The organism is Pseudomonas chaetocerotis (genome assembly GCF_015712105.2).
Taxonomy (GTDB): Bacteria; Pseudomonadota; Gammaproteobacteria; order Pseudomonadales; family Pseudomonadaceae; genus Aquipseudomonas; species Aquipseudomonas chaetocerotis.
In genome coordinates this window covers 112,353-168,834 of sequence record NZ_JACFYX020000010.1, presented here as the reverse complement: position 1 = coordinate 168,834, position 56,482 = coordinate 112,353, and the positions used below count along the sequence as shown (strand labels likewise).

The following is a 56,482-nucleotide window of genomic DNA, read 5'->3' as shown; positions in this document are numbered from 1 at the left end:
TTTATCTCGGCCCTGCAGCTGTACTTCGACTTCTCCGGCTACAGCGACATGGCCATCGGCCTGGGCATGATGATGGGCTTTCGCTTCGCCGAGAATTTCAACCAGCCCTATATCGCGCAGAGCATCACCGAGTTCTGGCAGCGCTGGCACATGACCCTGGCTGACTTCCTGCGTGACTACGTGTACATGCCGCTGGTACGCAAGCGCCTGGTCGGCATGCTGGTCGGGCTGGTCATCACCATGGTGCTGTCCGGGCTCTGGCACGGGCCGAGCTTCGCCTTCATCTTCTGGGGGCTGTTCTTCGGCATCGCCATGGTGGTCGAGCGCAAGCTGGGCATCGCCACCAAGGTCAACACGCCCTACAACTTCTGGCGCAATGCCCGCTGCATGTTCGTGCTGGCCTCCTGCATGCCGCTGTTCTTCACCGGCAACCTGCCGCACGCCCTGCAGGTCTATCAGGCGCTGATCGGCCTCAACGGCATCGGCTCGCTGGACCTCTACTGGTTCGGCACCTCGGCCATGACCATGACCTTCACCCTGATCGCCCTGCTGTGGATCGTCATCGCCGGCGGCATCAACATTCGCTACTACGCCGGCACGCACAAGGACCCGTACTTCATGCAGCACGTCAGCGGTTTCAGCGCCCTGCTGCTGTGGGTCGGCTTCCTGCTGACGCTGACCCGCCTGGCCGCGAACTCCTTCTCGCCTTTCCTGTACTTCCAGTTCTGAGGATGCCCCCATGTTTCCGGTGATGAACTCGGCCAGCAAGATCAACGGAATTCTCTTCTGCGTGATGCTGTGCGCCATGTTCCTGTATTCGCTGCCGACGGTGTTCGCCTTCGCCGGCACGCAGACCCAGGCTCTGTCGCTGTTTCTCGACGGCAAACTGGTGCGCAAGTTCGAGCAGTTCTACGACAAGCAATTGTTCCTGCGCGACCCGTCCGTCGAGCTGTGGGCCAACATCCAGCACGCGATCTTTCGTGAAGGCGCCAGCGGCGTGGTGCTGGGGCGTGACGGCTGGTTGTTCACCAACCAGGAATACCTGCAGCCCAGGGACCTCGAGGGCAACCTGGAGCGGCAGATCGTGCTGATCGACAAGGTGCGCGCGCAACTGGCGCAACAGGGCGCGCGGCTGATCGTCCTGCCCATTCCGATGAAGCTGGACACCTACGCCGTACATTCCACCTATGCCCCCTCGCAGCCGATCAGCGACCTGTACCAGCACTTCAGCCAGCGCCTGCGCGAACACGGCATCGACACCGTGGACCTGCGCAGCGCCTACCAGAGTGCGGCGGCCACCGAGCCGCTGTTCCTGCGCAACGATACTCACTGGAGCCCGAGGGGCGCTGAACTGGCAGCCCAGACCCTGGCCGCCCAGTTTCCCGAACTGCAGGGCGAGACCCCTTACCTGACCCAGGCAGTCAGCGAAAAAGAGGTGACCGGCGATCTGCTCAACTACCTCAAGTTCGACCCCAGGCTGGCCCCCAGCTATTTCGAGCCGGTACATATCCAGCTTTACGAAACCCTGCAGCAGAGCCGCAACGACCTGGCCGACAGCCTGTTCGGCGAAGAGGCCGTGTCACTGGCGCTGGTCGGCACCAGCTACACGCGCATCGATGACTGGAACTTCGTTGGTTTTCTCAAAGAGGCCCTGCAGCGCGACCTGGTAAGCGTCGCACTGGAGGCCCGTGGCCCGTTCCAGTCGATGAACGAATTTCTCGCCGGCCCAGCCGCGAAAAGCGCTGAGCTGCAGACCGTGATCTGGGAATTCCCCCTGCGCACCCTGCTCGCCCAGCGCCAGATTCCTTCGCCCCTGGCTACGCCAGACACTGCCCAACACTGACCGAGGTACCGTCGCATGCCTGCTTTCATTTCCCGCGCCCTGATCATCCTGCTGACGATCGCCAGCGCCGCCGCCCAAGCCCAGGACGGCAACGCCGACCTTTACGACCCGGTGGCCCCGGCCAACTCGGCTTTCGTACGGGTGCTCAACCTCAGCGAACGCAACATCGAAGTCACCCTCAGCGGCAAGAACAAACCCCAGGTCGTCACCGGCGGGCAGTTCGGCGGCTATCGCTTCGTCGTGCCGGGCAAGCAGCGCATCGCCGTGGCCAACCAGGCGATCGAGCATGAGCTGAAGGCCAACACCGCCAGCACCGTGATCTACCGCGACGGCCAGCTGCTGCTGATCGCCGACCAGTTCGTCAACGAACCGCGCAAGGCGCAGATCGCCTTCTACAACCTCACCGACAAGCCGGCAGCGTTGAAGACCGTCGACGGGCAGCACGTGGTGGTCGACACCATCGAGCGCGACCAGACCGGCAGCCGTATGGTCAACGAGCTGAAGATCGCCTTCTCCGCCTATGCCGACAGCGAACAGCTGATCGGTTTCGACGAGCTGTTCCTGAAAAAGGGCCGCTCCTACAGCTATGCCCTGCTACCCGCAGCCAACGGCTACCGCGCGATAACCCTGGCCAACAGCATCGACCCCAGCGAATGAACCCTGAACGGCCGGCCAAACAAGTGAGCGGACGATGATCCCAACGAGCATGAAGCACTATTTTCTACTGGCCATCGGCAGCCTGATCGCAGCAGGCGTACAGAACGCCTCCGCTGCGGCGCAGGGCGAAAAGACCGATGCATGCACAGATTTGCAATGCCTGATCTGCCCGCAACTCAGTGCGCCTGAGGAATATGCCGAAGGCAACATGAAGTCACTCAAGCAGATCGTGCCGGGGAGCGATCGCTGGCTGTTCCGTTCGGAGGTCGACCTGACCAATGAGTTCGGCATTCCGCCAGCCATGCAGCCGGAGTTCGCCCGCCTGATGCGTGCGTTCGCCAGCCATGGCACCCAGGTGGCGGTGGCCGTGCAACCAACTCGCGGCCTGATGCATCGCGCCCAGCTGCAGCCAGGGCAGATGCATGGCTTCGACTACGCGCGTGCCAGCGCCAACCTGCGCAAGTTCCTGCAGCAGATGCGTGACGGCGGCGCCATCGTCCCGGACATCATGACCCTGGTGGAGCAACCGCCGAAGGACTTCTTCTTCCGCCGCGACCACCACTGGACCCCGGTAGGCGCAGAGGCCACCGCCCGCGTCACCGCCGATGCCATTCGCCAGCACCCGGTCTACGCGCAACTCCCGCGCAAGGGCTACACCACCGAGCGAACCCTGACCCTGTCCAAGGACGGCACCCTCAACCTCGGCCTGGCGGCGATCTGCGGCAACCACTTCGGTTATCAGTTCGTGCCCGGCTACCAGACCGTGCCGGAAGACAACGACGCAGCCCTGCTGTTCGAAGAGCAGCCCGACCCGGAAATCGTCCTGGTCGGCACCAGTAACTCCGCCGCCCGTGAAGATGAGACCAAGCAGTTCAACTTCGACGGTTTTCTCAAGCAGTACCTGAGCAGCGACCTGATCAACTACGCCCTGCCCGGCGCGGGCCAGGACGGCTCGCTGCTGGAATACCTGCTGTCGTCCAACTACGTCCCGGACAAGGCGCCCAAGCTGATCATCTGGGAGCTGCCGGCCAACTATCGCCTGGATGGCGACCTGATGTACCGCCAGCTGATCCCGGCGGTCAACGGCGGCTGCAAGGCGAGCGACAGCCTGCTCGAAGCGCGTCTCGAACGCCCGGCCATGGGCCTCAACGATCGCCTCGAACTGCTCAGCAACGCCGGTGCGCAGCGCAAGGACCTCAAGGGCCGCGACGCGGTACTCGACATCCGCATCAGCGACCCCAACATCAAGAACTTCTACATCATCACCTACTACGACAACGGCACGCGCGACAAGGTGTGGTTCCGCCGTGAAGCCATCGTCACCGGCGGGCAGTACTACCTGGAGCTGAGCCGCGCTGCGGAGTTCCGCGACGCCAACCTGCTGTCGGTGCTGCTCGAACCCACCCAGGTGGTGGAGCAACCCTTCCAGATCGAGACCAAGCTATGTCTGTGAAGATGTCGCCCGGCCGCCTGACCGCCATGCTGGTGCTGCTCGCCGGCCCAGTGAGCGCCAGCGCCACGCAGTCGATCTGGAGCAACCACGCGCCGAACGTGGCGGCGCAGATGACGGGCGACTACCGCAACGCGAGCTGCCCGAAAAAGCCGCCTGCGGCCTACACCGGGCACCTGCAACTGGACAGCAAGTACGACCAGAGCGACGCCAGCAAATCGCGGCTGGTGGCGCGTCAGAGCAAGGACACCCAACGCATCCGCCAGCAGGTAAAGCACTACATCGGCGGCCTGGTGAAAGCGACTCAGGTGTTCCAGCGCACCCGCAAGGCCGATGAAGCCACCACCGCCCTGGCCTGCCTTAACCAGTGGCTCGATGCCTGGGCCGGCAAATCGGCGCTGCTCAGCGCCGACGCCAGCAAGACCGGCGTCGCCTCGCGCAAATGGGCACTGGCCGCCATCGCCTCGACACTGCTCAAGGTGCAAGCCTTGAGCGATCAGCGCTATCAGTTGAGCGCCGTTCAGGCGCGCTGGCTGGGCGAGTTGTCGGCCAAGGTGATGGCCGAGTACGAGCCGCGCCGCCATGACAGAGGCATCTACTTCAACAACCACGACTACTGGGCCGCCTGGGCCGTGGCCGCCACCGCCATGCTGCTCGACGATGACCACGCCCTGGCCTGGGCCGATGTCGCGTTGCGCCGCGCCTTCACCCAGCTCACCCCCGGCGAGGGCGATTACCAGTACCTGCCCCTGGAGGTCGCTCGCGGCCGTCTGGCTGCTGACTACAGCCACTACGCCCTGGTACCGCTGATGCTGCTGGTGGAGGCTGCCGAACATAACGGTCGCCCACTCACCGAGCAGGAGCGCGAGAAACTCGCCGGCCTTGCCAACTTTGCCGCGCGCGCCGCGCTGGAGCCCAAGACCCTGGCGGAACTGACCGAGCGCCAGAGCGAAGTCGGCCCGCACAAGATGGTCTGGGTGCTGCCCTTTCTCACTCGCTATCCGCAGCACCAATGGGCCGCACGCCTGTACCAGGCGCACGGCAAAGCCATCAATCATTACAGCCAGGTGGGCGGCGATCTGAAACCGCTGTACCCCCAGCTCAACTGACGCAGGATGCCACCATGTCCCAGGCACTGACCCTCTCCCGCGCGCTGCTGCTGACGGCCTGCGCAGCCTGCAGCCTGAGCGCCCTCGGCGGCCCAGCGGCGTTGCACACGCTGGACCCGCAATGGCAACAGCAGCAGCAACAGCGCACCCGCCAGCAGATCATGCAACACAGCCAGCCACCGACCTTCGACCTGCCGGCACCTTCGCAGCGAGGCAACGCCAGCCTGGAGCCGATGTATTCGGCGCAGGCGGGCAGCTGGCCGTTCGAGCCGTTCGTACACAACGGCCTGTTCCGCGCCATCGCCGGCTACCAGGCGCAACACCCGCGCGCCGTGGTCATCCGCGGTGGCAGCGTCAGCCTGGCGCAACTGCACGCGCAACTGAACGACCCGCAGGTGCTGCGTAAGCATGAAGACGGCTATCTGCTCAGCTACCCGCTGATGATTGCCGAAGACGCCGCCCTGCTCATCGACGATCAGGTGCTCTACCTCTTCGGCCCGTCGGGCACCGCACTGATCAACCAGGGGTTGCTGCAGGTACAGGACTCGCGCCTGGAAAGCTGGAGCGATGGGCGCGCACTGGCCACCGACCGCCCTACCCGGCCCTTCATCATGAACTGGGCCGGTAGCCGCTTGCGGGTTGTCGACTCGCACCTGGTCAAGATCGGCTACAACGCCAACTTCTCCCGCGGCATCAGCAGCGGCATCAGCGCGCAGCAGTCCGCCACCCGGCCGGCGGCGCGCATTCTGATCGACAACAGTCGCTTCGAGAGCATGGCCAGCGCCCTGGAGCTGCGCCACAGCGAGGCCCTGATCCGCAACAACCAGTTCAGCCACCTGCAGCAGTACGGCATAGATCTGGGCAACAGCCGCTTCCTGATCGAAGACAACCGCATCGACGACGTAAAGCACAACAGCGGCATCCGCATCGGCGGCAGCAGCAGTGGGCGCATTCAGAACAACCTGATTTTGCACACCGGCAAGAGCGCCATCGAAGTCAGCGAGCAAAGCGGCGCCCTGCTGATCGAGAACAACCGCCTCGGTGCGTCCGAGGGCTACGGCGTGATGCTGCGGCAGATCAACGGCGGCGCCGGGCTGCTGATCGAGAACAACCTGATCGCCAACAACCGGCTCAGCGCCATCGACGCCGGCGGGCTCAGCGGCGCCCTGATCATCGACAACCGCATCCACTCCACCCCGGAATACGCCATCAGCCTGCGCAACGAGCAGCTCACCGCCGGCCAGCTGGTCATCACCGGCAACACCCTGGAAAGCATCGGCAAAGCCATGATCCGCGTGGAAGGCATGCAAAACACCGTGCTGGGCAGCAACCAGTACCGCGCCAACCCGCTGTTGCAGAACCTGCTGATCGGCGACCTGCTGCCCCTGCAGAGCCAGATCCTCGACAACACCGTGCGACGCAACTGCCACCTGCAGATATCCCAGCCCCTGACCGGCACCACTGGCAGCGCAGGCGCCCCCACCTGCACCAACTGACCAGCGCCAGACGTGACTGACAGGCCTGCACTCTTCCCGATCCGAGTGCAGGCCAGACGGGGTCAGCAGGCGATTGAAAAACGTAGGCGAGACAGGCAAGACAAGGCCGATGACGGCCCCGCAAAAACGGCCGAAAAAGCGCAGCCTGCGTGTTGTAAATGAGCATTTTGACTGGGCTCGCACGCGAGGCCGTTTTTAACGCCGTATTGCCAACGCACGACTGCATGGATGCAGGAGGTAGGGCGACGCAGGAAGCCAAAGCCGAGGTAGTTTTTCAACGCCTGCTAGCGGTGCTCGACTTTTAGCGTTGAAAACACAGCCGCCCCGGCACTGGTTTCATTGCCGTTGTTGTCGAGCGTGTAAACGCCCGCCTTGAAATACAGGTTGTGACTGGCCCAGGCCGAATTGAGCACACCGCTCCAGGTTCTGACCGTGCCACCCGGCTCGACCAGGCCAATCGTCAGCCTGCCGTTCTTCGCCAGAAAGACTTCATAACTGAAATCCTGATTCAACTTGATCCTGCTCGACAGCACGATCTTGGTGGAATTGGCGCTGGCCGGATTGCCCCGAAACGAAATCACCACATTGCCATAGCCCGTGGGTGACAAGGATTGATAGCCCAACATCATGGGGGGCGACGTGCTGTTCTTCGAATGGATCTGGGAAAACGCGATCAGCCCGTTCGACGGCACCTGAGTGATTTTCACCGTGGCGCTCAGCACGTTATCTGCGGCGCTATAGCGCCAGTTGCGCAGAGCGCCGTCGGCGAAGGTCTCGCGCAACTCACTGCGCGGATAGGTCGAATTGGCAGTCGTGGTGCCGTTGACCGGCGCCCAGAAAAACAGCTTGCCCTCCTTCGACTGAAAGTAATGATCCTGATACCCACCAGCCAGAACGGGGGTGGAAATAACGGTGGCGGGAACACCGACAGGGATGGTCAGGTTCCAGGTGGACAGATCGATCATGAGGGCGGTACTCCGAGGGTGAAACGCTGGTCTACGCCCGATCTATCCATGGCCGTGCCGGCATCGCTTCGAGCGTTGAAGCGCAGAATATCGGCACGCTCGGCGGCCGTTAACGACCACCCGTCACCATGCTGGCGCTATTTTTTTGACCACCTGAAAAGTGGCCAACAGGAACGCCTGTCCACACGTTCATCGCCAAGGAATTTCCCCATCGACACGCCGAACAGTGCGTCAGAAGCGGCGGAGTTGGCGCCCATGAAAGCTTTGCAGAAATGTGCGCCAGCTCGCGCTTCGTAGCGCGGCGAGCGCTGGCGCTCCTTCGAGGGCGTCAGACCATTTGCGGCTGGCACAAGCGAACATACGGAAACGACAAAGCCCCGAACCTTATTGCGGTTCGAGGCTTTGGTTTGGATATGAAGGGAAAGATGGAGATTTGAACCCGTTTCGACGGCTGCCCGTTACTGCCCTGCTCTGCCCAACGCTAGCAAAATCAAGGCTTTCGCCTCATGCCTGCTGCCCATTGCGGCACTCTGTCGCCCGTTGATTTCGACACTTTTTCGACTCAACGCCTAGACAGGTCTGACTTCTGGGGCTAGCTTTTGGCCATCAGTCGATGGGTCAGCATAGCAGCACGTTTAGATGGCTAACTGTACCGCAGGCTTTCAGCCCGCCTGAGGTGACACTTATCAGGGCTGATTATCTTAGAGGGAAGTGAGATGTCATCAACTGGCGAGAAACCTGGAATCGGTATTTACATTTGTAGAAAATGCGGTCAATCCGTTTACCTTAACGACAGCAGTGACCGGCTCCCTCCATGCCCTAAGTGCCAAGGGACTGAGTACCGGCCGTAATCACTTCACTCATTGGTAGAATAAAAAAAGCTGCCAGTGAGTGATTCTTTGTTTCTTACAGATAAACATAAAATTTCTCTGCTCTAAGAATTATTATATTTTTAGCTTATGGAAAAACCAATGGATGCTTTTAAGGATAGAATAATTCAAGAGTGGGGCGGAGTGAATTTTTCCTTCTTTAACGAATCCATTTGGAGCTCTTCTCTACAGCAAAAAGACCTAGCCAGAGTTAGAGGCTTCTTAATTAATTCTGGCATTTCTAATGTCGATATTTCTTTGGTAATACCCCCCGATAGCTCTACCTCTCGCCAAAGATGGTCGAAGTATTACGATCCATCTGGTCAGTGCGTAAGCTCTTTGGTAGAGGAGCCAATCCCAGGAGGAAGCAATAATATAAAGTTCACTTTTTGCTATAGCAGTGTTGAAGACAGGCAGGATGGGCAGACCCAAGAGCTTCATACGGTAAACATTCTTCGCCTTATTTTTGGTGTGCCAATTGCGAGGGAGCTTCTTTTAACTAGAAGCTTTTCCAATAACACCTGCCAGCCTATCTCTCACTCTGAAAAGGGGTTTGCTTCCTATTTTGATACGCAGAATTTGAATTTTTTTAACGATCCTGACATAGAGAAAGCCAGAATTAGGCAGTTACCCCCTGAGTCCACCATTCTCTTGGATAAGGCGTTTTCTCAAATATTCCCTATTGAACGATTCGTTCTCATGTGGTCAGCCTTTGAGGCTGTAATATCTTCCCTACCAATTCCAGGCAATAACGGGGATAAGCGCAAAAAATATTTTAACAATGAGCTAGGGTCGCAGATAATCAACAATGAAGTTTTTAGACTGCATAGAATAAGATGCGACATATTCAAGGAGGGTAAATTTTCAGGTGATCAGATTGAAAAAGACTGCTGGTCTCTCTACGCAGCATTGCAACTAGCAATTCTAGAGGATTCTGAGCAGCGCCAAGCTTTTACACGTGGTTATGAAAAAGCTTTGTCTAGTGATGATTAATTTCTGTTTTCAAGCCCAATATGTGACTTGCAATTCCTTCGCTCAATGCTTCCTTCTTTTCCTCCGCAGAAATCCTTCAGCTTTCTTTCTTCCTTAATTACAGTTACTCGCAACTTTTCTTTGGGTTGTTCTTGAGGCACTGTCCTTGGAGCTTCCCGAGAGCTGAGCACGTTGTCAGCTCCTCTCGGGGTGTAGTTCTGATCGTTGAACACGGTCTGTTTGACTGCAGGACTATTTGATCCAGTGGTCTGCTCACGTTGCTCCTGAGACATTGCGTCTCGCCTTGCCTGCTGCTCCACGATCTTGTCCCAGTCGTTCCTGGGCGTTGGCTCTGATCGGGTGATTTCGGCAACCGGGGTGGGTTTCGGTTGCTGACTGTTCGCAGCCAGATTCTTTACGGTGTTCTCCATAAACGCTTGGCCGGCCAGAGTAAGTACACCAAGGGTAACGGCAGTGCCTATCACGCCTGCCAGTACGACCTTAAGATTGCTGCCTTTGCTTGGGCGGCTGGTTAGCCATTCTGGGGCATCGTCTCTGTCTGCCTTCATCCTTGAACTCCTTCCTTACCAGTCCCTTTCCCGCATGCCCATGATGCACTCCTGCACGTCCTCGTCGATGACGTTGCCGGGCTTGATGCACTCTTTCATGGTCTTGCGTGTTCCGCGATTAGCTTCCCGCTCGGCCTTGGCCTGACGCTCGAGGTTATTGCGTGCAGCTCGGCCCATCGCGGTGTCATTGCCCGACAGGCTCTGCATGATGCTTTTGCTGACGTATTCACCTGCCGCGTTTGTGGCGGGCTTGATCGCGTCGATTGCTTTGGACAGGGCTGTCTGATCGTCTGCGTTGGCTGCAAGGCTGACGATGGCCAGTGCCAATATGGCTGTTCTCTTCATTCTTTACCCACCTCCCTTCGGGCATACCAGCGCCTAGCTACTTCCTGGGTGATCGCTATCCCGCGTTCTGATCGGTCAAGTTTCGATTGGCCTCGTCGTACTCGGGGCTTGTCTGGCCGCTTTCGGGGGCTACGTTGCCACTGGCCAGCCACAAAGCATATGAAGGATAGAGTCGTGTGAGCGCCTCTACCTCCTGAGTGCTAATCCTCGTCCGCTTGTCGTAGCGGACAGTCCTCCACCGCGTCCCGCTGATTTCGGTCTTCTTCACCAGCTCGTCTAGGCCTGCCTTATCTACAAGTGCTCTAACGCGGTCGTCTATTGATTCCATAATGATCTAGTAATCTACGAATGTAATATACAAATAGCGCCCACTGTCGTTGTATATTACGACTGTAGGTTACGTCAGGTATCCGCTGCATGGTGACCAAGACGTAGCGCAACAAAGACCAACATAGTGCAACAAAGGCCACTCTGATGGAAGGAATCCCCCTGACGCTGAAAGACCTTGTGAGCCCGCCCCCGCTGATGCCGTGGCGCGAGTTCGCAAACTGGATTCGCATGAGTGAAGACCACGACACCGTTCGCGGCTGGATGCGCAACGGCTACCTGCCCCACCTCAAGGTAGGCCGCCACGTAATGGTCAACGTCGCCCTGCTGACCAAGAAGCTTATGGAAGAGGAGTGGGTTGAATGATCCGCCAATCCTCCAGCCTCCCAGGTGAGGGCATGACCTATGAGCCTCTCCCGCTACCTGCACCAACCGCACGCCGACAACTGCGACTGCTCTGTCTGCTGGCTAAACCGCAACTGGATACCGCCCAAGGCGCCTACCTACCCATACACACAATGCACCGACTGCCGCCCCGCGCAATGGTCCGTGGTCAATGGTCTCAACCACGTTACGCAGGCCTATACCTGCGAGAGACACAAGCCCGGCAACCGTCCGCCGCAGTACTGGCACGTTGTGAGCGACACCGGCAAACCAACGCCCTTCGTGCCCCTGCGCGAACCGTTCGAACTGGTGGGGTGATCGCATGATCGTTCTCGATACGCCTTCTGTCGTCATGCTCGGCCTGCTGCTCATTAACTGCATCGGCGTCGCCTACTGGTTTGGCCGCATGGATGGTGCCCGCACCGCCCGCCCTGCAGACCCGCGCCTGGCCAACACCCAGGCAGAAACACGCGGCTTCTTCAAAGGCCTGCCCGCCGCGCTCGTTGCTATGTCGGTCAAGGGCCGCGCCCCCGGCTTGTCCGAACACGCTCCACCGTTCGGCCAAACGGAGGCACGGGCGGAGCGAACCCTTGAACGCCCACCACCCTGAATAGCCTCCGCTCGTGAGTGTGGGGCAGCTCCACCGCCCCGCGCTCCCGAGCCCTCGGCGGCAAGAGTGGGATGACAAGGGCAAAGCCCTTGGTGTTGAACAACTAACCCGCTGCACCAGCGGCGCTAACTGAAAACCTCAGCAAGTCGAGAACCCCACCCGGGCAAAAACGAGAAGTTTGCCCGTGTGGACCCGCTCGGCCTGCTGAAAGGCAAACCCGCGCAATACCGCGCAACCAAGCGAGGAAACACAACATGGCACGCACCACTATGGAACTGGCATTCATCAGCGCTGAGCGCGTGAAGTTCGACAACGTGGATCTGGTGAAGCTGTACCTGGGCGACGAACCGGACGGCGAAAAGGACCTGGGCGTCTCCCTGCTCTCGATGCAGGTAGCCGAAATCGCCCTGGACGAAGTGTGGGCCGCCTGCAAAGGCCTCGATGTGCTGGAGACCGTCCGCGTCACCGTAGAGATTGATCGCGGCTCCAAGAACGCGGGCAAGTTCATCGTCCTGCACGTCGAGTCGGCCAAGCCTGCCCGTGGCACTGGCGCTGCTGACACTGCCACCGAAGCCCGCAAGCTCGCCGCCCAACAACAGCCCAAGCCGACCGGCACTCAGCCGGACGCGGCCAAGGCCTGACGGGAGGGCGCCGCCGTGCTGATCGTTGATCGCGTGCTGTGTGACTGCTGCGGGCAGCCCATGGGCCAGCTCTACAACCAGTCCGCCCCCCAGCCCGACCTGCTGCCCGATCTGAACAAGGCGCCCGACCTCGTCATCTGCCCCGACTGCATCGCCATGGCTGAGGTCATCCGTGACCCCAGCCTGGCCGAGTAAGGGGGCGCCATGAATTTCATTGTGTGCGACGGCGTATGGGAGAGCGCAGGCCAGACCCCGGTTTGTGTCGGCACCCTCTCCACCGTCGCGCTCAGTGAGATAAGCCCGACCGGGCTAACCGCTGAAGACCATGCACAGATCCGCGAGCACGCCCTGGTGCTGTTCGCCATCGTCTTCGGCGCTCTCGTGCTGAAAAAGGCACTCAACCTGTAGGAGACACACCCATGCAAAACCTGAAAGTCCTGCGCCGCTCGCTCGGTGCCACCGCCGCTGTTGGCCTGCTGGCCATGCAGCAAGCCCACGCCGCCCTCCCGGCCGGCGTGACCACTGCCCTCACTGATGCGCAGGTCGATGGCGTCGAGGTCGCGGGCATCGTCCTGGGCGTGATCATCGCGATTGCCGCCTTCAAGTTCATCCGCCGCGCGCTGTAAGGCCGGCTGCAACCAACCAGCCCGGTAACTCGTTATCGGGCTTTTTCACATCAGGATTTCAACCATGAACCTAGACGCCAACATGCTGACCACGATCATCATCGTCATGGCGTTCTGGGCTCTGTTCTTTGGGCGGGTTTGAGATGCGCCAGGGTCGGTCGTTTATTGCGCTGTTTCTGCTGGTTGTTTTGGCGGGGTCTTACTCAGGGCTATCACGGGCTGAGGGTTATTATTGGTCATCTTCAAATGCTCCCGTTCCATTTGCTAACAAGTCTTATGACTCTCCTTCTGCCGGTTGTTCTGAAATCGCTTCAGCTCGCCCAGGTGGTCCTTACGGCACTCTTCTAACCTTTCTTTCAGAAACAAGCGTTCGTTGCCGCCTCACAAAAGATGGTTATCCCAACGGTGTAGCCGATTATTCTTTTCGCCTGAATGGTGATTCTTGCCCTGCTGGTTACTCTGTAAACAAAACAGACTACAACAAGCCTGTTTGTATTCCTCCTGAACAGCCTGATAATCAATGTCAGGCTAAGGCCGGCCAAAGTACCACCTGGTCCATGCTTCGCCCCGACCTCAATGGCCTCGGTCCTATCGAATATGGCTGCGAGGCCGGTTGCCGTATCGCCCTTGGCAGTGGCTCTGAGTGCGTTCCCGTCTCCGAAGGCGCCACCACAGGGGTTTGCTACGGTGTAGGCACCTTCACCGGCGCTGAGTGCCAGCCCGGCGACAACCCTACCGGTGGCACCCCGCCGCCCGATCCTACCGACCCCACGGACCCCACCGACCCGCCGCCAGATTGCGGCCCTGGCCACTCATGGTCCGGCACGACCTGCGTGCCTGATGAACCTGAGGAATGCGACCCCAGCACCGGCGAAGTCTGCCCGCCCGATGATGGTGACGGTGAAGACGGCGATGGTGAGGACGGCGACGGGGATGGGGACGGCGAAGGTGACGGGGATGGCGAGGGAGACGGCGATGGGGATGGCGAATGCGATCCCGCCACCGATCCGAACCAATGCAAGGGCACGGACGGCGGCGACTGCGACCCCAAAACCGATCCCAACCAGTGCAAAGGCGATGATGAGCCTGAGTGCGACCCCAAAACCGACCCGAACAAATGCGTAAAGCCCAGCGTCGAGGGCGAAGCCTGCGACACCGAGCTGAAGTGTGAAGGCGACGTCATCCAGTGCGCCATTCTGCGCGCTAACAAGAACCAGATTTGCCAATGGCAGTACGACGATAAGGTTCGCAGCGACATCGCCACCGAACTGGCTGGTGAGGACTACCAGCTAGAAGAGAAGTCCATCGCTGTCAGCAGCCTGTTCACCGAAGCCGTGAACAAAGGCCGTTGGCTGCCGCAGTCGTGCCCTTCCCCACAGAGCTTCACCGTCATGGGTCGCAGCTACTCGTTTAGCTGGGAACCCGCCTGCCGTTTCGCCCAAGCCATCGGCCCGCTGATTGTGGCCCTGGCTTCGATCTTCTTTGCAGTCTCCATCGGACGCGGAATCAAGGGGTCTTGATATGCCACTACTACCACTGCTTGCCACCTTCCTCGGCTCCATCGTTTCCGGGCTGGTCTTCCGGGCGCTGGCTTCCCTGGGCTTTGCTTACGTTGCCTATGTCGGTATCGGCCAACTGATCGACACCGTCGACGGCTATATCAAGGGTCTGTTCGGCGCCATCCCGCCACCGGTCGCGGCCATCCTCGGCATGGCCAAGGTCGATGTGGCCATCAACATCATCATCGCCGCCGTCATCGCCCGCCTGATGCTGGCTGGGATGGACCGCATTACCGGCACCATCACCGGCCTTGCCCTGCTCAACAAGGCAGGTGGCTGATGTTCGTCCTGCGCACGGGTCTGCAGGGCAACGGCAAGACCTTGAACACCATCAAGGAAGTAGACGCCAAAGCCGCGAAAGAAGGCCGCCCGGTCTACTACCACAACATCCGTGGCTTCGATCCCAATGCCGAAGTGCTCGAGGCCGTTTGGCAAGAATTCGACGAGCCGCAGAAATGGCACGAGCTGCCGCAGAACGCCATGATCGTCATCGACGAAGCGCAGACCTTCTTCCGTGTGCGTCCTGCCGGCTCTGCCGTCCCCGCCTACGCCAGCGCCCTGGAAACCATGCGCCATCGCGGCCATGAACTGCACTGCATCACCCAAAACCCCGGCCTGATCGACACCCACTTCCGCAAGCTCTGCAACTCGCATATCCACTACGTGCGAGGCCACAAGGGCAAGGTCATCAAGCGCTGGGAATTCGAGCGCGTGAACATGGACGTCGAGAAGAAAAACGACTTCAGCGACGGCCAGGCCACGCGGGTGCTACTCGATAAGAAGTACTTCGGCGTGTACCAGTCCGTCGCCGAAGGCTCTGAGCATCACATGAAGTTCAAGCCGCCTCGGGCGCTGTTCGTCTTTATCGCCTGCATCATCGGCATCGGCTATTTCGGCTACGGCATCTATGAACGGCGCATCGCCCCGCCCAAGCCCCAGGCCGAAGCCGTCGAACAGGCGCGCGCCATGTCACCGACCGGCGAACCCGTGGCGCAACAGCCAGCAGCGAACAATGCCGCGCCACTGTCGCCTGAAGAGTACGTCGCACTGCGAGTCCCACGCCTGCCCGATGTACCCAGCTCAGCGCCGATCTATGACGAAATCACCCGGCCCGTCACCTATCCGCGCTTGTCCTGCATGTACTCCACTGATCAGCAGATGGTGGCCAGGAATCACAAGCGCCTCGTCCTGGGCTACCGCGACGGCAAGGTGTATGGCTGTCGCTGCAACACACAGCAAGGCACTAGAGCGGTGGTGTCCTTTGAGGCCTGCATGGCCTACGTCGAAGAAGGCGCGTTCGATCCTGCGAAGCCTGATCGCCTGCCCGATCCGAACGGCCAGATTGCTCAAGCTCAGCCTGAACAACAAACACCGCAACGCCTGCCCCCTCGGCCTGCTCCCTCTGCAGCATCCAAAGCGCCTGTAGGAGCCGCCTGGCCGTCGCTGAGCGGTTATCAGGGTGCCCTGTGAGCGAACACCAGCGGAACGCCAGGCGCGGCGGCGTGGTTGCGTGCGAGGCACGAGCGCGCGTGTGCGCCGCCGCGCGGGCGCTGACGTCCCTGTAGCACGTCAGATAAACCGATTTCGAAATGGCAAGTAATGGCCAGTAAGGAAACCAAAGCATGAAGATCAAAGATTTTGCCCGTCTAGACCTCAACGGTGAGCACAACAGCCTTGGACGAATTTTCGTTGATCCTGGTACTGCTGAAATCGTCGATCTGTCGAAGGCCAAAATCCTGGCCTGCAGCGTCGATACAGTCCGCCAGCTCTATCGCGGACTGATCCGCCCGGAAATCATGAGCCTGTTCGAGAAGCCGGGGACCATCGTCGATTTCGCTGGCCAGCGTTGGCACTCGGGTCGTGTCAGCAAGGACTCTGGCTATCAGTACAAGCTGCAGAACGCAGACCTTGGCATCATCCTGCTGGTCAAAAACTTCAACGCCAAAATCGAGAACATCGGTCCCCACCTGAAAATAGAGGTGTCTCCGCATGCCATCGATCAGTTCTGCCCCGAGCGCCTGCAAGAGCGCTTGGACTACTACGCCAGCCACGTGCTGACCAACATTGAGCGCAACCAGTGCGCCGTTCACCTCGCGCTTGACCTGCAGGGATGGCAACCGCCCGCCGATCTGGTCGCCCGTATGCACTGCCGCGCACGTGCTGCTCGTGACATTTCCGGCATCAAGGAAATCCAGTGGACGCTGGAGTCTGCCACTTACGGCAAAGGTCAGTCCTACCTGTTCGGCTCCGCCGGTGGCGTCCAGCTCGGTATCTACAACAAGACCGAACAGGCCCGGTCCATCGACAAGCTCGACTACTGGGAAAACGTCTGGAAGCGTCGCGACAGCTTCGACGAAGGCGATCCGGATAACTACAACCCAGAGCAAGACGTGTGGCGTGTCGAACTGCGTTACCACCATTCGGTGATCCAGCAATTCGCGTCCGGTTCGTTCGACCTGCACAGCGGCGAAACCATCGAAACCAACAGCTACGCCGCCTTCGCTCCGCACCTAGACGGCCTGTGGCGCTATGGCCTGCGTCAATTCAAGTTGCTGGCTCGTCCTGGCTACTTTGAGCCCATCTGGACGCTGATCCGTGACGACGTGCGCGTCGATCTGCCGGTGGATTCCCTGGTGGATGACACCGAGTACAAGCGCCAATACAAAACCTCGCGGGGCTTCTCCGGCAAGAACGTCGAGCTATTCCTGGGAAACTTCGTCAGCCTGCTGGCACGGGAGCGAGTGGGCGCTAGAAAGGCTTTCTATCGGCTCAAGGATTGGGAGTGCTGGCCGGTGATCCGCGATCACTATGCCGCTAAGGGCATGGATGAAGACGGGCTGTATAAGCACATCAAAGGCATTCTTGAGGAACGGCATGTGCGTTGGGGGCGTGCTGTCTGATGAGCGTTTTTCAACTACCGTGCGGGCGCTGGAAAGCTGACATTGAGCCAATCAAAGGGAAGCGTTTCCGCAAGATTTTCAAGACCAAGGGCGAAGCTCTGCGCTTCGAGGCGACCTGCAGGGCAAAGGTCATCAATGCACCTGATTGGTCACCCAAGCCAAAGGACCGTCGCAAGCTCTCTGAGCTGATCGACCGTTGGGCAGCCCTGCATGCTCACACCCTGAGTGACGGCGAAGCACGTCGGCGCCTGCTTGACGCTTTGGCCAAAGAGCTGGGCGACCCGGTCGCCATCAAGATGACCGGCAACGAGTACGCCGAACATCGAACCCAGGCGATCAAGGCCGGTGCCAACCTCAAGACGCTGAACAATCGCCTGGGCTACCTGCGCTCGGTGTTCAACGTGCTCTATCAGCTCGGCGAAATCGACTACGCCAATCCGCTGGCACGCGTGCGCCCTCTCCGCCTGCAAGAAAAGGAACTGACCTATCTGACAGATGACCAGATAGAGACACTGTTCACCACCATTCACGGCTATTGCCGGACGCCTCATGTCGCCATGGTCGCGGCCATTTGTCTGGCTACTGGTGCCCGTTGGGGTGAGGCTCAGGCCCTGACGCCCGACCGGGTACGCAACCAGCTGGTTACATTCGTTAACACCAAAGGCAAGCGCGTCCGCTCGATCCCCATCGCCCTGGAGCTGGAACAGCAGATACACCGGCACTTCAAGCAGCATGGCCTGTTCAGCAACTGCCTGAACAGCTTCGACAAGGCCTTGGGTGAGTCTCGTTTGCCAGTACCTGCCGGCCAGTCATCACACGTGCTACGGCACACCTTCGCCAGTCATTTCGTCATGAACGGCGGCAACATTCTGACCCTACAGAAAATCCTAGGTCATACCACTTTGGCGATGACCATGCGCTATGCGCACCTTTCTCCCGACCATCTTAAGGATGCTGTTTCGCTAGGCCCCAAGTCGTTCTTGAGCCATCTGAACATTTCTAAAGACCAAATGACTTCTTGAGGACGTCCAGAGCTATATCCGGCCCAACACGCCCGATGACTCTTTTCAGAGCCATCAATGTTGAACCATCGTCTTCCCTGTATGGCAGGTAGAGCGTCTCTCCGGTTTTGTACTCGAAATGCTGCTCTAAATGAGCGAGAAGGTAACTGGCTTCCTCCGCCGACTTGCCGAGCATATTTAGCTGAACGTAATCAGAAACCGCATTGCTACTGATTAGCGAGGCATTCGCTTCGCTTGCTCTATGCTCGTCGCCTTGCCACCAGACGGTTACGACACCATCCTGCTCGCTTGGCAGTATCAGCGTTCCGTCGCGCAGATTCCTGGCGCAAGCCATTCCGTTGACAGTCTCATGTGCGAATAACGGCATGAGGTTGGCGATGAAATTAACGCACCGCCCGCTTGAGCTTTCCATAGCGCACCCTTTTCGACACTTTATCGACACTGAGCATAACGCAGATAGCAAAAGCCCCCGAAACTCTAGGAATTTCAGGGGCTTAGGCTTGAGATATGGCGGGAAGATAGGGACTTTCCGATTTAGAGCAAAAATCCCAATAAAATCAATGGTTACAGTCACTTACGGAGCCGTTTGCTACAAATTTTTGCTACAAAACCACCGAAAAACCACCTACGATCCGGGCATATTTCAGGCTCTCAGGTGGTGGCAATGGCAAGCGATAACCTAGTTCTTCGGTCAGGTTTGTGGCACGCCCGCCTGACCATTCCGGCAGACGCTCGGCCTACCCTCAATCGACGCGAGTTCACCGCCTCGCTCAAGACCGGATCGAAGACGGAAGCCCAGCGGCTCAAAATCCCCTACCTGCAACAGTGGCAATCTTTGATTGACCAAGCCCGCAGCACATCCAAACTTGATCCCGAAGATGCCCGCATTCAGGCCAAAGCTCTCGCAGAGCGTGCCCGTGAGTTTTACGCGGACGTTGCACAGGCTCACATCACCAACGGCCCTTTAAGCACGGAAAAGGCCGATGCCGTGGCCGACTTTCTTTCGTTGGGGCCAAATCACTCCCAAGAGGAATGGGAGCGGATGCTTCGACATTTCGAAGTAGATGGACGGCTCGACGCCTTCGAGTTCAACCGAGATCTTCAGTCACTTGTCCAGGGCAACATGGAGAAGCAGGCCAACACCTTGCCATTAAAGGAAGCCGACAAGGACGAGATCAAGCAGATACTCAAAGACCCCAGCCATTACCGGGCCAAGTCGCCGATAACGACTACCAGAATCAACGCTTTCAAGGTTCACCAGGAGCAGGTAAAGGGGATCGTTCAGAAGACCGTAGACACCCAGGTCGCCCGGCTCGAAAACCTCAAAAATTGGCTTGAAACCAACCGCCGCGACCTCACCCACGAGAGCATCACGGCTTACATGGATACGCTCAGCGTCAGCGAGAAAACCAAGAAGCAGTTTCTCTTTGCCGGTTCCAGTTTTTGGAAATGGGCACTCCGCTACGATGAAAATTTCAAAAAACTTCACCGCGACCAGCAGTCGCCCTTTCAAAACCACGACTTCCCCACCAACCGCAGCAAGAGAGCCGCAACCTCGACCGAACGCAAGGCATTCGCCCCCGAAGACGTGGCGAAGCTCTACGATGCAGCCAAGAACCAAAAGAACCGCGAAACCCTTTCCGATCTCATTCTATTGGGAGCCTACACCGGGGCCAGGATCGAAGAATTATGTCGTTTGAAGACTAGCGACATAGTGAAAGAGGAAGGCATTCAATGCTTTTCTATCAAAGACGCGAAGACGGCAGCCGGTGAGCGGAATATTCCGATCCACTCAAAACTACAACCAGTAGTAGATCGCTTGGTTAAAAACTCGGAAGACGGCTATCTAATCAAATCTACATCGGGGAATAAGTATGGAAATCGGTCGGATGCACTTAGCAAACAGTTCGGAAGGCTTAAAACCGACGCAGGATATAATTCGCAGTTCGTCTTTCACAGTTTCCGCAAGACTGTCATCACTCAACTACAACGGTCAGACGTACCCGGAGTATTGATTGCCGCTATCGTTGGACACGAAACGGGAACCATCACTTTTGACGTGTATAGTGCAGGCCCAAGCCCCAAGCAAAAACGGGATGCAATATCACGATTAAAATACCCAATCAAACAGGAAGTCTACAAGGCCGCTTTTTAGTGGCCTTTTTTGTGCCAACTTGAAAGCACAATAATATATGGTAACTTGTAATTAGCTAAAACTACGAAGTTTTATCAACCCGTTGATGAAATTCTCACACTTTCCTGCGGAAAGACGCTTCGCTTGAGAGTATTTCACGGGTTCCTTGCCGGAAGGGCAGAAGCAAAAAAAACAAAAGACAACAACCTATGAGGACTGAATGAATGAACTAAAAAATACCACTATGCTGTGGAAACGAATGAACTACTCCGCCCAGAATGGCAGAGTAAAAAAGACCGCTGGATTATCTCAATTGAAAAGTTCACTTAATCACAGCCTTCGCACTGTGATAAAGAAAGAACTCGAATTCAATCAAGACCTATCTCATCGAAACTTTATTATCCACAACAACAAGATGATTAGACTTGACAGTCTAACACTTGAAGACAGACAGAGCCTTGTCAATGAAATAATGTCATCGGTTCAGGGTGATATAGGAACACATGAAGACCTATCAAAACTCAAAGACGACCGCTCAAAATACGCCTACAAGCTCAAAAAGCTGCTATCCAAGGCGGATGAACCGGAAGCCCTTAAAACGCTTATAACGGGCGTTCTGGAAGCCCAAGACAGCACGCTATCCCTTTCCCTAGTGGATCAAGTCGATTCGATAGGCGTTAAGCGTGCAAACGACAAAAAGAAGGCCATAGGCACCTATATAGAACTACACAACGAGATTATTGCGGCGGGCAATAACTCATTACACAAGAGCAAAACCGTAGTTCAGGAGTGCTTTTTTAAATTCCCCACAAGAAACAATATCAACGAAGTCAAGCCAGTTGACTACCTCCGTATAATTCACGACTTCCACAAAAAGCACTTGCCTGAATACGAGATAAAAACCTGCGTATTTCACGGTGATGAAGTATTAAGCAAAGACCAGATAAATAACGGCGTGCATCCTCATATCTTTATATCTGGAAAGAACTCAAAAACTGGTCAATATGATTTAGTGCAAGCCCAACTTGATTTAGTCAATAGATACCTTAAAAGCAAGGGCGAGACTGAGATAAAAAACAATTCTTTCAAGGCATCACAAAAAATAGGCGAGACCTATCAACGCCTTGTTTATGAGTATGTGAACAAGCGATTAAAAGAGTTTGGTTATAACATTGAGGCATCTGTTCATGAGAAGACAAAGGAGCACAAAGAAAAGCTCAAAGCAATAGCAAGGGATGCCCACAAGGCCAAAATAATGAGAGGCTTTAATCTACTATCTCAAACTCAATCAGCTATTACTAATGCTAATAAAGAGATGCAAGAAATAAAGCCCATACTTGAAGAAAAAAGAATAGACAACAAACTACTTCAAGAGCAAAACGAGAGCATTAAAACTGAAATTAATGCCAATGCCAAGACACTGAAAAAACAGGCTAAACAAATTGAGGGCGGAACCGAAAAACTAAAAATCCTTGATGATAGATACAGAAAAACACTAAACAACTACGAAAAACTTGAGGACGCAATAAAAAAGAGCAACGAGACATACCAAGCAATTCAAGATGTTGATGTGGCTATTGATGCCATTGCTTTTCTTAACAGCGAACGCAGAGATATAAGGCTGGCATTTAATACCTACAAAGAAAAGAATATGGAGGCATTAAAGAAGATGACAAGGAAGGAAAGAATTGACTTTCTTGAAGCAAGTTCGGAGCGTTTAAAGCGTGAGCATTTAAGCGATTTAGTATCTACAAACTTAAGTCTTGGAGAGAAAACAAGTCTAATTATTCACGACGCTACGCAAGCAGTAAAATCGACAGTCAACACAGTCAGAAGAAGAATGTCCGGGCCTTAATTTGACTTTAAGGATTGAAATGGTACAACTTAAATAAGTGAAGCCCAAACGCATTACACATTTGGGCCTCGAAGTTGATACAAAGGTTTTGACGAGCCAATCAACTTGTAATTAAGTTATAGCATATAAATTACCTAATTCAAGTCTCTTCTCGCAAAAATCCTACTAAATAATATCAACTTCTTTGAAATCAAGGTGGGATAGTGTCGCGGGGATTTCAAAACTTTAAGCTGCTACCGTGAACCTGACAAAGCAGCATTCTTAGGAAGTGGGCCATTTTCAATGTTGGGGACATTGAATTTTATAGGTGAGTTGAATCCGTTACCATTAACAACGTGTGGCTATATCGCAGTGATATAGAGAAATATAAAAAGAATGGCTGGTGAGGTGAGAAGTTAGGACTCGTTAAGGAGTACACCTCAAAGTTTTTGGTCTTACTACTGAAAAACTGCCAATTGCAGGGGGATTAGAAATAATCACCGAGATACCCAAGAAAATGCAACTGCCAAAACTTAGGCGAAGTCTTTTAAGACCTTCCTATAGGGAAGTTATGCCTTCAGGCAGGGGGTTAAAGGGGGAGCCAGGAATCCCCCCCAAAAAATCATTCTTTACTTGGCCGCCTGTGAAAAACACCCTTTTGTTTCAAAACCTCATCTAAACGCTGCTGGGCATAGTCTGCTTTTGCCCGTTCTTGTCTTTGAATACCATTAGGGTCATATCGTCCGCTTTCATCATAATTAGCCGGATTCTCCTCTGGAAAATCCTCGAAATAATCAGACCACTCGCCCATTTTGGATCTCCTTTTTAACGGACTACCGAACAAAAAATACTGGCAGATTTTTCAAAAATCACAAAGGTGAAAAACGCTAAATTTCACCCCAAAAAACCAAAAATTCAAAAAGTTAGCAGCTTAACATTTAGCCAAATCTTTCAAAATTACCGCCCTATTTTTTCAAAATTTTATATCAATAAAGCGATATTTCCATTTTTTGATATGCCAAATTTTGGCTTAAAATCAACGAAAAACCTTGTCAATAGGTAAACGAAAATATTTTTTACCATTCAACTCTAAATGCTAAATAGAGTCCGACGCTAAATTTTCAAAATCCGATTTTTTACCCGGCCGTTTCGCGTTTTCCGAACGAGTCGAAAAGCGTTAGGGTTCGACCCTAATTTTCTTTTTACGCTCTTTTAAGCGTAGCGACCACCAGCCTATGGCGAGCCACTGCACGCCTCTATAATTGACTACTTCCTTCCCATTAGCACCCAGTGAGCGAGGTGAGGCTCCAATTTCCTCATGTACTCACTAATAATTTCTTCAACTTGGTACTCACCCCCAGCATTAGCAAATTGCTTTTCAATGCTTTTCGCTGTGGCTTCCAATACGGCTTCAAAATGTTCCTCTTGTTGTTTTTTTATCGCTGGGCCTATTACGTCACCCATAACTTTTTTCTGGATTTCCCCATCGTATCGCTCGTACTCATATATGGCTTTAATTTCATCCCTGCTGAACTGGAAATCAAAGCCTATATCACAGACTCTTCCTTCCGTTGGGTCTATTGCATACCCGACCTTGAAATCTTCACCGTGATAGTTTTCGGAAAGATTTAGGACTATTCGAAGCATTCCGAAATACTCCAAGTACCCCTGTATAGTCTTTTCCTTCTGGTTACCTACTGCAACGATGCAATGGAGTGGCACCCCCAGCGGCCTGTTTCTTACAACATCATCGCTATAGTAGTAGCCAAAGCAGGGCTCACCATCACCCAGCAGATACGCAGACGCCTGCTCACATTGTTTTGGGTCGATTCCGTTATCACTAAGCAACGCCAAAGCGGTTTTAACCCAAGAACGCCCTACGTCTTTCCCTCCCCATTGGACTTCAAAATGCATCGCTCCCTCTGGGTAGGTAACTGACTCGACCGCTTGATTCAAAATTGATTCAACATCAATTTTTACGTGCTTATGCTTTCTTTTTAATCCAGTCAAAATCTGGCGAGCTTGCTCTATGTTTTTTGCCGACACCTGTATATTGAGACCGCTGTCAATTTCTTTGACATCTATTGTTGGGCTATAAAACTCAAGCGTTCCCTTGCCATAAATCAGTTTCTCGCCTGCAGTGGTTTCAATAAGCTCTCTTTTATTTTCTCCTCTGTCTCTAACCACTCTAAAGAAAAGGGAAAGCGTGTTCATTTGCTCCGACAATGCAGCATCCCAAGTTTCGCCCGCTTCTGAGTTGCAATCGACGCAAATAAACCCTCTTGTCTTTTTAATCCCCCCGATTGAATTGGGGATAATGTGCTCCCGCGAATCATTAGAGCTTGAAATTGGTTCGTCACATAGAAAGCAAGTAGCCATATTCACCCCTCCCTGAATTCAGATCAGCATAGCCGGCGGCTAGGACGCATTTCCAGAGCATAATTTTAAGACTCCGGCCTCCAAAGGCACGGGTAGCAAGTCCCCGCACCTTTGGTTACCTCGATCAAAAAAACGAGCGTAGAAGCCCCTAGACGCCCTTTGGCAGCGTTTCAGGACAGAGGGACAGAGGGACAGAGGGACAGAGGGACAGAGGGACAGAGGGACAGAGGAGTGAATCAGGAGCAGAACGCTCCGAGAAGACAAAGAAAAACGGCGATTCATAGGTCAGGTCTGTGCTACAAAAAACGCTACAAACCGTTGCTACAAATCGCCGCTTCGTCATCCTGATAAACTCTTGATTTATAAGGACTTTTTCGATATGGCGGGAAGATAGGGATTTGAACCCTAGGTGCCATTGCTGACACAACGGATTTCGAATCCGTCCCGTTCGACCACTCCGGCATCTTCCCAAGCGGCGCGCATGATAACAGCTGAATGCGCTTTGGCGAAGCTTATTTTGAAAAATTTTCGTGTTCTATCAGGCGCTTGTGAAAAAGCCGGGGGCTGCCCGGCCTTCTCTCACAAGGCTCAAGCGGTCAGGCGGGTCAGCGCTTCACGGTACTTGTCGGCGGTTTTCTGCGCGACGTCTGCCGGCACGGCCGGGGCCGGGGCTTGCTTGTTCCAGCCGGTGGATTCCAGCCAGTCGCGCACGAACTGCTTGTCGAAGCTCGGCGGGTTGCTGCCTTCGGCATAGCTGTCGGCCGGCCAGAAGCGGCTGGAGTCCGGGGTCAGCACTTCGTCCATCAGGGTCAGGGTGCCGTCTTCGTCCAGACCGAATTCGAACTTGGTATCGGCGATGATGATGCCGCGGGTAGCGGCGTACTCGACAGCCGTGGTGTAGAGCTTGATCGCGGTGTCACGCACCTGGGCAGCCAGTTCGGCACCGATGATCGCTTCACACTGCGCGAAGCTGATGTTCTCGTCATGATCGCCCACGGCGGCCTTGGTCGAGGGGGTGAAGATCGGTTGCGGCAGCTTGGCCGCTTCCTTCAGGCCAGCCGGCAGGGCAATGCCGCAGACGGTGCCGCTCTTCTGGTATTCCTTCCAGCCGGAGCCGACGATGTAGCCGCGCACGATGGCTTCCACGGCGACCGGCTTGAGGCGCTTGGCGACGACCGCACGGCCTTCGACCAGTGGCAGCTCGGCGGCAGGCACGACGTCTTCGACCTTGTCACCGGTGAAGTGGTTGGGCACCACGCCAGCCAGCTTGTCGAACCAGAAGTTGGAGATGGCGGTGAGGATCTTGCCCTTCTCCGGAATAGGTTGTTCGAGGATGACGTCGAATGCCGACAGACGATCGGTGGCCACCATCAGCATGCGCTTGTCGTCGATTTCGTAGAGGTCGCGGACCTTGCCCGAGTAGATCTTCTTCAGGCTCAGGGTGGTGGGTGTGCTCATGTCGGCATTTCCGTTTCTGGCAAACGGGTATGCCGCGAGAGGCATCCCGAATGATGAAAGCCTTCGCGGCATACCCTCCCTCATCCGGCGCTTCGCGCCACCTTCTCCCGGAGGGAGAAGGACTGAAGGAAGACGTCGCTGCGCGACTTTCACACTAACAAGGCGAAACCTTTGCGGGTTTCGCCCATCGATTGACGGCTGGAGTACGCTGCTGGCCATTTTTCAACGGCCTGCTGGCACTGATCAGCCGAGATTATCCTGGATCAGGCTCAGCACGCGGCGCGATACCTCAGCCGGAGCAATGGTGTTGAGGTCTTTTTCCACGGTGACCTGGACGCCATCGCCAACCGGCGTCAGGCGCACCTGGTAGCGCTCGGCGCGGGCTTCGATCTCTTCCTTGCTCGGCGCGCTGCCGAACATGCGACCGAAGAAGCCCGGCTTCTCCTCGTTGACCTGAGCGCCCTCGGCCATGTTGATGTAGTACAGGCCAAGGCTGCGGTTGAGGTCGTCAACGCGCACGTTGCCGAGCTCCAGCGACCGGCCGACGCCGGACCAGGCGCGGTCGAAATCGGCGCCGAGGTTGAGCACCGGGTTGCCGTTGCCGTCTTCGCTCAGGCTGACGCGGCTGGGCGCATCGTAGTCGCGCGCGGCGAGCAGCGAAACCGAACCACCCTGCTCCACGCCACGGGCCATGCTCACCAGCATTTCGTCGAGCAGTGCAGCTTCGAGGCTGGCGTTGCCGCTACGGGCAGCGAAATCGACATCGGCACTGCTGCCGGCAGGACGTTCGGCGCTGGTGACGAAGACTTCACTGGTGTTGCGCTGCACACCCGGCTCGATGCGCACGCGCACGCGGGTTTCGACGTCCGACGCCACGCCGGAAACGCGGCTGCTCAGGCTGCGCGCCATGCTCGTGGAGAGCTCATCGAAACGCTGCCAGGAGGTGATGAATTCGCCGGTTTGCGGACGCTCGCTGGCGATGCGGAAACCGTTGTCTTCGAAGAACTGACGCGCCAGCGGCCAGACTTCGGCCGGCACGCGCTGGGCCACGACCCAACGCGAATCGCCGCTGCGCTGCAGGCTGAACTCGCGCTCGTCGGCACGTACCTGCAGGCCCTGCGGGCGCGGTACTTCGAATTCGGCCGGGGTCGCGGTGCTGCTGGCTACCTGGGCAGGCACCGGCAGCAAAGGGTCGAGACGCTTGGCCTGGACATCGGCCGGCAATTGCATCGGTGCAGTCTGACGCGCTTCCAGGTAGTCGCTGCCGCGATCACGGAAGTAGCCATTTTCACCCCAGAGCCAGCCGCAACCGCTGGTGCTGGAGACGATCAGAGCAAGGGCGGAAAATCCGGCCAGTCGCTTCATGCGTAGAATCCTTGAGTTAAGCCAATACACCGCACTGGCGCATGGCCTGGCGCAGCGGTTCGTGACAGCGCGGGCTGAGCCAGGTCAGCGGCAGACGAATACCGTCGCCCATCAGACCCATTTCGTGCAGCGCCCATTTCACCGGAATCGGGTTGGATTCGAGGAACAGTGCCTTGTGCAGCGGCATCAGACGGTCGTTGATGGCGCGGGCGATGGCCGCCTCGCCACGCATGGCGGCGGCGCACAGGTCGCTCATGGCACGCGGCGCAACGTTGGCGGTGACGGAGATGTTGCCCTTGCCGCCCAGCAGCATCAGCTCGACCGCAGTGGCGTCGTCACCGGAGTAGACGAGGAAATCCTTGCCGACGCGATCCAGTACGTCCTGGGCGCGCTGCAGGTCGCCGGTGGCTTCCTTGATGCCGATGATGTTGTCGATCTTCGACAGGCGCTCGACGGTCTCCGGCAGCATGTCGCACACGGTACGGCCCGGCACGTTGTAGAGAATCTGCGGGATGGATACGGCTTCGGCGATGTGGCGGAAATGCAGGTACAGGCCTTCCTGGGTCGGCTTGTTGTAGTACGGGGTGACCAGCAGGGCAGCGTCGGCGCCGACTTCCTGAGCGGCACGGGTCAGCTCGACCGACTCACGGGTGGAGTTGCCACCGGTGCCGGCGATCACCGGGATACGGCCGGCAACCTGCTTGACCACGCGCTTGATCACTTCGATGTGCTCGGGCACTTCCAGCGTGGCGGACTCACCGGTGGTGCCGACCGCGACGATGGCATTGGTGCCCTCTTGCAGGTGGAAATCCACCAATTTGCTCAGGGCCTCCCAATCCAGACCACCCTGCGCATCCATGGGCGTGACCAGTGCCACCATACTGCCCGCAATCATGCAACCGCTCCTGCCGGAAAAATTGAGCGGTAATGGTACTGGTGCCACCAATCCGGCACAAGCAACGGACAAGGGCTTATCAGGTCGTTTGCACACTACCTGCGTTTTTCCGCGGCCTGCCAGTGGTACAGGCCGTCGTCCGATGCACAAGGCTTCGCCATTCCCCTCGGCGGTGCTTTTCGCTAACCTGCTGTCTTTGGTCTGCGGCTTCTCGTGCGTGGACCGTTCATCGCTTTAGGAAGGCTGCATGTCCACCCCCCTCGTTCGCGAACAATTCCTCGTCATCAGCGCCCTCGGCCGCGACGCCATGGCCCTGACCAACCTGCTCAGCCGCACCAGCCATGAGAACCGTTGCGCGGTGATCAGCACTCGCCTGAGCCGTCACGGTGAATTCAGCGCCCTGGTGCTGCAGGTGTCCGGTAGCTGGGACGCACTGGCGCGCCTGGAGTCGAGCCTGCCGCTGCTGGCCAAGAAGCATGACTTCACTGTGGACCTGGCGCGCAGCGCCGCCGCCGAAGTGCGCCCGCAGGCACTGCCTTATGTGGCCTACGTCAGCGCCGTGTATCGCCCGGACATTCTCAACGAGCTGTGCCAGTTCTTCATCGACCACCGCGTCGAGCTGGAAGCCCTGACCTGCGACACCTACCAGGCGCCGCAGACCGGCGGCACCATGCTCAACGCTACCCTGACCGTGACGCTGCCGGCCGGCACGCAGATCAGTTGGCTGCGCGATCAGTTCCTCGATTTTGCCGATGCACTGAATCTGGATGCCTTGATCGAACCCTGGCGTCCACAGAATCCCTGATAGCCGCATGCAAGGAGTTTCCATGCCCGTTGAACTCGACAAAGCCGTTGCCGACTTCCAGGCCGAGGCCACCAGTGGCCAGCAGGTAAAGCTGTCCGCTCTCAAGGGCCAGCAGGTCGTGCTGTATTTTTACCCGAAGGACGCGACCCCGGGCTGCACTACCGAGGGCATGGACTTCAGTGCTCGCTTCGAGCAGTTCAAGGCGGCCAATACGCTGATCTTCGGCGTGTCGATGGATAGCCTGAAGAAGCACGAAAGCTTCAAGAGCAAGCAGGCGTTTCCCTTCGAGCTGATCAGCGACGAAGAGCACCAACTGTGCGACCTGTTCGGCGTCTATCAGTTGAAGAAGAACTACGGCAAGGAATACATGGGCATCGTGCGCAGCACCTTCCTGATCGATAAGGACGGCGTGTTGCGTGAAGAGTGGCGCAACGTCAAGGTCGCCGGCCATGTCGACAAGGTGCTGGCAGCCGCCGAAACGCTGCATAAGGGCTAAACGGCGCCCCCTGCAGCATCGTTGTCAAAGCCTCGTTGTCCTGAAAAAGGCCGCATTTGCGGCCTTTTTCATTGGGCTTGGGTAACAGGTCTTTTGCGTACTTCGCGGCTGAAGCCGCTCGCACAGGCCCGATCAGGCTTGCGCGGACGCCGGCTCGATACGCGGCCAGGCGTTGATCACGGCCTTGAACAGGGTCGCCAGCGGAATGGCGAAGAACACACCCCAGAAGCCCCAGAGCCCGCCGAACAGCAGCACCGCGCAGATGATCGCCACCGGATGCAGGTTGACCGCCTCGGAGAACAGCAGCGGTACCAGCACGTTACCGTCGAGCGCCTGGATGATGCCGTAGACCACCATCAGGTAGAGGAACTGATCACTCCAGCCCCACTGGAACAACCCGATCAGCGCCACCGGCACGGTGACCACCACCGCGCCGATATAAGGCACCACTACCGACAGGCCGACCAGCAGGGCCAACAGGGCCGCGTAGTTGAGGCCCAGGTAGGCGAAGGCGATGTAGGTGACCACGCCGCAGATGATGATCTCGATGAACTTGCCACGGATGTAGTTGGCGATCTGCTGATTCATCTCCTGCGCGACCTGGGTAATCAGCGCACGCTCGCGCGGCAGGTAGCTGCGGAACCACTGGCCGATCTGCTCGCGGTCCTTGAGGAAGAAGAACACCAGGATCGGCACCAGCACCAGGTAGATCATCACGCTGACCAGCATAGGCAGGCTGGACAGGGAGAACGACAGTGCCCATTGGCCGAACTTGCCGGCCTCACCGCGCATGCTGTCGATCAGTTGCACGATCTGCGCATCGCTGATCAGGTTCGGATAACGCTCCGGCAGCAAGAGGAACACCGACTGCCACTCGGCCGCCATGCGCGGCAGCTCATTGAACAGCGTGCTCAGCTGCTGCCAGAGCAGCGGCATCAACACCAGCATGAACACAGTCAGGCCGCCCATGAACAAGGCGAACACCAGCCAGACCGCCAGCACCTGCGGTACCTTCAGGCGCTCCAGGCCGTTGACCAGCCCCTGCATGAGAAAGGCCAGCACCAGGCCGGTCAGCACCGGCGCGAGCATGCCGCCGAGCGTCAGTACCACGGCAAAGCCCAGCACCAGGAGCACTGCCAGCACTACAGCCTGTTCATCGGAGAAGTAGCGATGCAGCCAGTCGCGAATAACCTTGACCATCAATGATCCTTAATCTGCAAAAAAAGAGGCGCGTCCGTAATGCCGATCAAAAACAGCTTTTCGTAGGAGCCAGCCCTGGGGCGCTGCGCCTGCATATTCGCTGCATCGACGCTCAACTGGGCGACATTGGGCGCGTCCGTTATCTTTCTGGCCCGTCATGACGAGCCATGGCTCAGGCCTTACGCAACCAGTAACGATAAATACCCGAGTCGACCTCTTCATGCAGCAGCGCATGGCCGGCCAGGCTGGCGAAGGCGCGAAAGTCGCGCTGCGAACCGGCGTCGGTAGCGCTGACCTTGAGCACGGCGCCGCTGGCCAGGCGATTGAGCTCAAGCTTGGCTTTGAGCAAGGGCAACGGGCAGTTCAGCCCGCAGGCGTCGAGTTCGGCATCGAAAGCCGGTACGTCTGTCATCATCTACTCCTGATAGGTCGGCTAGGATACCCAAGCCGCCGCAGCCCTGGCCAGCGCAGTAGCTGGCCGGCTACAGTAACCCCTTTGCCGCCCAAGAGCCCTGAGTGCATGACTTTTCTGCGCCCCACCCTGCTGACGCTGTCCTGCCTGTTCGCCGCCCACACGGGTGCCAGTGATCTGCCGTCGCTAGGCGACGCCAGCTCCTCGATCGTCTCGCCACAACAAGAACACCAGCTCGGCCGTGCCTGGCTCGGCCTGCTGCGTGGCCAGGTCTCGCAACTGGACGACCCGCAGTTGAAGGATTTCGTCGAGACCAGCGTCTATCGCCTGTCGGAAACCAGCCAGTTGCAGGACCGCCGTCTCGAGTTCGTCCTGCTCAACAGCCCGCAGCTCAACGCCTTCGCCGCCCCCGGTGGGATCGTAGGCGTCAACGGTGGTCTGTTCCTCTACGCTCAGACCGAAGCCGAGTACGCCTCGGTCATGGCGCACGAACTGGCGCACTTGTCGCAGCGCCACTTCGCCCGTGGCGTCGAGGCCCAGCAACGCATGCAGTTGCCGCTGATGGCGGCGATGCTCGCCGGCATTGTCGCCGCAGCGGCAGGTGCTGGCGATGCTGGCATCGCGGCGATCATGTCGACCCAGGCGGCGGCCATTCAGGAACAGCGGCGTTTCTCGAGGCAGAACGAGCAGGAGGCCGACCGCATCGGCCTGGTCAACCTGGAAAAAGCCGGTTACGACCCACGCGCCATGCCGCTGATGTTCGAACGGCTGATGCGCCAGTACCGCTACGACGCCAAACCGCCGGAATTTCTGCTGACTCACCCGGTGTCGGAATCACGTATCGCCGACACCCGCAACCGCGCCGAGCAATACCCGGCCAAGGGCCGCGAAGACAGCTTGCGCTACCAGTTGATGCGCGCCCGCGTGCAGTTGACCTACGAAGAGACGCCGGGCGTCGCGGCCAAGCGCTTTCGCGCCATGCTCGACGAGAACCCAGGTCTAGATGCCGCCCGCTATGGCCTGGTACTGGCGCAGATGAAAACCGGCCAACTCGTCGAGGCCGGTGAGACCCTGGCGCCGCTGCTGGGCAAGACCCCGGACGATATCACCTACAACCTGGCGCAGATCGAGCTGGATATGGCAGCCAATCGCCTGGATGCAGCCGAGCGCAGACAGAAACGCATGCTCAGCCTCTACCCGAGCAACTATCCGCTGCAGCAGACGCGCATCGATCTGCTGCTCAAGCAGCAGCGCGTCGCCGATGCCGAACGCGCGCTGGACGACCTGCTCAAGACCCGCGCCAAGGACCCGGACGTGTGGTATCAGGTCGCCGAGGTTCGCGGCCTGAGCGGCAACACTATCGGCCTGCACCAGGCGCGCGCGGAGTTCTTCGCCCTGGTCGGCGACTACAACCAGGCCATCGAACAGCTGGACTTCGCCAAGCGCCGCGCCAGCAACAACTTCCAGCTGGCCTCGCGCATCGATGCCCGTCAGCGCGAACTCTCCGAAGAGAAACGCCTGGTGGAACAGATGCTGCGCTGATCGGGAACACGGCGGTGCGCATGGCGCACCATCACGTTGAGGTCTGGTGAGCACGGCGCACCCTACCCGTTTCGTAGGGTGCGCTGCGCGCACCGATTAGCGATGTGGTAGCCCGGATGTAATCCGGGGCAAGAGCGGAAGAATCCACGGATTGCATTCGGGCTACGAAAACCTCGTGAATACCGCTCGACAAAAAGAAAGAGCCCCGCACGTGGCGGTAATGCTGTTCACTTAAGAAATGGTCGGACGCGATCAGTCCCCTCGCCCCTTTGGGGAGAGGGTTAGGGAGAGGGGAAAACTGGCAGTTTTGCGGCGTTTTCAGCCCTCTCCCCCAGCCCCTCTCCCATAAATGGGAGAGGGGAGTCAATCGCGTGCAACCTTATGTGAACAGCATTACGCACTTGGCGGGGCTCTTTTATTTCAGCGGACGGCTCAGGCGCTTTGTGCCAGGTCCATCAGCTCGCGGTTGGCCACTGCATACATGGCGTAGTCGGTGCCTGTCGCCGAACGCAGTTCGGCCAGCATCGCCTTCCAGCGGTCAACCAGGCGTTGATGCTGGTCGAGCCACAGGGCCACGCGCGCTTCGATTTCCTGCGGACCATCGGCCATCTGCAGCACCGACACGGTAATCGCACGCTGCTGCCAGTCCAGATCATCCCGGAAGGCTTCGCGGGCCAGCGCCTGCCAGTTGTTCTCCACCGGCAGGTTGGTGATCTGCTGCAGGTACCAGGACAGTTCCAGGGAGCCGCCGACGGCGAAGTAGGCCGTCGCCACTTCACTGGCATCCTTGCCGGTCACGTCCGCTGCTTCGATGATCGGCAGCAGGGTGTACAGGTGGCTGGTGCCGGCGACCACACGGGCCAGTTCTTCCGGCGTGCCGGCTTCGACGAAGCTCTGGTAGCGCGCCAGCCATTGCTCGCGGGCCGGGCCCTCGAGCAGCTCGTCCAGACGACCGACCAGCGCTTCGATACGCGGTGCGAAATGCGCCACGTCGCGCGCGGCATCCAGCTCGTTGCGGCGGCTGCGCAGGAACCAGCGGGTGGCACGGCGGCCCAGGCGCATCAGCTCGTCCATCAACTGCAGTTGCAGATCGGCCGACACCTTGTAGTCCAGCGCCTCGATCTGCGCCCACCAGTGCGGCAGGCGGAACAGGTCACGCACGATCACGTAGGCGCCGGCGACGTTGGCCGCGCTCATGCCGGTGGACTCCTTCAGGCGCTGCACGAAGGTGATGCCCATGTGGTTGACCAGATCGTTGGCGATCTGCGTGCTGACGATCTCGCGCTTGAGGCGGTGACGACGCATGGCGTCGCCGAACTTCTCGGTGAGGATCGCCGGGAAGGCGGTTTCCATCTCGCGCGCCAGGTAGTCGTCGTCCGGCACCTGAGACTTGAGCAGCGATTCCTTGAGGTCGATCTTGCTGTAGGAGATCAGCACCGACAGTTCCGGTCGGGTCAGGCCCTGGCCGTTGGTGGCACGCTCGTTCAGTTCCTCGTCCGAGGGCAGGAATTCCAGGGCACGGTCCAGCTTGCCGGCGCTTTCCAGCGCATTCATCAGGCGCTTGTACTCGCCGACGCGCTCGCGGGCGCGGCGCTCGGCCAGCGACAGCGCCTGGGTCTGCTTGTAGTTGTTGCCCAGCACCAGTTCGGAGACATCATCGGTCATCTCGGCCAGCAGCTTGTTGCGCTGCTTCTCGGTCATGTCGCCACCGGAGACGATTTCACCGAGCAGAATCTTGATGTTCACTTCGTGGTCGGAGCAGTCCACACCACCGGCGTTGTCGATGAAGTCGGTGTTGCTGGCGCCGCCATGCAGGCCGAATTCGACGCGACCGAGCTGGGTCATGCCCAGGTTGCCGCCCTCGCCCACCACCTTGGCGCGCAGTTCACGACCGTCCACGCGCAGGGCGTCGTTGGCCTTGTCGCCGACGTCGCCGTGGCTTTCCTTGCTGGATTTGACGTAGGTGCCGATACCGCCGTTCCACAGCAGGTCGACCGGCGCCTTGAGCAGCGCGTTGAGCAGCTCGGTGGGTGCCAGCTTGTCGGCGGCGATGTCGAAGCGCGCCTTCATGTGCGGGGTGATGGCGATGCTCTTGGCGCTGCGCAGGAAGATGCCGCCACCGTCGGAAATCAGCTTGGCGTCGTAATCCGCCCAGCTCGAACGCGGCAGCTCGAACAGACGCTTGCGCTCGACGAAGCTTTTGGCCGCGTCCGGGTTCGGGTCGATGAAAATGTGCATGTGGTTGAAGGCCGCCACCAGCTGCAGGCTTTCCGACAGCAGCAGGCCATTGCCGAACACATCGCCGGCCATGTCGCCGATGCCGATCACGGTGACGTTGTCCCTCTGCACGTCGATGCCGCGCTCGCGGAAGTGACGCTGCACCGAAACCCAGCCGCCCTTGGCGGTGATGCCCATGCCCTTGTGGTCGTATCCGGCCGAACCGCCGGAGGCGAAGGCGTCACCGAGCCAGAAGTCATATTCGGCGGCGATACCGTTGGCGATGTCGGAGAAGGTCGCGGTGCCCTTGTCCGCTGCCACTACCAGGTAAGGATCATCGGCGTCGTGACGCACGACGTTCTGCGGCGGTACCACCTCGCCGTCCTTGAGGTTGTCGGTAATATCCAGCAGGCCGCTGATGAAGATGCGGTAGCAGGCGATGCCCTCGGCCAGCACCTCGTCACGCGAACCACCGACCGGCATCCGGCGTGGTACGAAGCCGCCCTTGGCGCCCATCGGCACGATCACCGCGTTCTTTACCTGCTGCGCCTTGACCAGGCCGAGCACTTCGGTACGGAAGTCCTCTTCACGATCCGACCAGCGCAGACCGCCACGGGCGACGTCGCCGAAGCGCAGGTGCACGCCCTCGACGCGCGGGCTGTAGACGAAGATCTCGAACTTCGGCACCGGACGCGGAATCTCCGGAATCAGGCGCGGGCTGAGTTTGAAGCTGAAATAGGACTTGGCCGCGCCGCTGGCGTCGGTCTGGAAGAAGTTGGTGCGCAGAGTGGCTTTGATCAGGTCCAGGTAACGGCGCAGGATGCGGTCTTCGTTGAGCACGGCGACGTTGTCCAGCGCGGCGAGGATGGCCTGTTCAAGCTTCTGCTGCTTGTCTTCCAGATCCTCGGCGGTGAGCTTGCGCGCGAGGTAGAAACGGGTGCGGAACAGGCGCACCAGCTCCTTGGCGATGTCGGCGTGGTTGATCAGGGTCGCCGCGATATAGCTGAGATCGAAGCCAAGGCGGATCTGCTTGAGATAGCGCGCGTAGGCACGCAGCAACGCCACTTCACGCCAGGGCATGGCAGCGGTCAGCACCAGGCGGTTGAACGCATCGTTCTCGGCATCGCCGCCGACGATATGAATGAAGGCGTCATGCAGGGTGTCGTTGAGCTGCTGGATGTCGACGTCCAGACCTTCGGCATAGGTGAAGGCGAAGTCGTGAATCCAGAATTCGCGGCCGTCATTGCGGCGCAGCTTGTAGGGGAACTCGCCGAGCACGCGCAGGCCGAGGTTCTCCAGAATCGGCAGCACGTCGGACAGCGGCAACGGCGTATCGGCGTGATACAGCTTGCAGTGCAGTTGCTGCCCTGCCTGGGCCAACGGCTGGTAAAAACTCATCACCAGCGGCTTGTCGTTGCTCAGGCTGAGCAGATGCTGCATGTCCACCACCGCCGAATGCGGAGCGAAACGCTCGCGGTAGCCGGCCGGGAAACCGCCGGGGAATTCCGCCAGCACGTTGGTGCCCTGGGCTTCGCCAAGGCTTTCGACCATCAGGCTGGCGTAGTCGTCCTTCCACGAGCGGCAGGCCTGGATGACTTCCTTCTCCAGACGCACGGGGTCGATCTGGGTCTTGTTCTTCGGGTCGACGCGCAGAATGAACTGCACGCGCGCCAGCACCGATTCGGAGAAGAAGGTCCAGAACTCGCAATCGGTGGCCTGCAGACGCTCCATCAGCACCTGCTGGATCTTCATGCGGGTTTCGGTGGAGTACACGTCGCGCGGCACGTAGGCCAGGCAGTAGCAGAAGCGGCCGTAAGGATCGCGACGCAGGAACACGCGAATCTTGTTGCGCTCCTGGATCTGCACGATGGACAGCGCGGTGTTGAACAGGTCGTCTACCGGGGTCTGGAACAGGTCGTCACGTGGCAGCACTTCCAGCACCTGGGCCAGTTCCTTGCCCAGGTGAGCACTGCTGTCGAAGCCCGAGCGCTGCTTGATCACGTCCACCTTGCGGCGGATGTAGGGGATGTTCCACACGCTCTCGGCATACACCGCCGAGGTGTACAGGCCCATGAAGCGGCATTCCTTGACCACGTTGCCCTTGGCATCGAGTTCACGGATGGAGACGAAATCCGGATAGGCCGGACGATGCACACGGCTCGGCACTGCAGCCTTGGCGAAGGACAGCAGCTGCGGCTCGCGCAGGTAGGCCACCGCTTCCGGCTCGATGTGCAGCTCTTCGGCGCTCAAGCCGGTGCGCAGGCGCTTGGACAGGCCCAGCAGGGATTTCTCGTCGTAGACCATGTTGCCGCCATCGGCGGTCGGTACGACGGTGAATTCCTCGTAGCCGAGGAAGGTGAAGTGGTTGTCCAGCAGCCAGTTCAGGTAGACCTTGATTTCATCCAGCTCGGCCTTGTCAACCTTGAGCTTGGCGCGATCCAGCCAGGCCAGCAGTTCGCGCGCCTTGGCCTTCATCGGCTGGAAGTCGGCGACGCTCATGCGCACGTCACCGAAGACTTCGTGAATAGCCCTTTCCAGCGTCTTCAGCTCGGCGGAACTGGAGCAGCGGTCGATTTCCAGGAACATCAGCGCTTCCTGCAGCACGCCCTCGCCCTGGGTGCCGCGCGGGAGAATTTCCAGCAGCTGGCCGTTCTTGTCACGGCGCACGCTGAACACGCTGTTCTGCAGGGTGTGGATGCTGTAGCCGTGGCGATTGAGCTCCATGCGCACCGAGTCGACCAGGAACGGGATGTCGCCATGGAGGATTTCCACCGCCGTGTGGGTGGACTGCCAGCCGTGCTTCTCGTAATCGGGGTTGAAGGTGCGCACCTGGGGCTTGGCGTGATCGAACTGCTCCAGCATGTGCCAGGCCGACAGGGTGCAGCCGACCAGGTCGGACAGACGTCGCTGGGTCAACTCTTCGAGGGCGATGATGCCGAAGAACTGTTCGGCGAACAGGGCTACTTGTGGCAGCGCCTGCTCACTCACGTGCTGTGCCAGGGCCGCTTGCAGTTGGTGCTGGAAGTCGGCTTTGCTGGCCGCCGTAAAGAACGCCATGGTTTTGCTCCATTGGGCTGGTGGTTCGACATCGCTGCCGTGAGGTATTAGTTCAACGTTAGTCCATGAAGCGACGATGACACTTGCAAGTCGCATACGGACCGGCGTGAAAGGAGCGACCGAGTGGTCACGTATGGCCAGCGAGCTTAACGAGGGATGGCCTGCAACCGCTTGCGGCGCTGCGACATTTTCTTTCAAGGCTGCACCGACACGGTGCAAAAAAGAACCATGACCCGCCACTGGAGAGCGAACGGGCCATGGCCAGAGGTCAGGCGCCGCGCATCGCCTCGGGCAGCGCCAGCACGATCTGCGGGAAGAGGGTGATCAGTATCGCCGCCAGCACCAGCAGCAGGAAGAACGGGAAACTGGCGCGCGCCACTGCGCCCAGGTTGCGTCCGGTGAGGTTCTGGATGACGAACAGGTTGAAGCCTACCGGCGGGGTGATCTGCGCCATTTCCACCACCAGGATGACGAAGATGCCGAACCACAGCAGATCGATCCCCGCAGCCTGCACCGCCGGCAGAATCACGGCGGTGGTGAGCAGGATGATCGAGATGCCGTCGAGGAAGCAGCCCAGGGCGATGAAGAACAGGGTCAGCGCCAGCAGCAACAGATACGGCGACAGCTGTCTGGCGATGATCCAGTCAGCCAGTGCCGCCGGCAGACCGGTGAAGCTCATGGCCGAGGTCAGGTAAGCCGCACCGAGCAGAATGAAGAAGATCATGCACGAGGTGCACACCGCGCCCATCAGGCTGGCCATGAAGGTTTCCCGGGTCAGCGCTCCGGAGCACAGCGCGATCAGCAGCGCACCGACCACGCCGACGGCAGCAGCCTCGGTGGCCGTGGCGATGCCACCATAGATCGAGCCGATCACCGCGATGATCAGGCCCAGCACCGGAATCAGCAGCCTGGCCTTGCGCAGCTTGTCCATGAACGGCAGGCGCTCGCCCTCCTCCGGCAGCTTGCTGCGATTACAGGCGGACCAGAGCATCAGGTAACCGCTGAAGATTGCCAGCAGCAAGAGGCCCGGCAGGATGCCGGCGATGAACAGGCGCGAGATCGACACCTGCGCCGCCACACCGTAGACGATCATCATGATCGACGGCGGAATCAGCAGCCCCAACGTGCCGGCACCGGCCAGCGAGCCCATGGCGATGGATTCCGGGTAGCCGCGTGCTTTCAGCTCGGGCAGGGAGATGCGACCGATGGTGGCCGCCGTGGCTGCGGAAGAGCCGCTGACCGCCGCGAACAGGCCACAGCCGAACACGTTGACATGCAGCAGGCGCCCCGGCAGCCCTCGCATCCAGGGCGCCAGACCGTTGAACATGTCTTCGGAAAGGCGCGTGCGATAGAGGATCTCGCCCATCCAGATGAACAGTGGCAGGGCCGTCAACGTCCAGCTGGCACTGGACGCCCAACTGGTGGACGCGAGGATCGAACCGGCCGGCGCACCGCCGAACAGCTCCATGCCGATGATGCCGACGCCAAGCAACGACAGGGCAACCCAGACGCCACCGCCAAGCAGCACGAACAGCGCCAGCAGCAGGGTGATTGTAATGATTGTGTAGTCCACGGGTTCACTCACGAATGCAGTGCGGCGCTGGCCGCAATTAAGGGTCGAGCCAGCGGGCTCACTCGCTCATCGCCGTACCGGCGTCGACAGCCTCGAAGCGCTTGCCCTGAAAGCTCAGCACCAGGCGCTCGGCCATCGCCACCACCAGAATCAGCGTGCCCAGCAGCATCGGCAGCTGCGGCAACCACATGGGAATCGGCAACAGGCCAGAAGACACTTCCTTGAACTCATAGGACTCCAGAACGAACAACGCGCAGTACCAGGCCATATAGGTGGCGATCCCCAAACCGATCAGCGTGGCCAGCACATCGACCATTCGACGACCGCCAGCGGGCAGCAGGCGCAGCAGCAGCTCCACACGGATGTGCGCTCCACGTTGCAGGGCGTAGGGCAAGGCGAGAAAGCCCGATGCCGCCATCGCGTAGGCGGCGAACTCATCGGCAGCGGGCACCATGGTGCCCAGTTGGCGGGCAACGATCTGCGCCACGACCAGCACGCAGATCAGGACGAGAAACACGCCGGACAACCATCCGGACAGGGTGTAGAGCTTGTGCAGTGGGGTCATGAACAACGGGCTCCCTGGGCAAGCCTCGAGAAAAAGCCCACCGCGAGGATGGCGGCGGGCAGCAGAATCAAGGCTGGTAGGTATCGAGAATCGCCTGGCCATCGGCACCCGCGCGCTTGAGCCACTCTTCGGTCATGCTCTGGCCGATCTGCTCGAAGCCGCTCTCCACCGCCGCCGGGGCCTGCTCGGATACCTGCATGCCATTGTCGGCCAGGGTCTTGACCAGCTCACTGGTCTTCTCCTGGGCAATCGCCCAGCCACGTTTTTCGGCACGCTCAGCGGCAGCCAGCACGGCCGCCTGGGTCGCTTCCGGCAGGCGGGCGAAAGCGCGGGCGTTGACGATGACGAAGTTCTTCGGAATGAACGCCTTGACGTCATAGTAATAAGAAGAGAAATCCCAGGCCTGGGAGTCCACGCCGGTGGTCGGCGAGGTGAGCATGCCGTTGATCATGCCGGTGCTGAAGGCCTGCGGGATTTCGCCGGTCTGGATCACGGTCGGCACGGCGCCCATCAATTCGGTCATGCGCGACGTGGCCGGGTTGTAGGCGCGAAATTTCATGCCCTTGAAGTCATCCATGCTCGCGATCGGCGTCTTGGTGAAGATGCTCTGCGGCGACCAGGGCATGGCGTACAACAGCTTGATGCCCTGCTTGGCCAGGCGCTCTTCCACTGCCGGGCGGCTGGCGTCCCACAGGGCCTGGGCCTGCTCGTAGTTGCGCACCAGAAACGGCACGCTGTCGATTTCGAAGATCGGATCTTCGTTGCCCAGCACCGACATCAGTACGTCGCCCACCTGCACCTGGCCGGTCTGCACGGCGCGCTTGACCTCGGGGCGCTTGAACAGCACCGAGTTGGCGTGCACGCGAATAAGCAGTTCGCCGTTACTGGCTTTTTCCACGTCCTGCGCGAACTCCTTGGCCACGGTGGTGATGAAGTTGCCATCGGGGTTCTCGGCGGTCATGTTCCAGCGCTCGGCGGCCTGGGCGCCGAAGCCCAGTGCGCAAGCCAGAGCGGTAATGGCGAAACGCGATGCGATGCTTGTCATGGTGCTCTCCTGTTCATTGTTTTTTATGCGCCGCAAGGCGCGGCTGGAAGACGGTTTCGAGTCTCAGCGCATCGCCCTACCCTGTCCAACTAGAAAAACCGGAGGCGCATGATCGGAAATCGTTATGGGATGAAAAGGGGCATTTCCGCAGGCAATGCACCAGCAGCGGGCAGCCGTTTCCGGGCCCGCAGACCAGCGAATGGAAGTTAATCAGGCGCTTTGCTGTTCCGGCGCGGGTGCGGCCCGTGCCATGCAGGCCTCGCCCATTTCCTCGGCGTAGACGTCCAGCGCTTCGCAGGCCAGGGCGATGATGTCCTCGCTGAGCTCAAGACCCACACCTGTGCGCCAGGTGGCAACCACCGGCAAGGGCGGTGGCTCGGGCACTTCGTCGAGAATGGTCAGCAGGCCCTGCTTGAGCTCGTCATGCACCAGCGCCGGCGGCAGCGCGCCGATACCGAAACCGTCGCGCACCAGGCGCGTCATCGCGGCGATGGAATTGACGCAGTTGATACGTGGCGCGCTGACGCTGCCGGCATGCAGCAGGTTGAGAATGTCCTGATGCGGTCGCGAATTCTTCGAGAAGGTGATGATGCGCTCGCGTGCCAGCTCCTCCATCGAGGCATAGCTGCGGTGGTACAGCGAACCGGTCGGGACGATCCAGCGCACCGGAAACGCAGCCAGTTCCAGATTACGCACGCTGTCGCCGTTGACCATGTCGGTCTGGAACACGATATCCAGATAGCCCTTGAGCAATTGCTCGTTGAGGTTGCGCGCGGTGTCGGCGGTCAGTTCGATCTCTACTGCAGGGTAGCGCTCCATCACTCGTGTTACGAACGGACTCAACCAGGTGTGAATGACGGTATCCATCGCCCCGACGCGAATACGCCCCTGGATGTTGCCAGTATCGCTGATCGACTGCTTCAAGGCCTGCATGGTGTCGATCATGCGCTCGGCATATTCGAGCACCTTCTGCCCTTCCGGGGTCAGCGATACGCCCTTGGAATCACGCAGAAAAAGACGTGTGCCGAGTTCATCCTCGAGCGCAGCGATACGGCTGGAAATGGACGCCTGGGTGCTGAACAGCTTCTCGGCTGTCAGGCGGAAGCTCTTGAGCCGTGCCACCCAGACGAAGGTCTCGAGAAATCTCAGATTCATGCCGTAACGCCTCTTCGCAATGTTCTTCTCAGGGGCTGATTGGCAGCGCCCACGCAGCCTCAGGCGTAGCAGGTTGTATGCCAGAGGTTTTTCGCGCAGCCGATGAATTTTCCTATCGCTGGCCCCCTGTTTTTTCTCGTTGGACGCCGCCGAACGACGCTTTGAAGAATGGCGCCGCGCTCTGCGCAGACCACAACAACATCATTCAAAACGCGCTCTGCCAAGCAGCTGCTCTCGTCGGCTGCGCGCTCCCAACAGGAGACACTGCACCATGAAACCCCATTACCCATTGGCATCCGCGCTGCTGCTCGGCGGCGGCCTGCCGAGCATCGCACATGCCGATTTCATCGCTGACAGCAAGGCCAGCGTCGAGATGCGCAACTTCTATTTCAACCGTGACTTCCGCCAGAGCGGCGCCCGTGACAAGGCCGAGGAATGGGCGCAGGGCTTTCTGCTGCGCATGGAGTCCGGCTACACCGAGGGCACCGTCGGTTTCGGTATCGATGCATTGGGGATGCTCGGTGTGAAACTCGATTCCGGTGATGGCACCGCTGGCAGCGGCCTGCTGCCGGCCGACCGCTCCGGCGGCTCGCAGGATGAGTATTCCAAGCTCGGCCTGACCGCCAAAGTGAAGGTTTCCAACAGCACACTGAAAGCTGGCGCCCTGCACTTTCGCAGCCCGGTCGTCTCGGCCAATGACTCGCGTCTGCTGCCGCAGACCTTCCAGGGCGCGCTGCTCAACGTACAGGAAGTCGACAACCTGACCCTGCAGGGCGGCAAGATCAACCGCATCAAGGCCAACAGCTCCACCGACTACACCGAGATGACCGGCAACCGCATCGGCGGCAGCAGTGATTCCTTCGTGTTCGGTGGCGGCGAGTACAAGATCACCCCGCAACTGACCACCGGCCTGCATTACGGCACCCTCGAGGATATCTACCAGCAGTACTACGGCACCCTGGTGCATGTGCTGCCGCTGGGTGATGGCCAGTCGTTGAAGACCGACCTGCGCTACTCGCAAAGCCGCGAGGACGGCAACTTCCGCGACCTCGACAACAAGGCCTTCGGCGCCATGTTCACCTACAGCCTGGGCGGTCATGCCTTCGGTGCCGGCTACCAGCGCATGAGCGGTGACGATCCGTTCCCGTACATCGCCAGCAGCGACCCCTTTCTGGTCAACTTCGTGCAGATCAACGACTTCGCCAACGTCGAAGAACGCTCCTGGCAGGTGCGCTACGACTACAACTTCGCCAGCATCGGCATCCCCGGCCTGACCTTCATGACCCGCTACATCTCCGGTGACAACGTCGAGGTCGCCGGCCGCAGCAGCGAAGGCAAGGAATGGGAACGCAATACCGATATCGCCTACGTGGTACAGAACGGTCCGCTGAAGAACCTGGGGCTGAAATGGCGTAACGCCACCGTTCGCTCCAATTTCGGTAACGATCTCGACGAGAATCGCCTGATTCTCAGCTACACCCTGGCGCTCTGGTAAGCACTTCAACCCGATGACGGGGCCATTACGGCCCCGTTTGCATTTCTCGGGAAGCAAGACGGCCATAGACTTTTAATCAAGTTGTATGACAACTTGCCGATTCCTGAGCATCATCCTGAAGAAGATGGCGAGGCGTTATCGTGAGCTTTTTACTGTCCTGGCAACAAAAATTCCGCGCCCTTGTCGCGCTCACCCTGATCAGCCTGATTCTGATGGCGGCCGCCTCGTTATGGGCCAACCATCGCGTCAGCAGTGCCTTGCAGGCGAGGGAACAGGCGGCAGCCTATGCCAGCGCCAGTACCCAGTTGATGAACCACTGGTGGCAACAGAACGCATTGCGCCAGCAGATCACGCCTGACCTGCAGTCAGCGTTCGACAGCGGCCTCGATGAACTACAAGAACTCATCGGACAACTGTTGACGCAAGCTCAAGCGCTGGAAGACGACGCCACCTTGCAACACGCCCAGCAGATCCAGGCCGTGCTACTGGATGAGCTGGCCCAGCAGCGCCAGTGGCTGAGCCTCAATCAGGCCCTGGGTCTGACCCCCTTCGAGGGCCAGCGTAAAACCCTGACGGAAAGAGGCAAGGCCCTGGAGGCGATCAGTTTCGACCTGATCAAACCCTTCATTACCAGTGCCCTGAGCAGCCAGCGTGACTACCTGTCGACCTTCGACCCGGCGTTCGCCCAGATTGCCCTGACGGCCATCGGCAAATTGCAGGACCAGATCGCAGACCTTGAATGGCAGGACACGCCGATTGGCAAGAACGTGCAGGGCTATGCCCAGGCGTTCACGGATATCCATGGCAACATCGAGCGCATCAACGCCACCAATCAGCGCCTGCTCCAGTTGGGCGAGCAGTTGCAGACGCGTGTCGAAGAGCAGGCACAAGCGCTGCAGAGCGGCCTGTTGCTGCGTCGCACGCAGGAAGCCGAGCAGGCTCGCCTGTCCGCACTGTGGATGATGGGGCTGAGCTTCCTCGCCGTTGCCGCCCTGCTCTGCTTCACCTTGCTGCAGGCGTCACGCACCTTGGTCAGCCGCCTGCGCAACGTCATTCAGTTGCTCACTCAGGTCGCCTCCGGCGATCTCACCGGCAAACTACCGGTGGGCAGCAACCCGCGTGACGAATTCAATCAGCTGGCCGACGCCGCCAACCGCATGATCCAGGGTATCGGCGGTATCGTTGCCGAAGTGGTGCGTGCCAACGGCGAGCTGACCCGCCTGCACCATCACCTGGGCGATGCCATGCGTCAGTTGGGTGACAACAGCACCCAGGTGGAAATGCAGACCGAGCAGGCCGCCTCGGCCTCGCACCAGATCAGCGCCACCCTCAACGACATGGCGCAGCGCACGGCGCAAGTCGGCACCGCCACCACCAGCGCCTACGATGCGGCGCGTAACGGCGGTGAGGTGATCGCCGCCAGTGTCGACAGCATGAGTCGTCTGGCGCAGCTGATTCAGGACACTCATAGCCAGGTCGATGCCCTCGGCCAGAGCAGCGCGCGGGTCAGCGGCATCGTCGATGTGATCAACAGTCTCGCTGACCAGACCAATCTGCTCGCCCTCAACGCGGCTATCGAGGCGGCTCGGGCAGGCGATGCCGGGCGCGGCTTCTCGGTGGTGGCCGATGAGGTGCGCTCGCTGGCGCAGAAAACGGTCTCGGCAACAACCGACATCAGCGCCATCGTCGGCGAGTTCCAGCAACAGACCCGGCACATGCACCAGTTGATGAGCAACGGCCTGAACCTGGCTGCCGACAGCGAGCGACATGCCGCTCAGGTGGCCGACGCCATCAGCGCCATCACCTCGGCGATGGAGCGCCTGACCGGCGAAATGAACCAGGTCGTGGTAGCCATCGAGGAAGTCTCCACCACCACCGAGGACATCGCCGACAAGATGGAAACCATCCACGTGCACACCGGGCAGAGCAAGGACCTGCGCCATACCCTGGGCGGCCATACCGAGGGGCTGTCATCCCAGGTCGATGCACTGGGACGTAGCGCCAGGCAGTTCCGCCTGGCCTGAGCCTCATCGACTTTTCCTATATCGGGCGCACGCTTTAATTAGTTGGACGCCTCCGGCAGGCCGTTGAAAAATGACAGCCATGGATGACGGCCACGGCCGTCGCAAGCCGCGCCAGCACCGGCTTACCGGCTGCCTGCCTGAGGAGCTCCCGCGTGAACGATCTGCTTCTGAACTGTGACATCGGCGAAAGCTTCGGCGCCTGGACCATGGGCCTGGACGCCGAGGTCATGCCCTACATCGACTGCGCCAACATCGCCTGCGGTTTCCACGCTTCCGACCCCAGCGTGATGCGCAAGACCGTGGCCCTGGCCGTGGCCCATGACGTGCGCATCGGCGCGCACACCGCCTATCAGGACCTGGTCGGCTTCGGCCGTCGCTCGATGGACTGCACGCCGCAGGAAGTCGAAGACCTGATGCTCTACCAGATCGGTGCGCTGGAAGGCATCTGCCGCAGCGAGGGCACGCGTGTCAGCTACGTCAAACCACACGGCGCGCTGTATCAGGACATGATGCGCAAGCCCGCCACCCTGCGCGCGGTAATGAGCGCCGTGGCCCGGTACGACCGCCAGCTGCCGCTGATGCTGATGTGCACCCGTGACAACAGCGCAGCCCAGGCGCTGGGCGACGAATTCGGCCTGACCCTGTGGTTCGAAGCCTTCGCCGACCGCGCCTATGATGCCGCCGGTTTCCTGGTCAGCCGCAGCCTGCCGGGTGCCGTGCATCACGACAGCGAGGTGATCGTCAGCCAGGCGCTGACCCTGGCGCGTGGCGAGGCCCTGCAGGCCAGCGACGGCAGCGCACTGCACCTGAACGCGCAGACGCTGTGCGTGCATGGCGACAACGCCAGTTCGGTCGCCGCCGTCAGGCGCATCCGCCAGGCATTCGACAGCCTGGTTCAGGCATGAAGGCGCCCAACGCCCGGCTGGAAGTCGCCGGCACCGACAGCCTGATCCTGCGCCTGTTCGACGTTATCGATGAGGCCAACATGCCGTGGATGCTGGCCGCACGCACGCGCCTGCAGGACGCATTCGGCGGCGCGCTGATCGACCTGGTGCCCTCCTATACCACACTGCTGCTGCACTACGACCTGTGCCAACTCGACAGCGAGCAGGCGCGCGCGAAGGTCGCCGAAGCACTCGAAGGCTTGCAGCCTGCCGATCTGCAAGGCGGCCGCGAGCATCAGTTGCCCACCTGGTACGACCGCAGCGTCGGCCCTGAGCTGCAACTGCTGGCTCGGCGCAGCGGGCTCAGTGAGGCCGACGTAATCGCCCGGCACAGCGGCCATGCCTATCAGGTATTCGCCCTGGGTTTCGCGCCCGGCTTCGCCTTCATGGGGCTGGTCGAGGAAATCCTCGCCGCGCCGCGCCTGAGCACACCGCGCAAGCGCATCGCCGCCGGCAGCGTCGGCATCGCCGAACGACAGACGGCCGCCTACCCGGTGGTTTCGCCCGGCGGCTGGAACCTGATCGGGCGCACGCCGAGTCGCCTGTTCGGCAGCGACATCGAAGGCTACAGCCTGCTGCAACCCGGTGACCGTGTGCGTTTCGTACCCATCGAGCGCGCCGAATTTATCCGCCTGGGCGGCGACGACAGTCCGCTGGAGACCGGTCAATGAGTGCTATAGATGGCGGCCTGCACGTATTGCGCAGCAGCCCGTTCATTCAACTGCAGGATGGTGGCCGTTTCGGCGTGCGCCACCTCGGCGTGACCCAGTGCGGAGCCCTGGACTGGATCGCCCATCGCTGGGCCAACTGGCTACTGGGCAACCCGCTGACTGCCGCTGTGGTGGAGATCACCCTGGGCAATGCCGATTTCGAATGCAGCCGCGACGCCACCCTGGCACTGACCGGTGCCGACCTCGGTGCGCGGCTGGACGACCAGCCGCTGGCGTCCTGGCGCAGCTTCGAAGTGCGCAAGGGCCAGCGCCTGAGTTTCGCCCAGCCACGCCACGGCGCCCGCGCCTATCTCGCAGCGCCGGGTGGATTCCAGGCGCCGCTGGTGCTGGGCAGCTGCGCCAGCATGTTGCGCGAAGGCCTTGGTGGCCTGCAGGGCGATGGCCGCGCCATCGCTGTCGGTGACTCGCTGGCCTGGACCGGCAGCACCCGCGCAATGCGGCAGATGCCCGCCGATTTCATTCCCGAGTACCAGGATGCGCCGCGCCTGCAGTTGGTGTTGGGTGCACAGATCGGCGACTTCCGCGGCCAGAGTCTGTTCGATGCCTTCAACAGTCAGTGGCTGATCGACCAGCGCGCCGACCGCATGGGCATTCGTCTCAACGGCCCTCAGCTGCAATGCCTGCGTGGCTCGATGATCTCCGAAGGCATCCCGCTGGGCGCGGTGCAGGTGCCGCCGGATGGTCAGCCAATCATCCTGCTCAACGACCGCCAGACCATCGGTGGCTACCCGCGCCTCGGCGCCCTGACGCCGCAGGCCGTGGCTCGGCTGGCACAATGCCTGCCGGGACAGAGCGTGCAGCTTGCTCCCACCACGCAGGACAGCGCCCTGCTCGCCCAGCGCCGGCTCCTGGCGCAGTGGCAATAGCGTCGCCCCCGGCTATATGACCCGCCCTCACCAAGGGCGGGCATTTCAGCGTTGGCGACGGCCCTCGCATTTCTGTTGCCAGACTGTTCATGACCCGCGCCGCAGATAGCGGCTGAAGCCGCAAATGCATTAAAGTCGGCGGTCTGCACGCGCGGCCTTGAAAAGCCCCGCCCATCCGCCAGAAGAGCCCGACGATGGAACACCGTGAAGCCCTGCTCGCGTTACGCCAATTTCTCTCCACTCAGATTCTCGGCCAGGAAAAGCTCATCGAGCGTTTGCTGATCGCGCTGCTCGCCGACGGCCATTTGCTGGTCGAGGGCGCCCCCGGCCTGGCCAAGACCAAGGCGATCAAGGAGCTGGCCGAGGGTATCGAGGGCGAGTTCCATCGCATCCAGTTCACCCCCGACCTGTTGCCGGCGGACATCACCGGCACCGAAATCTATCGCCCGGAAACCGGCAGCTTCGTGTTCCAGCAGGGGCCGATCTTTCACAACCTGGTGCTGGCCGACGAGATCAACCGCGCCCCGGCCAAGGTGCAATCGGCGCTGCTCGAAGCCATGGCCGAGCGCCAGGTCTCGGTAGGCCGCAGCACCTACGACCTGTCGCCGCTGTTTCTGGTCATGGCCACGCAGAACCCCATCGAACAGGAAGGCACCTACCCGCTGCCGGAAGCGCAGCTCGACCGCTTTCTGATGCACGTGAAGATCGGTTTTCCCGATGCGGCGGTGGAGCGCAAGATCCTCGCCCAGGCCCGTGGCGATGCGCTCAACGGTGAGGCCAAGCCCGAGCACCGGGTCAGCCAGCAGGCGGTGTTCGCCGCGCGCAAGGAAATCCTCGGCCTGTACATGGCCGATGCCGTGGAGGAATACCTGGTGCAACTGGTCATGGCCAGCCGCACGCCGGCCAAGTTCGATGCCGAGCTGGCCGACTGGATCGCCTATGGCGCCAGCCCGCGCGGCTCCATTGCCCTCGACCGCTGCGCACGCGCCCACGCCTGGCTGGCCGGACGCGACTTCGTCAGCCCCGAGGATATCCAGGCGGTGCTGTTCGACGTGCTGCGCCATCGCATCATCCTATCCTTCGAGGCGGAAGCCTCGGGCGTCGATCAGGACCGCGTGATCCAGCGCATCCTCGACGTGGTGGCGGTGGCTTGATGCAGCCGCGCCTCATGCGCTCGTCCCAGGTAGCCCGGATGCAATCCGGGACTGATTACGCTGTGTCCCCGGATTGCATCCGGGCCAAGGGCTGAAGCCCATGCAAACCCTGACCAGCCACCCCGGCATCCACATCGCCCTCGGCGAACTGATCGACATGCGCCACAAGGTGCATGAGGTGCCGCTGTTCTCGACACCTGCCCGGCGCAGCCCGTTGATCGGCCTGCACCACTCCAAGCTGCGCGGTCGCGGCGTGGACTTCGACCAGGTGCGCGTTTACCAGCCGGGCGACGACGTGCGCACCATCGACTGGCGTGTCACCGCACGCACCCAGGAGCCGCACACCAAGCTGTTCCACGAAGAGCGCGAACGCCCCATCTTCATCATCACCGAGCAGAGCCAGCGTCTGTTCTTCGGCTCCGGCCAGTGCTTCAAGTCGGTGCTGGCCGCACGCGCTGCAGCGCTGATCGGCTGGGCCGCGCTGGGCCATAACGACCGCATCGGCGGCCTGGTGTTCGCCGATAACGACCATCACGAAGTCAAGCCACGGCGCAGCAAGCAGAGTCTGCTGCAACTGCTCAACCTGCTGGCACGCGCCAACCAGGCGCTCGGCCCGGAGAGCCAGGCCAACACCGGCCGCGACAACTTCGGCCTGGCGCTGCGTCGCGCTCGCGAAGTCCTGCGCCCGGGCAGCCTGGTGATCGTGCTGTGCGATGAGCGCGCCCTCAGCGATAACGCCGAGCAGCAGTTGACGCTGCTCGCGCGCCATACCGATCTGTTACTGCTGCCGCTGTCCGATCCGCTCGATCACGCCCTGCCGGCCGCCGGCCTGCTGCGCTTTACCCAGAACGGCGCACAGCTGGAGCTCGACAGCCATAATGCTGACCTGCGCCAGGCCTATCGCGCCCAGGCCCAGGCCCGTGAAGCGCGCTGGCAGCGCCTGACGCAGAAGCTCGGCGTGCCGCTGCTGCCGCTGAGCACCCAGTTCGAACTGGTCGAGCAATTGCAGGAACAGCTCAGCACCCTGCATTCGAGAAAGTCGCTATGAAGCCCATCGACCAGTTGCAGCCGCTGATCGATCCGCCCGCCGTGCTCTGGTGGCCGCCGGCTCCGGGCTGGTGGTTGCTGGCCGTGCTGCTGCCACTGCTCGGCTGGGGACTGTGGCGTTTGCTGCACAACTGGCGCCGACGCGCACCCAAGGAGGCTGCGCAGCAGCCACTCGACCCGCTGCGCCAGGCGGCGCTCGATGAACTGTCGCGCTTGAGCAAACCTTATGACGGCGCCCCGGCTGGCCCCTGGCTGCAGCAGCTCAACGCCCTGCTCAAGCGCCTTTGCCGCGAACGCTATCCCGAGAGCGCCAGCCACACCCTGAGCAGCCGCGCCTGGCTGGCGTTTCTCGATAACCGCTGCCCGGCGGCGGGCCTGACCCGCTGGATGATCCTGGTCGATGGCGGCTACAGGCCACAGTGCACCCTGAGCGACAAAGCCATCGTGGAGCTCGATCAGGCCATCGCCATCTGGATTCGCAAGCATGTTTGAGCTCGCCTGGCCCTGGGTCTTTCTGCTCGCGCCGCTGCCCTGGCTGCTGCGCCTGCTGCTGCCGCCAGCCGACAGTGGCGACGCAGCGCTGCGCGTCGGCTTTCTCGACGAGCTGCAGGCCCTGAGCGGGCGCCGCGCCCGCGCCGCTCTGCCCAGCTGGCGTCAGCAAGCACCACTGGTGCTGCTCTGGTGCCTGCTGCTGTGCGCCGCTGCACGGCCGCAGTGGGTCGGCGACCCGCTGCCGCTACCCGCCAGCGGCCGCGACCTGCTGCTGGCGGTGGATGTCTCCGGCTCCATGGATTACGCCGACATGCAGTGGGACGACGAGCCCATCAGCCGCCTGGAACTGGTCAAACGCCTGCTCGGCGATTTCATCGAAGGCCGCCGTGGCGATCGGGTCGGCCTGATCCTGTTCGGCAGCCAGGCCTATCTGCAGGCACCGCTGACCTTCGATCGCCATACGGTACGCACCTGGCTGGACGAAGCCATGATCGGCATCGCCGGCAAGAACACCGCCATCGGCGATGCCATCGGCCTGGCAGTGAAACGCCTGCGCCAGCGCCCGGCGCAAAGCCGCGTGCTGGTGCTGATCACTGACGGCGCCAATAACGGTGGCGAAATCGACCCGATGGTGGCCGCGCAACTGGCCGCCGATGAAGGCGTGCGCATCTATGCCATCGGCATCGGCGCCGATCCGCAGCAAAGCGGTGCCTTCGGCAGCTTCGGCTTCAGCGCCCTGGATCTGGACGAAACCAGCCTTCGCGCGATCACCGACGTCACGGGTGGGGAGTATTTCCGCGCGCGCGATCAGGCCGAGCTGCAGCAGATCGAACTGACCCTCGACCGCCTCGAACCGGTCGCCCAGCAACCGACCCTGGCCCGTCCGGCCCTGGCGCTCTATGCCTGGCCGCTGGCGCTGGCGCTACTGGGCTCGCTGTTACTGGTCGGCCAGATGCTGTGGCCCGACCTGCTGCAGCGGCTGCGGAGGCGTGCATGAGCCTGCTCTGGCCTGAGTGGCTGCGCCCACTGTGGCTGCTGGCCGTGCCGTTGCTGGCCTGGTTGCTCTGGCGCCTGTGGCATCGCGAGCGTCAGAGCGGACGCTGGCAACTGCTGTTGCCGGCGGCGTTCCATCAGGTGCTGCTCAAGGGGGGCAGCGGCCGCTCCAGCAAGCTACCCTTGCTGGCGCTCGGCCTGGCCTGGCTGCTGGCCGTACTGGCGCTGCTCGGGCCCAGCTGGCAGCGCGTCGAGCAGAGCAACCAGAAACCTGCCGACCCCCTGTTGATAGTGCTCGAACTGACGCCGCAGATGCTCGCTACCGACGGCCGCCCCAATCGACTGGAGCAGGCCCGGCGCAAAGTGCTCGACCTGCTCGAAGCGCGTCGCGATGCGCAGACGGCGATCATCGTCTACGCTGGCAGCGCGCACAGCCTGGTGCCGCTGTCCGATGACCTGGCCACCAGCCGAAACCTGCTGGAGGCACTGAAACCTTCACTGATGCCGGAGCCGGGGCGGCGCGCCGATCTGGCTGTGGCCCGCGCACTGCAACTGCTCGACCAGGCGCAACTGGGCCAGGGGCGCCTGTTGCTGATCACCAGCGCCCTCGACGAAGCGGAACGCAGCGGCATCCAGCAAGCGCTGCAAAAGCGCTCGGTACCGCTGCTGATTCTCGGTGTGGGCAGTCGCGAAGGCGCACCGGTGGTGCAGGAAGACGGCAGCTTCCTCAAGGACTCGCGCGACGCCATCCTGATTCCGCGCCTTGATGCGCACGGCCTGCGGGAGACCGCCGAAGCTCATGCTGGCCGCTATGCAGCGAGCCGCCTGGACGACGAAGACCTGCGCCGCCTGGGCCTGCTCGACGGCCCGCAGGCACTGCGCGCGGCGGGCGAGCCGACACAGCTCGACAGTCATGTCGACCAGGGTTACTGGTTCCTGCTGCCATTGCTGTTGCTCGCCGCCTGCGCCGGTCGTCGCGGCTGGCTGTTCTGCCTGCCATTACTGCTGATGCTACCGCCACAGAGCAGCCATGCCTTCGAATTCGACGACCTCTGGCTGCGCCCTGACCAGCAGGGCCAGCGCCTGCTGCAGACGCAACGTCCGGCCGAGGCCGCGCAACGCTTCGTCGATCCGCAGTGGCAAGGCAAGGCGCTTTACGAGGCCGAGGATTATGCCGCCGCCGCAGAGCGTTTCGCCAGGGGCGACAGCGCAGCCGATCATTACAATCGCGGCAATGCCCTGGCCAAGGCCGGCGAACTGGAGGCCGCGCTGGATGCCTATGAACAGGCCCTGGAGCGCCAGCCGGAGCTGGCCGCGGCCCAGCACAACAAGGCATTGGTGGAGCAAGCGCTGCGTCAGCGCGAAAATCAGCAGCAATCCGGCGAGGATGATTCGGCCGAGCAGCCGGAACAAGGCAACGAGCAATCGCAGCCGAATGAATCGTCGGCCGGCCAGCCCGCCGAAAGTACTGCCACGCAGCCCAGCCAACCAGGCAGTGTTGGCGAGAACAGTGAAAACAGCGAAGTACAGGGCAGCGCCAATGGCGCCGGGGCAGACACCCAACCCAGCACCAGCAGTGAACCCCCAGGCGACGCCGAGCCCGTTGAGCAACCCCTCACGGAAGCCGATCTGGGTACGGCGGCCGAACGCCGACAAGCGCTGGAACAATGGCTGCGGCAGATCCCGGATGACCCGGCCGAACTGCTGCGGAGAAAATTCTGGTATGAACAGCAACAGCGTCAGGACTCGAATCGATGAAGCGTCTGGTCTTCCTGCTTCTTCTAGTGCTCGCGGGGCAGGCCCATGCCGAAGCCTTTTTCGCCAGCGTCGACCGCACACGCCTGAGTGAAGGCGAAACCGTGGTGCTGACGCTGGAATCGACCGACCCGACCCGCTTCGGCCGCCCCGACCTGAAGCCGCTGGAGGAAGACTTCGAGGTGCTTGGCAGCCGCCAGGTCAATCGCCTGAGCAGCATCGGCGATACGCCGCGCGCCAGCACTCGCTGGATCCTTACCCTGCAGCCACGCCGCAACGGCGAAGTGACGATCCCGGCGATCCGCCTGGAAGACGCCGAAACCCTGCCGATCACGCTGACCGTCGAGGCAGCCGTCAGTGCCGGCAATGGCGAACAGCTTGCACCGGTATTCATCGATGCCAGCCTCGATCAGGAGGATGTCTACGTTCAGGCCCAGGCCGTGCTGACCCTGCGCATCTACCACTCGGTGTCCATGTACGACGACAGCAGCCTGACGCCCCTGCGCATAGCGGATGCGCGTGTCGAACAACTGGGCGAACCCCGCACCTACGAGAAGAGCATCGGCGGCGTGCTGCACGGCGTGATCGAACTGCAGTACGCCATCTATCCGCAGCGCAGCGGCCAACTGCTGATCCCGGGCCAGACCTTCAGCGCGACCCTGGTCGACCGCTCGCGCAACAACGATTTCCTGCCTTTCGGACCGCGCGCGGGCAAGGTCTCGCGGGTCAAATCACCGGACATTCCGCTGCAGGTCAAACCCAAGCCGGCCGCCTACCCGGCTGACGTGCCCTGGCTACCGGCGCGCGCCCTGGGCCTGGCGGAAACCTGGAACCCGCAACCGGAGCAGAGCCAGGTCGGCGATTCCCTGACCCGCCGCCTGATTCTCAAGGTCGACGGCCTCTCCAGCGCTCAACTGCCGCCATTACCGGCGACCCAGGTCGATGGCCTGCGGCGTTACCCGGATCAGCCGCAGATGAGCGACCAGAAGAGTGAGAACGGCATCATCGGCACCCGCGAAGAACGCGAGGCGCTGGTGCCCAATCGCAGCGGCAGTTTCGATCTGCCGCCGCTGGAAGTGATGTGGTGGAACACCCAGACCGACACGCTGGAGCGCACCACCCTCTCCGCCCGTACGCTGCAGGTCGCGGAAAACCCGCAACTGCAGAACGACGAGCAACCCAATACGCCGATGGTAACGACCCAGGTCATCGAGGGGCCGCAACTGTGGCCCTGGCAGTTGGCCTGCGCTGTGCTGAGCCTGACCACGCTGCTCGGCTTCGGCTTGTGGTGGCATGCCCGCAGGCAACCGGCGATCCAGCGCGCGGCGCAGAACGGCCCCAGCCCACGCACGCTGCTCGACGACATCAAGCGCGCCTGCCAGGCCGGCGATGCCCAGGCCACTCGTCATGCACTCGACGCCTGGGCTCGCCAACAACCGGAAACCCTCGCCGATATGGCCGCGCGCTACGTACCGCTGTCGGACGCGCTGGACGGTCTCAACGGCGCGCTGTACAGCGAAGTTGGCCAGCAATGGCAAGGCGAAGAGCTGTGGAAGGCGATTCGCAACCTGCCTGCCGCACAGGAGCCAAGCGCAGCGCCGCAGGAAAGCAGCGCGCTGCCGCCGCTGTACCCGCGCTAGGCGCGCGATGGGCTTGCAGGATACGCAGTTCGAGGCGTGCAAGTGGTAGTGAGCGTCAGCCCACCAATAGCGGCTGACCTTGGTGGGCTGAAACGGATCGCCGCCCGGCCCACCCTAAGTACTGCCGACGAAGCCCCGGATTTCATCCGGGCTACAGACTGATTGACCTCATCACGCCCGGTGCGCATGGCGCACCCTACAAGCCCGCGCGCACCGTGCCCATCGGGACATGAGACTGGATCGGGCAAGAACGTTCAACGAAACAGCCTGATTGACCTCATCCCCGGTGCGCATGGCGCACCCTGCGAGGGCTGAGATGGGACCTGCCGTGCGCACCCACCGCGCACGACGACGAGACGCTCTCGTCACCGCCAGAGCCATAAAACAAAAAAACCGCGGCCCGAGGGCCGCGGTTTTCGTTCTACGCGAAAGGCATCAAGCCTTGGTGCGCATTTTCTCGGTGTTGATCAGGAAACGAGCCAGAGCCGGCAGCAACCAGATCGCACCAATCATGTTCCAGAGGAACATGAAGGTCAGCATCAGGCCCATATCGGCCTGGAACTTGATCGCCGAGAAGATCCAGGTCGCCACGCCGATCGCCAGGCAGACGCCGGTGAACAGCACCGCCTTACCGGTAGACTTAAGCGTCTCGTAGTAGGCTTCCTGCAGCGACATACCCTGGCGCAGATAGGTCTCCAGGCGGCTGTAGATGTAGATGCCGTAGTCGACACCGATACCCACACCCAGCGCGATCACCGGCAGGGTAGCGACCTTGACACCGATGCCCATGAACGCCATCAGTGCGTTGCCCAGCACCGAGGTCAGCACCAGCGGCAGGATCACGCACAGGGTCGCAGCCAGCGAA

The 56,482-nt window shown here is 60.3% G+C and carries 54 protein-coding genes and 1 tRNA gene (2 of these 55 only partly in view); 36 read left to right on the top strand and 19 right to left on the bottom strand.

The window, feature by feature from the left end:
* The 6 genes in view from H3221_RS18625 to H3221_RS18600 are tightly spaced (at most 49 nt apart) and all read left to right on the top strand, a layout consistent with a single transcriptional unit that may run on beyond the window.
* A protein-coding gene (locus tag H3221_RS18625; RefSeq protein ID WP_196475213.1) for an MBOAT family O-acyltransferase crosses the window boundary here: on the top strand, positions 1-729 show its 3' portion. It extends 705 nt beyond the left edge of the window; only the last 729 of its 1,434 coding nucleotides appear in the window; the start codon falls outside the window, past its left edge; its stop codon occupies positions 727-729.
* A 10-nt stretch (positions 730-739) separates the two neighbouring features.
* Positions 740-1,843, top strand: a complete 1,104-nt coding sequence (locus tag H3221_RS18620) for an alginate O-acetyltransferase (RefSeq protein ID WP_196475214.1) — start codon at positions 740-742, stop codon at positions 1,841-1,843.
* Between the two features lie 15 nt (positions 1,844-1,858).
* Positions 1,859-2,500: an alginate O-acetyltransferase AlgF gene (locus tag H3221_RS18615; RefSeq protein ID WP_196475215.1), complete on the top strand. Its 642-nt coding sequence runs from the start codon at positions 1,859-1,861 to the stop codon at positions 2,498-2,500.
* A gap of 49 nt (positions 2,501-2,549) precedes the next feature.
* Positions 2,550-3,953: an alginate O-acetyltransferase AlgX-related protein gene (locus H3221_RS18610; protein WP_224490677.1), complete on the top strand. Its 1,404-nt coding sequence runs from the start codon at positions 2,550-2,552 to the stop codon at positions 3,951-3,953.
* On the top strand, positions 3,944-5,059 hold the full coding sequence (locus H3221_RS18605) for a polysaccharide lyase (RefSeq protein WP_196475217.1): 1,116 nt from the start codon (positions 3,944-3,946) through the stop codon (positions 5,057-5,059). Before H3221_RS18610 ends, H3221_RS18605 begins: the two co-directional genes overlap by 10 nt.
* Before the next feature lie 14 nt (positions 5,060-5,073).
* Positions 5,074-6,555: a right-handed parallel beta-helix repeat-containing protein gene (locus H3221_RS18600; protein WP_196475218.1), complete on the top strand. Its 1,482-nt coding sequence runs from the start codon at positions 5,074-5,076 to the stop codon at positions 6,553-6,555.
* A 284-nt stretch (positions 6,556-6,839) separates the two neighbouring features.
* Here H3221_RS18600 and H3221_RS18595 read toward each other — a convergent pair whose 3' ends face one another.
* Entirely contained in the window at positions 6,840-7,520 is a 681-nt protein-coding gene (locus tag H3221_RS18595; protein WP_196475219.1) for a polysaccharide lyase family 7 protein, read from the bottom strand.
* Positions 7,521-8,236: 716 nt separating this feature from the next.
* Here H3221_RS18595 and H3221_RS25910 point away from each other — a divergent pair.
* A complete protein-coding gene (locus H3221_RS25910; RefSeq protein ID WP_196475220.1) occupies positions 8,237-8,371 on the top strand; it encodes a zinc ribbon-containing protein in 135 nt (44 codons plus the stop codon).
* A 120-nt stretch (positions 8,372-8,491) separates the two neighbouring features.
* Entirely contained in the window at positions 8,492-9,382 is an 891-nt protein-coding gene (locus H3221_RS18585; RefSeq protein WP_196475221.1) for a hypothetical protein, read from the top strand.
* Here the strand turns inward: H3221_RS18585 and H3221_RS18580 are convergent.
* The 3 genes from H3221_RS18580 to H3221_RS18570 are packed head-to-tail and all read right to left on the bottom strand — an operon-like array spanning position 9,379 to position 10,603.
* Entirely contained in the window at positions 9,379-9,930 is a 552-nt protein-coding gene (locus tag H3221_RS18580; RefSeq protein ID WP_196475310.1) for a hypothetical protein, read from the bottom strand. The two genes, H3221_RS18585 and H3221_RS18580, sit on opposite strands and share 4 nt — an antisense overlap.
* Positions 9,931-9,945: 15 nt before the next feature.
* Positions 9,946-10,275 carry a hypothetical protein gene (locus tag H3221_RS18575; RefSeq protein WP_196475222.1) on the bottom strand — a complete coding sequence of 110 codons (330 nt, stop codon included), beginning with the start codon at positions 10,273-10,275 and terminating at the stop codon, positions 9,946-9,948.
* A 55-nt stretch (positions 10,276-10,330) separates the two neighbouring features.
* Positions 10,331-10,603: a hypothetical protein gene (locus tag H3221_RS18570; protein WP_017364005.1), complete on the bottom strand. Its 273-nt coding sequence runs from the start codon at positions 10,601-10,603 to the stop codon at positions 10,331-10,333.
* A 146-nt stretch (positions 10,604-10,749) separates the two neighbouring features.
* Here H3221_RS18570 and H3221_RS18565 point away from each other — a divergent pair, with 146 nt between their 5' ends.
* From H3221_RS18565 to H3221_RS18510, 12 genes are all read left to right on the top strand, one after another.
* Positions 10,750-10,968, top strand: coding sequence for a MerR family transcriptional regulator (locus H3221_RS18565; protein WP_047589676.1), 219 nt, complete (start codon positions 10,750-10,752; stop codon positions 10,966-10,968).
* Between the two features lie 39 nt (positions 10,969-11,007).
* Positions 11,008-11,304: a lysogeny maintenance protein PflM gene (gene pflM, locus H3221_RS18560; protein ID WP_196475223.1), complete on the top strand. Its 297-nt coding sequence runs from the start codon at positions 11,008-11,010 to the stop codon at positions 11,302-11,304.
* Between the two features lie 4 nt (positions 11,305-11,308).
* Complete coding sequence (locus tag H3221_RS18555) at positions 11,309-11,596, top strand: hypothetical protein (protein WP_196475311.1); 288 nt, start codon at positions 11,309-11,311, stop codon at positions 11,594-11,596.
* 254 nt (positions 11,597-11,850) lie between these two features.
* Entirely contained in the window at positions 11,851-12,237 is a 387-nt protein-coding gene (locus tag H3221_RS18550; protein WP_196475224.1) for a hypothetical protein, read from the top strand.
* 15 nt (positions 12,238-12,252) lie between these two features.
* The gene (locus tag H3221_RS18545; RefSeq protein ID WP_074678296.1) at positions 12,253-12,432 is read left to right on the top strand and encodes a hypothetical protein; all 180 of its coding nucleotides are present in this window, start codon (positions 12,253-12,255) and stop codon (positions 12,430-12,432) included.
* Between the two features lie 9 nt (positions 12,433-12,441).
* Positions 12,442-12,645, top strand: coding sequence for a hypothetical protein (locus tag H3221_RS18540; RefSeq protein ID WP_012018527.1), 204 nt, complete (start codon positions 12,442-12,444; stop codon positions 12,643-12,645).
* A gap of 11 nt (positions 12,646-12,656) precedes the next feature.
* Complete coding sequence (locus H3221_RS18535) at positions 12,657-12,863, top strand: major capsid protein (RefSeq protein ID WP_017676838.1); 207 nt, start codon at positions 12,657-12,659, stop codon at positions 12,861-12,863.
* Positions 12,864-13,696: 833 nt separating this feature from the next.
* Positions 13,697-14,383, top strand: a complete 687-nt coding sequence (locus H3221_RS18530) for a virulence factor TspB C-terminal domain-related protein (protein WP_224490675.1) — start codon at positions 13,697-13,699, stop codon at positions 14,381-14,383.
* Position 14,384: 1 nt separating this feature from the next.
* The gene (locus H3221_RS18525) at positions 14,385-14,702 is read left to right on the top strand and encodes a DUF2523 domain-containing protein (RefSeq protein ID WP_059391976.1); all 318 of its coding nucleotides are present in this window, start codon (positions 14,385-14,387) and stop codon (positions 14,700-14,702) included.
* Positions 14,702-15,892, top strand: coding sequence for a zonular occludens toxin domain-containing protein (locus H3221_RS18520; protein ID WP_196475226.1), 1,191 nt, complete (start codon positions 14,702-14,704; stop codon positions 15,890-15,892). Before H3221_RS18525 ends, H3221_RS18520 begins: the two co-directional genes overlap by 1 nt.
* 152 nt (positions 15,893-16,044) lie before the next feature.
* Positions 16,045-17,322 (top strand): hypothetical protein, encoded by a 1,278-nt coding sequence (locus H3221_RS18515; RefSeq protein ID WP_196475227.1) that lies wholly within the window; start codon positions 16,045-16,047, stop codon positions 17,320-17,322.
* Positions 17,322-18,344 (top strand): phage integrase, encoded by a 1,023-nt coding sequence (locus H3221_RS18510; protein ID WP_196475228.1) that lies wholly within the window; start codon positions 17,322-17,324, stop codon positions 18,342-18,344. Before H3221_RS18515 ends, H3221_RS18510 begins: the two co-directional genes overlap by 1 nt.
* Here H3221_RS18510 and H3221_RS18505 read toward each other — a convergent pair.
* Positions 18,322-18,756: a hypothetical protein gene (locus H3221_RS18505; RefSeq protein WP_196475229.1), complete on the bottom strand. Its 435-nt coding sequence runs from the start codon at positions 18,754-18,756 to the stop codon at positions 18,322-18,324. The genes H3221_RS18510 and H3221_RS18505 overlap by 23 nt on opposite strands.
* A gap of 252 nt (positions 18,757-19,008) precedes the next feature.
* Between H3221_RS18505 and H3221_RS18500 the strand changes: the two genes are divergently transcribed.
* Both H3221_RS18500 and H3221_RS18495 read left to right on the top strand, forming a co-directional pair.
* Entirely contained in the window at positions 19,009-20,499 is a 1,491-nt protein-coding gene (locus H3221_RS18500; RefSeq protein ID WP_196475230.1) for a tyrosine-type recombinase/integrase, read from the top strand.
* Between the two features lie 199 nt (positions 20,500-20,698).
* Positions 20,699-22,333 carry a coiled-coil domain-containing protein gene (locus H3221_RS18495; protein WP_196475231.1) on the top strand — a complete coding sequence of 545 codons (1,635 nt, stop codon included), beginning with the start codon at positions 20,699-20,701 and terminating at the stop codon, positions 22,331-22,333.
* A gap of 601 nt (positions 22,334-22,934) precedes the next feature.
* Here the strand turns inward: H3221_RS18495 and H3221_RS18490 are convergent.
* The 6 genes from H3221_RS18490 to dapA all read right to left on the bottom strand — a co-directional run bounded on the left by H3221_RS18490 (position 22,935) and on the right by dapA (position 28,409).
* Entirely contained in the window at positions 22,935-23,123 is a 189-nt protein-coding gene (locus H3221_RS18490) for a hypothetical protein (RefSeq protein ID WP_075116997.1), read from the bottom strand.
* Between the two features lie 455 nt (positions 23,124-23,578).
* The gene (locus H3221_RS18485; RefSeq protein WP_196475232.1) at positions 23,579-24,691 is read right to left on the bottom strand and encodes an HNH endonuclease; all 1,113 of its coding nucleotides are present in this window, start codon (positions 24,689-24,691) and stop codon (positions 23,579-23,581) included.
* Between the two features lie 380 nt (positions 24,692-25,071).
* Positions 25,072-25,161 (bottom strand) — tRNA-Ser (locus H3221_RS18480).
* A gap of 118 nt (positions 25,162-25,279) precedes the next feature.
* Positions 25,280-26,194 carry a phosphoribosylaminoimidazolesuccinocarboxamide synthase gene (locus tag H3221_RS18475; RefSeq protein ID WP_397428089.1) on the bottom strand — a complete coding sequence of 305 codons (915 nt, stop codon included), beginning with the start codon at positions 26,192-26,194 and terminating at the stop codon, positions 25,280-25,282.
* A 198-nt stretch (positions 26,195-26,392) separates the two neighbouring features.
* Positions 26,393-27,514, bottom strand: a complete 1,122-nt coding sequence (gene bamC / locus H3221_RS18470) for an outer membrane protein assembly factor BamC (protein WP_196475233.1) — start codon at positions 27,512-27,514, stop codon at positions 26,393-26,395.
* Between the two features lie 16 nt (positions 27,515-27,530).
* Complete coding sequence (dapA, locus tag H3221_RS18465) at positions 27,531-28,409, bottom strand: 4-hydroxy-tetrahydrodipicolinate synthase (RefSeq protein ID WP_196475234.1); 879 nt, start codon at positions 28,407-28,409, stop codon at positions 27,531-27,533.
* A gap of 247 nt (positions 28,410-28,656) precedes the next feature.
* On the opposite strand from dapA, the gene H3221_RS18460 reads away from it, so the two are divergent.
* Positions 28,657-29,214, top strand: a complete 558-nt coding sequence (locus H3221_RS18460; RefSeq protein ID WP_074681417.1) for a glycine cleavage system protein R — start codon at positions 28,657-28,659, stop codon at positions 29,212-29,214.
* Between the two features lie 22 nt (positions 29,215-29,236).
* The gene (locus H3221_RS18455; RefSeq protein WP_196475235.1) at positions 29,237-29,710 is read left to right on the top strand and encodes a peroxiredoxin; all 474 of its coding nucleotides are present in this window, start codon (positions 29,237-29,239) and stop codon (positions 29,708-29,710) included.
* A 132-nt stretch (positions 29,711-29,842) separates the two neighbouring features.
* Here the strand turns inward: H3221_RS18455 and H3221_RS18450 are convergent, their stop codons facing one another.
* Positions 29,843-30,910 carry an AI-2E family transporter gene (locus tag H3221_RS18450; protein ID WP_143508541.1) on the bottom strand — a complete coding sequence of 356 codons (1,068 nt, stop codon included), beginning with the start codon at positions 30,908-30,910 and terminating at the stop codon, positions 29,843-29,845.
* 172 nt (positions 30,911-31,082) lie between these two features.
* The gene (locus tag H3221_RS18445; protein WP_160017538.1) at positions 31,083-31,322 is read right to left on the bottom strand and encodes a sulfurtransferase TusA family protein; all 240 of its coding nucleotides are present in this window, start codon (positions 31,320-31,322) and stop codon (positions 31,083-31,085) included.
* Between the two features lie 108 nt (positions 31,323-31,430).
* On the opposite strand from H3221_RS18445, the gene H3221_RS18440 reads away from it, so the two are divergent.
* Positions 31,431-32,864, top strand: a complete 1,434-nt coding sequence (locus tag H3221_RS18440; protein WP_196475236.1) for a M48 family metalloprotease — start codon at positions 31,431-31,433, stop codon at positions 32,862-32,864.
* 432 nt (positions 32,865-33,296) lie between these two features.
* Here H3221_RS18440 and H3221_RS18435 read toward each other — a convergent pair whose 3' ends face one another.
* From H3221_RS18435 to H3221_RS18415, 5 genes are all read right to left on the bottom strand, one after another.
* Complete coding sequence (locus H3221_RS18435) at positions 33,297-38,138, bottom strand: NAD-glutamate dehydrogenase (RefSeq protein ID WP_196475237.1); 4,842 nt, start codon at positions 38,136-38,138, stop codon at positions 33,297-33,299.
* A gap of 268 nt (positions 38,139-38,406) precedes the next feature.
* Entirely contained in the window at positions 38,407-39,711 is a 1,305-nt protein-coding gene (locus tag H3221_RS18430; RefSeq protein WP_196475238.1) for a TRAP transporter large permease, read from the bottom strand.
* A 58-nt stretch (positions 39,712-39,769) separates the two neighbouring features.
* Complete coding sequence (locus H3221_RS18425) at positions 39,770-40,276, bottom strand: TRAP transporter small permease (protein WP_196475239.1); 507 nt, start codon at positions 40,274-40,276, stop codon at positions 39,770-39,772.
* Positions 40,277-40,343: 67 nt separating this feature from the next.
* Positions 40,344-41,321: a TRAP transporter substrate-binding protein gene (locus tag H3221_RS18420; protein ID WP_196475240.1), complete on the bottom strand. Its 978-nt coding sequence runs from the start codon at positions 41,319-41,321 to the stop codon at positions 40,344-40,346.
* A gap of 210 nt (positions 41,322-41,531) precedes the next feature.
* Entirely contained in the window at positions 41,532-42,476 is a 945-nt protein-coding gene (locus H3221_RS18415) for a LysR family transcriptional regulator (protein ID WP_196475241.1), read from the bottom strand.
* Between the two features lie 271 nt (positions 42,477-42,747).
* On the opposite strand from H3221_RS18415, the gene H3221_RS18410 reads away from it, so the two are divergent.
* From H3221_RS18410 to H3221_RS18360, 11 genes are all read left to right on the top strand, one after another.
* Complete coding sequence (locus H3221_RS18410; protein WP_196475242.1) at positions 42,748-43,971, top strand: OprD family porin; 1,224 nt, start codon at positions 42,748-42,750, stop codon at positions 43,969-43,971.
* A gap of 140 nt (positions 43,972-44,111) precedes the next feature.
* Positions 44,112-45,995, top strand: coding sequence for a methyl-accepting chemotaxis protein (locus tag H3221_RS18405; protein ID WP_196475243.1), 1,884 nt, complete (start codon positions 44,112-44,114; stop codon positions 45,993-45,995).
* Positions 45,996-46,147: 152 nt separating this feature from the next.
* Positions 46,148-46,900 carry a 5-oxoprolinase subunit PxpA gene (locus tag H3221_RS18400; RefSeq protein WP_196475244.1) on the top strand — a complete coding sequence of 251 codons (753 nt, stop codon included), beginning with the start codon at positions 46,148-46,150 and terminating at the stop codon, positions 46,898-46,900.
* Complete coding sequence (locus tag H3221_RS18395; protein WP_196475245.1) at positions 46,897-47,610, top strand: 5-oxoprolinase subunit B family protein; 714 nt, start codon at positions 46,897-46,899, stop codon at positions 47,608-47,610. The genes H3221_RS18400 and H3221_RS18395 overlap by 4 nt, the downstream gene beginning before the upstream one ends.
* Positions 47,607-48,536, top strand: a complete 930-nt coding sequence (locus H3221_RS18390) for a 5-oxoprolinase subunit C family protein (RefSeq protein ID WP_196475246.1) — start codon at positions 47,607-47,609, stop codon at positions 48,534-48,536. The genes H3221_RS18395 and H3221_RS18390 overlap by 4 nt, the downstream gene beginning before the upstream one ends.
* A gap of 194 nt (positions 48,537-48,730) precedes the next feature.
* Positions 48,731-49,690, top strand: a complete 960-nt coding sequence (locus tag H3221_RS18385) for an AAA family ATPase (protein WP_196475247.1) — start codon at positions 48,731-48,733, stop codon at positions 49,688-49,690.
* Between the two features lie 100 nt (positions 49,691-49,790).
* On the top strand, positions 49,791-50,738 hold the full coding sequence (locus H3221_RS18380) for a DUF58 domain-containing protein (protein ID WP_196475248.1): 948 nt from the start codon (positions 49,791-49,793) through the stop codon (positions 50,736-50,738).
* Positions 50,735-51,229: a DUF4381 domain-containing protein gene (locus H3221_RS18375; RefSeq protein ID WP_196475249.1), complete on the top strand. Its 495-nt coding sequence runs from the start codon at positions 50,735-50,737 to the stop codon at positions 51,227-51,229. Before H3221_RS18380 ends, H3221_RS18375 begins: the two co-directional genes overlap by 4 nt.
* Positions 51,222-52,226: a vWA domain-containing protein gene (locus H3221_RS18370; RefSeq protein ID WP_196475250.1), complete on the top strand. Its 1,005-nt coding sequence runs from the start codon at positions 51,222-51,224 to the stop codon at positions 52,224-52,226. The genes H3221_RS18375 and H3221_RS18370 overlap by 8 nt, the downstream gene beginning before the upstream one ends.
* Complete coding sequence (locus H3221_RS18365) at positions 52,223-53,980, top strand: VWA domain-containing protein (RefSeq protein ID WP_196475251.1); 1,758 nt, start codon at positions 52,223-52,225, stop codon at positions 53,978-53,980. The genes H3221_RS18370 and H3221_RS18365 overlap by 4 nt, the downstream gene beginning before the upstream one ends.
* Positions 53,977-55,617: a BatD family protein gene (locus H3221_RS18360; RefSeq protein WP_196475252.1), complete on the top strand. Its 1,641-nt coding sequence runs from the start codon at positions 53,977-53,979 to the stop codon at positions 55,615-55,617. The genes H3221_RS18365 and H3221_RS18360 overlap by 4 nt, the downstream gene beginning before the upstream one ends.
* A 435-nt stretch (positions 55,618-56,052) precedes the next feature.
* Here the strand turns inward: H3221_RS18360 and H3221_RS18355 are convergent, their stop codons facing one another.
* Positions 56,053-56,482, bottom strand: partial view of an efflux RND transporter permease subunit gene (locus H3221_RS18355; protein ID WP_196475253.1) — the 3' portion only. The gene runs 1,925 nt beyond the window's last position; 430 of the gene's 2,355 nt are visible here — the last part of the coding sequence; its start codon lies beyond the right edge, outside the window — the gene reads right to left on this strand; its stop codon occupies positions 56,053-56,055.

What these genes read in the sequence shown, in the direction of transcription:
- H3221_RS18620 (WP_196475214.1), top strand. Translation starts at nt 740, where the DNA reads ATGTTTCCGGTGATGAACTCGGCCAGCAAGATCAACGGAATTCTCTTC.
- H3221_RS18615 (WP_196475215.1), top strand. Translation starts at nt 1,859, where the DNA reads ATGCCTGCTTTCATTTCCCGCGCCCTGATCATCCTGCTGACGATCGCC.
- H3221_RS18610 (WP_224490677.1), top strand. Translation starts at nt 2,550, where the DNA reads ATGAAGCACTATTTTCTACTGGCCATCGGCAGCCTGATCGCAGCAGGC.
- H3221_RS18605 (WP_196475217.1), top strand. Translation starts at nt 3,944, where the DNA reads ATGTCTGTGAAGATGTCGCCCGGCCGCCTGACCGCCATGCTGGTGCTG.
- H3221_RS18600 (WP_196475218.1), top strand. Translation starts at nt 5,074, where the DNA reads ATGTCCCAGGCACTGACCCTCTCCCGCGCGCTGCTGCTGACGGCCTGC.
- H3221_RS18595 (WP_196475219.1), bottom strand. Translation starts at nt 7,520, where the DNA reads ATGATCGATCTGTCCACCTGGAACCTGACCATCCCTGTCGGTGTTCCC.
- H3221_RS25910 (WP_196475220.1), top strand. Translation starts at nt 8,237, where the DNA reads ATGTCATCAACTGGCGAGAAACCTGGAATCGGTATTTACATTTGTAGA.
- H3221_RS18585 (WP_196475221.1), top strand. Translation starts at nt 8,492, where the DNA reads ATGGATGCTTTTAAGGATAGAATAATTCAAGAGTGGGGCGGAGTGAAT.
- H3221_RS18580 (WP_196475310.1), bottom strand. Translation starts at nt 9,930, where the DNA reads ATGAAGGCAGACAGAGACGATGCCCCAGAATGGCTAACCAGCCGCCCA.
- H3221_RS18575 (WP_196475222.1), bottom strand. Translation starts at nt 10,275, where the DNA reads ATGAAGAGAACAGCCATATTGGCACTGGCCATCGTCAGCCTTGCAGCC.
- H3221_RS18570 (WP_017364005.1), bottom strand. Translation starts at nt 10,603, where the DNA reads ATGGAATCAATAGACGACCGCGTTAGAGCACTTGTAGATAAGGCAGGC.
- H3221_RS18565 (WP_047589676.1), top strand. Translation starts at nt 10,750, where the DNA reads ATGGAAGGAATCCCCCTGACGCTGAAAGACCTTGTGAGCCCGCCCCCG.
- pflM (WP_196475223.1), top strand. Translation starts at nt 11,008, where the DNA reads ATGAGCCTCTCCCGCTACCTGCACCAACCGCACGCCGACAACTGCGAC.
- H3221_RS18555 (WP_196475311.1), top strand. Translation starts at nt 11,309, where the DNA reads ATGATCGTTCTCGATACGCCTTCTGTCGTCATGCTCGGCCTGCTGCTC.
- H3221_RS18550 (WP_196475224.1), top strand. Translation starts at nt 11,851, where the DNA reads ATGGCACGCACCACTATGGAACTGGCATTCATCAGCGCTGAGCGCGTG.
- H3221_RS18540 (WP_012018527.1), top strand. Translation starts at nt 12,442, where the DNA reads ATGAATTTCATTGTGTGCGACGGCGTATGGGAGAGCGCAGGCCAGACC.
- H3221_RS18535 (WP_017676838.1), top strand. Translation starts at nt 12,657, where the DNA reads ATGCAAAACCTGAAAGTCCTGCGCCGCTCGCTCGGTGCCACCGCCGCT.
- H3221_RS18525 (WP_059391976.1), top strand. Translation starts at nt 14,385, where the DNA reads ATGCCACTACTACCACTGCTTGCCACCTTCCTCGGCTCCATCGTTTCC.
- H3221_RS18520 (WP_196475226.1), top strand. Translation starts at nt 14,702, where the DNA reads ATGTTCGTCCTGCGCACGGGTCTGCAGGGCAACGGCAAGACCTTGAAC.
- H3221_RS18515 (WP_196475227.1), top strand. Translation starts at nt 16,045, where the DNA reads ATGAAGATCAAAGATTTTGCCCGTCTAGACCTCAACGGTGAGCACAAC.
- H3221_RS18510 (WP_196475228.1), top strand. Translation starts at nt 17,322, where the DNA reads ATGAGCGTTTTTCAACTACCGTGCGGGCGCTGGAAAGCTGACATTGAG.
- H3221_RS18505 (WP_196475229.1), bottom strand. Translation starts at nt 18,756, where the DNA reads ATGGAAAGCTCAAGCGGGCGGTGCGTTAATTTCATCGCCAACCTCATG.
- H3221_RS18500 (WP_196475230.1), top strand. Translation starts at nt 19,009, where the DNA reads ATGGCAAGCGATAACCTAGTTCTTCGGTCAGGTTTGTGGCACGCCCGC.
- H3221_RS18495 (WP_196475231.1), top strand. Translation starts at nt 20,699, where the DNA reads ATGAATGAACTAAAAAATACCACTATGCTGTGGAAACGAATGAACTAC.
- H3221_RS18490 (WP_075116997.1), bottom strand. Translation starts at nt 23,123, where the DNA reads ATGGGCGAGTGGTCTGATTATTTCGAGGATTTTCCAGAGGAGAATCCG.
- H3221_RS18485 (WP_196475232.1), bottom strand. Translation starts at nt 24,691, where the DNA reads ATGGCTACTTGCTTTCTATGTGACGAACCAATTTCAAGCTCTAATGAT.
- H3221_RS18475 (WP_397428089.1), bottom strand. Translation starts at nt 26,194, where the DNA reads ATGCCTCTCGCGGCATACCCGTTTGCCAGAAACGGAAATGCCGACATG.
- bamC (WP_196475233.1), bottom strand. Translation starts at nt 27,514, where the DNA reads ATGAAGCGACTGGCCGGATTTTCCGCCCTTGCTCTGATCGTCTCCAGC.
- dapA (WP_196475234.1), bottom strand. Translation starts at nt 28,409, where the DNA reads ATGATTGCGGGCAGTATGGTGGCACTGGTCACGCCCATGGATGCGCAG.
- H3221_RS18460 (WP_074681417.1), top strand. Translation starts at nt 28,657, where the DNA reads ATGTCCACCCCCCTCGTTCGCGAACAATTCCTCGTCATCAGCGCCCTC.
- H3221_RS18455 (WP_196475235.1), top strand. Translation starts at nt 29,237, where the DNA reads ATGCCCGTTGAACTCGACAAAGCCGTTGCCGACTTCCAGGCCGAGGCC.
- H3221_RS18450 (WP_143508541.1), bottom strand. Translation starts at nt 30,910, where the DNA reads ATGGTCAAGGTTATTCGCGACTGGCTGCATCGCTACTTCTCCGATGAA.
- H3221_RS18445 (WP_160017538.1), bottom strand. Translation starts at nt 31,322, where the DNA reads ATGACAGACGTACCGGCTTTCGATGCCGAACTCGACGCCTGCGGGCTG.
- H3221_RS18440 (WP_196475236.1), top strand. Translation starts at nt 31,431, where the DNA reads ATGACTTTTCTGCGCCCCACCCTGCTGACGCTGTCCTGCCTGTTCGCC.
- H3221_RS18435 (WP_196475237.1), bottom strand. Translation starts at nt 38,138, where the DNA reads ATGGCGTTCTTTACGGCGGCCAGCAAAGCCGACTTCCAGCACCAACTG.
- H3221_RS18425 (WP_196475239.1), bottom strand. Translation starts at nt 40,276, where the DNA reads ATGACCCCACTGCACAAGCTCTACACCCTGTCCGGATGGTTGTCCGGC.
- H3221_RS18420 (WP_196475240.1), bottom strand. Translation starts at nt 41,321, where the DNA reads ATGACAAGCATCGCATCGCGTTTCGCCATTACCGCTCTGGCTTGCGCA.
- H3221_RS18415 (WP_196475241.1), bottom strand. Translation starts at nt 42,476, where the DNA reads ATGAATCTGAGATTTCTCGAGACCTTCGTCTGGGTGGCACGGCTCAAG.
- H3221_RS18410 (WP_196475242.1), top strand. Translation starts at nt 42,748, where the DNA reads ATGAAACCCCATTACCCATTGGCATCCGCGCTGCTGCTCGGCGGCGGC.
- H3221_RS18395 (WP_196475245.1), top strand. Translation starts at nt 46,897, where the DNA reads ATGAAGGCGCCCAACGCCCGGCTGGAAGTCGCCGGCACCGACAGCCTG.
- H3221_RS18390 (WP_196475246.1), top strand. Translation starts at nt 47,607, where the DNA reads ATGAGTGCTATAGATGGCGGCCTGCACGTATTGCGCAGCAGCCCGTTC.
- H3221_RS18385 (WP_196475247.1), top strand. Translation starts at nt 48,731, where the DNA reads ATGGAACACCGTGAAGCCCTGCTCGCGTTACGCCAATTTCTCTCCACT.
- H3221_RS18380 (WP_196475248.1), top strand. Translation starts at nt 49,791, where the DNA reads ATGCAAACCCTGACCAGCCACCCCGGCATCCACATCGCCCTCGGCGAA.
- H3221_RS18375 (WP_196475249.1), top strand. Translation starts at nt 50,735, where the DNA reads ATGAAGCCCATCGACCAGTTGCAGCCGCTGATCGATCCGCCCGCCGTG.
- H3221_RS18370 (WP_196475250.1), top strand. Translation starts at nt 51,222, where the DNA reads ATGTTTGAGCTCGCCTGGCCCTGGGTCTTTCTGCTCGCGCCGCTGCCC.
- H3221_RS18365 (WP_196475251.1), top strand. Translation starts at nt 52,223, where the DNA reads ATGAGCCTGCTCTGGCCTGAGTGGCTGCGCCCACTGTGGCTGCTGGCC.
- H3221_RS18360 (WP_196475252.1), top strand. Translation starts at nt 53,977, where the DNA reads ATGAAGCGTCTGGTCTTCCTGCTTCTTCTAGTGCTCGCGGGGCAGGCC.